The 57,671-nt window shown below is 70.8% G+C and carries 43 protein-coding genes and 1 tRNA gene (1 of these 44 running past the window's edge); 35 read left to right on the top strand and 9 right to left on the bottom strand.

The features are described from left to right. Nucleotides 1-169, bottom strand: the 5' end (the start) of a protein-coding gene (locus ACFYNL_RS09555; protein WP_388799236.1) for a hypothetical protein. Its footprint begins 236 nt before the window's first position; 169 of the gene's 405 nt are visible here — the first part of the coding sequence; its start codon is at nt 167-169; its stop codon lies beyond the left edge, outside the window. 426 nt (nt 170-595) lie between these two features. Here ACFYNL_RS09555 and ACFYNL_RS09550 point away from each other — a divergent pair, with 426 nt between their 5' ends. The 12 genes from ACFYNL_RS09550 (at nt 596) to ACFYNL_RS09495 (ending at nt 18,959) form a co-directional block, all read left to right on the top strand. Further along, nucleotides 596-1,744 carry a hypothetical protein gene (locus ACFYNL_RS09550; RefSeq protein ID WP_388800577.1) on the top strand — a complete coding sequence of 383 codons (1,149 nt, stop codon included), beginning with the start codon at nt 596-598 and terminating at the stop codon, nt 1,742-1,744. 48 nt (nt 1,745-1,792) lie between these two features. Further along, nucleotides 1,793-2,584, top strand: coding sequence for a TIGR03936 family radical SAM-associated protein (locus ACFYNL_RS09545; RefSeq protein ID WP_388799233.1), 792 nt, complete (start codon nt 1,793-1,795; stop codon nt 2,582-2,584). A 262-nt stretch (nt 2,585-2,846) separates the two neighbouring features. Then, nucleotides 2,847-7,028 carry a ribonuclease E/G gene (locus tag ACFYNL_RS09540; RefSeq protein WP_388799230.1) on the top strand — a complete coding sequence of 1,394 codons (4,182 nt, stop codon included), beginning with the start codon at nt 2,847-2,849 and terminating at the stop codon, nt 7,026-7,028. Between the two features lie 237 nt (nt 7,029-7,265). Next, nucleotides 7,266-7,586 carry a 50S ribosomal protein L21 gene (gene rplU, locus ACFYNL_RS09535; RefSeq protein ID WP_003990208.1) on the top strand — a complete coding sequence of 107 codons (321 nt, stop codon included), beginning with the start codon at nt 7,266-7,268 and terminating at the stop codon, nt 7,584-7,586. A 14-nt stretch (nt 7,587-7,600) separates the two neighbouring features. Next, complete coding sequence (gene rpmA, locus ACFYNL_RS09530) at nt 7,601-7,855, top strand: 50S ribosomal protein L27 (RefSeq protein ID WP_004988181.1); 255 nt, start codon at nt 7,601-7,603, stop codon at nt 7,853-7,855. Nucleotides 7,856-7,991: 136 nt separating this feature from the next. Continuing rightward, nucleotides 7,992-9,437, top strand: coding sequence for a GTPase ObgE (obgE, locus tag ACFYNL_RS09525; protein WP_388799228.1), 1,446 nt, complete (start codon nt 7,992-7,994; stop codon nt 9,435-9,437). Nucleotides 9,438-9,745: 308 nt separating this feature from the next. Next, nucleotides 9,746-11,221 carry an FG-GAP-like repeat-containing protein gene (locus ACFYNL_RS09520; RefSeq protein WP_388799225.1) on the top strand — a complete coding sequence of 492 codons (1,476 nt, stop codon included), beginning with the start codon at nt 9,746-9,748 and terminating at the stop codon, nt 11,219-11,221. Between the two features lie 32 nt (nt 11,222-11,253). Next, nucleotides 11,254-11,430 carry a hypothetical protein gene (locus ACFYNL_RS09515; protein WP_388799222.1) on the top strand — a complete coding sequence of 59 codons (177 nt, stop codon included), beginning with the start codon at nt 11,254-11,256 and terminating at the stop codon, nt 11,428-11,430. Between the two features lie 167 nt (nt 11,431-11,597). Beyond that, complete coding sequence (locus ACFYNL_RS09510) at nt 11,598-13,157, top strand: alkaline phosphatase D family protein (RefSeq protein ID WP_388799219.1); 1,560 nt, start codon at nt 11,598-11,600, stop codon at nt 13,155-13,157. A 627-nt stretch (nt 13,158-13,784) separates the two neighbouring features. Beyond that, nucleotides 13,785-15,284 (top strand): D-ribitol-5-phosphate cytidylyltransferase, encoded by a 1,500-nt coding sequence (locus tag ACFYNL_RS09505; protein WP_388799216.1) that lies wholly within the window; start codon nt 13,785-13,787, stop codon nt 15,282-15,284. 146 nt (nt 15,285-15,430) lie between these two features. Continuing rightward, nucleotides 15,431-17,512: a hypothetical protein gene (locus tag ACFYNL_RS09500; protein WP_388800574.1), complete on the top strand. Its 2,082-nt coding sequence runs from the start codon at nt 15,431-15,433 to the stop codon at nt 17,510-17,512. A 223-nt stretch (nt 17,513-17,735) separates the two neighbouring features. After that, nucleotides 17,736-18,959, top strand: coding sequence for a glycosyltransferase family 2 protein (locus ACFYNL_RS09495; RefSeq protein WP_388799213.1), 1,224 nt, complete (start codon nt 17,736-17,738; stop codon nt 18,957-18,959). On the opposite strand, the gene ACFYNL_RS09490 is transcribed toward ACFYNL_RS09495, so the two are convergent. Together ACFYNL_RS09490 and ACFYNL_RS09485 are read right to left on the bottom strand one after the other, a co-directional pair. Continuing rightward, a complete protein-coding gene (locus tag ACFYNL_RS09490; protein WP_388799210.1) occupies nt 18,928-20,979 on the bottom strand; it encodes a hypothetical protein in 2,052 nt (683 codons plus the stop codon). The two genes, ACFYNL_RS09495 and ACFYNL_RS09490, sit on opposite strands and share 32 nt — an antisense overlap. Before the next feature lie 148 nt (nt 20,980-21,127). Further along, on the bottom strand, nt 21,128-22,465 hold the full coding sequence (locus tag ACFYNL_RS09485; protein WP_388799207.1) for a polysaccharide pyruvyl transferase family protein: 1,338 nt from the start codon (nt 22,463-22,465) through the stop codon (nt 21,128-21,130). Nucleotides 22,466-22,728: 263 nt separating this feature from the next. On the opposite strand from ACFYNL_RS09485, the gene proB reads away from it, so the two are divergent. From proB to ACFYNL_RS09460, 5 genes are all read left to right on the top strand, one after another. After that, nucleotides 22,729-23,856, top strand: a complete 1,128-nt coding sequence (gene proB, locus ACFYNL_RS09480; protein ID WP_388799204.1) for a glutamate 5-kinase — start codon at nt 22,729-22,731, stop codon at nt 23,854-23,856. Between the two features lie 198 nt (nt 23,857-24,054). Then, a complete protein-coding gene (locus ACFYNL_RS09475) occupies nt 24,055-24,510 on the top strand; it encodes a hypothetical protein (RefSeq protein ID WP_388800571.1) in 456 nt (151 codons plus the stop codon). A 91-nt stretch (nt 24,511-24,601) separates the two neighbouring features. Then, nucleotides 24,602-25,888: a glutamate-5-semialdehyde dehydrogenase gene (locus ACFYNL_RS09470; protein WP_388799201.1), complete on the top strand. Its 1,287-nt coding sequence runs from the start codon at nt 24,602-24,604 to the stop codon at nt 25,886-25,888. A 187-nt stretch (nt 25,889-26,075) separates the two neighbouring features. Further along, nucleotides 26,076-26,678 (top strand): hypothetical protein, encoded by a 603-nt coding sequence (locus tag ACFYNL_RS09465; protein ID WP_388799198.1) that lies wholly within the window; start codon nt 26,076-26,078, stop codon nt 26,676-26,678. Between the two features lie 123 nt (nt 26,679-26,801). Beyond that, nucleotides 26,802-27,893, top strand: a complete 1,092-nt coding sequence (locus tag ACFYNL_RS09460) for a hypothetical protein (RefSeq protein WP_388799196.1) — start codon at nt 26,802-26,804, stop codon at nt 27,891-27,893. A 31-nt stretch (nt 27,894-27,924) separates the two neighbouring features. Here the strand turns inward: ACFYNL_RS09460 and ACFYNL_RS09455 are convergent, their stop codons facing one another. Continuing rightward, the gene (locus ACFYNL_RS09455) at nt 27,925-29,025 is read right to left on the bottom strand and encodes a M48 family metallopeptidase (RefSeq protein WP_388799193.1); all 1,101 of its coding nucleotides are present in this window, start codon (nt 29,023-29,025) and stop codon (nt 27,925-27,927) included. Nucleotides 29,026-29,139: 114 nt separating this feature from the next. Here ACFYNL_RS09455 and ACFYNL_RS09450 point away from each other — a divergent pair, with 114 nt between their 5' ends. The 7 genes from ACFYNL_RS09450 (at nt 29,140) to ACFYNL_RS09420 (ending at nt 33,420) form a co-directional block, all read left to right on the top strand. Continuing rightward, nucleotides 29,140-29,301 (top strand): hypothetical protein, encoded by a 162-nt coding sequence (locus tag ACFYNL_RS09450; protein WP_388799190.1) that lies wholly within the window; start codon nt 29,140-29,142, stop codon nt 29,299-29,301. Between the two features lie 131 nt (nt 29,302-29,432). Next, nucleotides 29,433-29,597 (top strand): hypothetical protein, encoded by a 165-nt coding sequence (locus ACFYNL_RS09445; RefSeq protein WP_388799187.1) that lies wholly within the window; start codon nt 29,433-29,435, stop codon nt 29,595-29,597. A 78-nt stretch (nt 29,598-29,675) separates the two neighbouring features. Continuing rightward, nucleotides 29,676-30,314 (top strand): nicotinate-nucleotide adenylyltransferase, encoded by a 639-nt coding sequence (gene nadD, locus ACFYNL_RS09440; protein WP_388799184.1) that lies wholly within the window; start codon nt 29,676-29,678, stop codon nt 30,312-30,314. Nucleotides 30,315-30,339: 25 nt separating this feature from the next. Next, nucleotides 30,340-32,025, top strand: coding sequence for a LytR C-terminal domain-containing protein (locus tag ACFYNL_RS09435; protein WP_388799181.1), 1,686 nt, complete (start codon nt 30,340-30,342; stop codon nt 32,023-32,025). A 113-nt stretch (nt 32,026-32,138) separates the two neighbouring features. Continuing rightward, nucleotides 32,139-32,585 (top strand): ribosome silencing factor, encoded by a 447-nt coding sequence (rsfS, locus tag ACFYNL_RS09430; protein ID WP_388799178.1) that lies wholly within the window; start codon nt 32,139-32,141, stop codon nt 32,583-32,585. Beyond that, complete coding sequence (locus tag ACFYNL_RS09425; RefSeq protein WP_388799176.1) at nt 32,576-33,247, top strand: histidine phosphatase family protein; 672 nt, start codon at nt 32,576-32,578, stop codon at nt 33,245-33,247. Before rsfS ends, ACFYNL_RS09425 begins: the two co-directional genes overlap by 10 nt. Before the next feature lie 100 nt (nt 33,248-33,347). Continuing rightward, nucleotides 33,348-33,420: transfer RNA gene (locus ACFYNL_RS09420), tRNA-Ala, on the top strand. 166 nt (nt 33,421-33,586) lie between these two features. Here ACFYNL_RS09420 and ACFYNL_RS09415 read toward each other — a convergent pair. After that, nucleotides 33,587-35,203, bottom strand: a complete 1,617-nt coding sequence (locus ACFYNL_RS09415; protein ID WP_388799174.1) for an NADH-ubiquinone oxidoreductase-F iron-sulfur binding region domain-containing protein — start codon at nt 35,201-35,203, stop codon at nt 33,587-33,589. Beyond that, complete coding sequence (locus ACFYNL_RS09410; RefSeq protein ID WP_388800568.1) at nt 35,200-36,429, bottom strand: cytochrome b/b6 domain-containing protein; 1,230 nt, start codon at nt 36,427-36,429, stop codon at nt 35,200-35,202. The genes ACFYNL_RS09415 and ACFYNL_RS09410 overlap by 4 nt, the downstream gene beginning before the upstream one ends. A 619-nt stretch (nt 36,430-37,048) precedes the next feature. Between ACFYNL_RS09410 and leuS the strand changes: the two genes are divergently transcribed. The 9 genes from leuS (at nt 37,049) to ACFYNL_RS09365 (ending at nt 48,980) form a co-directional block, all read left to right on the top strand. Next, entirely contained in the window at nt 37,049-39,991 is a 2,943-nt protein-coding gene (leuS, locus tag ACFYNL_RS09405; RefSeq protein ID WP_388799171.1) for a leucine--tRNA ligase, read from the top strand. A 299-nt stretch (nt 39,992-40,290) separates the two neighbouring features. Then, complete coding sequence (locus ACFYNL_RS09400; protein WP_388799168.1) at nt 40,291-41,079, top strand: hypothetical protein; 789 nt, start codon at nt 40,291-40,293, stop codon at nt 41,077-41,079. A gap of 93 nt (nt 41,080-41,172) precedes the next feature. Further along, the gene (locus ACFYNL_RS09395; protein ID WP_388799165.1) at nt 41,173-42,018 is read left to right on the top strand and encodes a DegV family protein; all 846 of its coding nucleotides are present in this window, start codon (nt 41,173-41,175) and stop codon (nt 42,016-42,018) included. Between the two features lie 134 nt (nt 42,019-42,152). Next, a complete protein-coding gene (locus tag ACFYNL_RS09390; RefSeq protein WP_388799162.1) occupies nt 42,153-43,175 on the top strand; it encodes a helix-hairpin-helix domain-containing protein in 1,023 nt (340 codons plus the stop codon). After that, complete coding sequence (locus tag ACFYNL_RS09385) at nt 43,172-45,847, top strand: ComEC/Rec2 family competence protein (RefSeq protein ID WP_388799159.1); 2,676 nt, start codon at nt 43,172-43,174, stop codon at nt 45,845-45,847. The genes ACFYNL_RS09390 and ACFYNL_RS09385 overlap by 4 nt, the downstream gene beginning before the upstream one ends. Before the next feature lie 4 nt (nt 45,848-45,851). Continuing rightward, nucleotides 45,852-46,691, top strand: a complete 840-nt coding sequence (locus ACFYNL_RS09380) for an arylamine N-acetyltransferase (RefSeq protein ID WP_388799156.1) — start codon at nt 45,852-45,854, stop codon at nt 46,689-46,691. Between the two features lie 82 nt (nt 46,692-46,773). After that, nucleotides 46,774-47,019: a hypothetical protein gene (locus ACFYNL_RS09375; protein WP_388799154.1), complete on the top strand. Its 246-nt coding sequence runs from the start codon at nt 46,774-46,776 to the stop codon at nt 47,017-47,019. Nucleotides 47,020-47,526: 507 nt separating this feature from the next. Next, entirely contained in the window at nt 47,527-48,516 is a 990-nt protein-coding gene (gene holA, locus ACFYNL_RS09370) for a DNA polymerase III subunit delta (RefSeq protein WP_388799151.1), read from the top strand. 65 nt (nt 48,517-48,581) lie between these two features. Continuing rightward, nucleotides 48,582-48,980, top strand: coding sequence for a nuclear transport factor 2 family protein (locus tag ACFYNL_RS09365; protein WP_388799148.1), 399 nt, complete (start codon nt 48,582-48,584; stop codon nt 48,978-48,980). 327 nt (nt 48,981-49,307) lie between these two features. Here ACFYNL_RS09365 and rpsT read toward each other — a convergent pair whose 3' ends face one another. Next, nucleotides 49,308-49,574, bottom strand: a complete 267-nt coding sequence (gene rpsT, locus ACFYNL_RS09360) for a 30S ribosomal protein S20 (RefSeq protein ID WP_009188551.1) — start codon at nt 49,572-49,574, stop codon at nt 49,308-49,310. 238 nt (nt 49,575-49,812) lie between these two features. On the opposite strand from rpsT, the gene lepA reads away from it, so the two are divergent. Further along, nucleotides 49,813-51,681, top strand: coding sequence for a translation elongation factor 4 (gene lepA / locus ACFYNL_RS09355; protein WP_388799144.1), 1,869 nt, complete (start codon nt 49,813-49,815; stop codon nt 51,679-51,681). Nucleotides 51,682-51,927: 246 nt separating this feature from the next. Continuing rightward, nucleotides 51,928-53,802, top strand: a complete 1,875-nt coding sequence (locus ACFYNL_RS09350) for an AMP-dependent synthetase/ligase (RefSeq protein WP_388799141.1) — start codon at nt 51,928-51,930, stop codon at nt 53,800-53,802. A gap of 114 nt (nt 53,803-53,916) precedes the next feature. On the opposite strand, the gene ACFYNL_RS09345 is transcribed toward ACFYNL_RS09350, so the two are convergent. Together ACFYNL_RS09345 and ACFYNL_RS09340 are read right to left on the bottom strand one after the other, a co-directional pair. Beyond that, nucleotides 53,917-54,492, bottom strand: coding sequence for a two-component system response regulator (locus ACFYNL_RS09345; RefSeq protein ID WP_388799138.1), 576 nt, complete (start codon nt 54,490-54,492; stop codon nt 53,917-53,919). 12 nt (nt 54,493-54,504) lie between these two features. Continuing rightward, nucleotides 54,505-57,671: HAMP domain-containing protein (locus ACFYNL_RS09340; RefSeq protein WP_388799135.1), on the bottom strand; the 3,167-nt coding region annotated here is incomplete at its 5' end.

The following is a 57,671-nucleotide window of genomic DNA, read 5'->3' as shown; positions in this document are numbered from 1 at the left end:
ACTTGAAGATGTAGTTGGGGGTGGACACGTACACGTCGTCGTCGGCGATCGCCATGATGCCCCGGAAGAGATCCAGGATCCCGGCGAGGAACAGCAGAACGCCGGCGAACGTCACCAGGCCGCCGGCGGCGGCTTCCGTCCTGGTCGAGCGGTGGTGGGTCGTCGTCATGGTCGCTTCCTCATCGCTTCGGTGATCTCGTGACGCGGGGGACCCGTGCGCCTTCAGCGACGGGCTCCGCATCTCTCAGCGTGGGAGGCCGCAGGGGGAGACGTGATCACCCATGGCGGGTGAACCGGGCCGGACCCGGGTGGTGAAGCGCGTTCGGCGGCCCGGTCCGGGCACGGTGGCTTCCCGGTGTCCCGGCGGTCGTCACCGCCCGTCGGTACGCCGCCGGCGCGGGACGGTGACCGCCGCGTGGTGCCGACGTCCGCGTGATCACCCGCGGGGGGTGAGGCGGGACCGGGCGGTGCATGAAGGGCACCAGCGGCCCGGACGGCAGCCGCAGGTGTGCGCCACGTGATCCGCACGGGACCCGGCACCGAACTTCTGCCGGCCGTCCGCATCCGGCCACGCCGTCCCCGCGTCTACGACGGTATGGATCTCGAAAAGCCGCCACAGCCGCAGCGCCAGGACCCCGAGGGGTGCCTGGTCGTGGCGATCCGCGTCCCCGTGCGGATCGTCGTCCTCGTGCTGGTCGTGCCGGTGCGGATGGTGTGGGACGCGCTCGTGGTGAGCGGGCGGTTCCTGAACGACACGGTGCTGCGGCCGGTGGGCAGGGCGTCGCTGTGGCTGATGCGCGCGGTGTTCGTGTGGCCGTTCGTGGGGGTGTGGCGGTATGCCCTCGTGCCCCTCGCGAAGGGGCTCGCCTGGCTGGGGAACGCCCTCGTCGTCGTGCCCGCCGGGTGGCTGTACCGGTACGCGCTGACCCCCCTGGGACACGCCTGCGCCTGGGCGGCCCGCGGCGTCGGGTACGGCTTCGCGTGGCTGGGGCGCGGGATCCGGGCCGGGCTGGAGTGGGTGTACGTGCGTGTCCTCACGCCGGTCGGGCATGCGGTGGCGTGGGTGCTGAAAGGGCTCGGCGCGGTGCTCGGCGCCCTCGGGCTCGGGATGTTCGGCGCGGTCGCCTGGCTGGTGCGGTACCTCGTCGTCGTCCCAGCCCTGTGGGTGTACGAGTGGATCCTCGCGCCGGTCGGGCGGGCCGTCATGTGGTGCCTCCGGGGCCTCGCCCGGGGCGTGGGGGCAATCGCGACCGGTGTCGCAGTCGCCCTGTACTGGATCGGGCGCGTGCTGTTCGTGCTGCCCGCGGTGGGGCTGTACAGGTGGGTCCTCGCGCCCGTCGGCCGCGTGCTCGCCGTCGTCGGCAGGGAGACCCTGGACGCGCTCGGGCACGCGTGGCGGGTCGCCGGACGGATCTCGCTCGCCGTCGGCCGGTTCCTCGCCGCCCTCTTCCGGTGGATCTTCGTCGAGCCGGTGCGATGGGTGTACCGGACGGTGCTCACACCGATCGGGCACGTGGTCCGCGACGCCGTGCTGCGGCCCGTCGCCGAGGCCGCCCGCAGCGTGGGGCGGGCCGGTCGGCAGGCCCTCGCCGCCGCCCGGCAGTCCGCACGACAGGCGCGTGCCGACTTCCGGCGGATGCTGTTCGGGGAGCCGAAGCCACGGGAAGCGGTGGCCCGGCGGGAACCTCCGGGCGGCGGGACACGTACTCTTGGTAGCAGTACGACCGCTCTCACGAAGGACTGAACGACACTGGGCAAGCGACAGCCCGAAGGCCCGCCGCCCGCACCCGCGGTGCAGCGCATCCGACTGCGCTACACCAAGCGCGGCCGCCTCCGGTTCACCAGCCACCGTGACTTCCAGCGCGCCTTCGAGCGTGCGCTGCGCCGTGCCGAGGTGCCGATGGCGTACTCGGCGGGGTTCACGCCGCATCCGAAGGTGTCGTACGCCAATGCCGCACCCACCGGCACGGGCAGTGAGGCGGAGTACCTCGAGATCGCGCTCACCGAAGCGCGTGATCCCGAGCAGCTGAGAGCGCTTCTCGACGAGTCGCTGCCCGCCGGGCTCGACGTCATCGAGGCGGTCGAGGCCCGGATCTCCGGGCTCGCGGACCGGCTCACGGCGTCCGTCTGGGAGCTGCGGCTCGACGGTGTGGACCCGGCCGACGCCCAGCGCGCGGTCGACGCCTTCACCAGCGCCGACGCCGTCGAGGTGCAGCGCATGACCAAGAACGGCGTGCGGACCTTCGACGCCCGCCCGGCGGTCGTCCACCTGGAAAGCCTGCACAGCACCGACGGAACAGAGACGCACAGTTCGCGGGCTGATAGGCCGACCGACCAGCCCTGTGCGATACTGCGGCTGGTTGTTCGGCACGTGACGCCTGCCGTACGACCCGACGACGTCCTGTCCGGTCTCCGCGCCGTGGCCGACCTGGCGCCGCCGGTCCCCGCAGCGGTGACCAGGCTGGCGCAGGGGCTGTTCGATGAAGAGACCGGCACGGTGACCGACCCGCTCGCGCCTGACCGCGAGGCAGCGACGGCCCCAACCGAGGCCGCGCCCGCTGCCGCCGCGACGGCGCCGGCGTAAGGAAGGTTCCGCGTAGGGACGGACGTCGAAGCGCCGCCCTCGGACTCGGGAGCCACCTGGGTCGGGCAGCGCACCGACCAGAAGACTTTCGCCAGGCCGTACGCATTCGGTGTACGGAACCGGCGAGACAGGACACAGAGAGCTCCCGTGCGGCGCCCGCGCCCCGGACGGCGGCAGTCGCGCAACCCGCGAGCCGCGGACGTCACCGGCATATCGCCGGACCAGGCGCGGCGCCCGGGAGCCTGACGGGAGAAACGCCCGCATGCTCGAACCGACCGAACCCAACGAGGGTTCCGAACTGAACACTCCCAGCGACACCCTGCCGCCGCGTCGGCGGCGTCGCGCCTCGTCCCGCCCGGCGGGACCGCCCGCCGCCGCGGAGACGCAGCCCGCTGAGGTGGTCGAGCCGGCCATACCGGCCGCTGACGTGGCCGACGTCGCCGCGAGCGACGAGGCCGAGAAGCCCGACGAGAGCGTCGAGGCCGCCGAGGCCGAGGTGAACACCGAGGCAGCGGAAGCGGACGAGGCGGAAGAGACCGCCGTCGCCGAGGTGGCCGCACCCGCCGGTCGTCCCCGGCGGCGCGTGGTGCGCCGCGCTGCCGCGCCCACCGGGTCGCCGGCGGCCGCCGAGACCGCCGAGACCGTCGTGCCCACCCCCGCTCCGGTCGCCGAGGAGCCGAGCCCGGCCGTCGAGGCCGCCGCCCCGGCCGAGTCCGTGGAGGAGGAGGCGGCGCCGCGTCGTACGCGCCGTCGTGCCGTGCGTCGAGCCTCCGCGCCCGCCGGTGCTCCGGCCGCCGCCGAGACCGCCGAGACCGTGGTCTCCGCCGCCGAGGTGACGGCTGAGGTCACTGAGCCCGAGACCGTCGAGGCCGCCGCCCCGGCCGAGTCCGTGGAGGAGGAGACGGCGCCGCGTCGTACGCGCCGTCGTGCCGTGCGTCGGGCCTCCGCCCCCGCCGGTGCTCCGGGCGCCGCCGAGACCGCGGGCGCCGACGCGAGCACCGAGGCCGTCGCCGAGGAGCCCGCCGCGTCCGCCGGGACCGGCGAGGCCGAGGCCGCGGCCGAGGCCCCTGAGGAGGCCGCCCCGCGTCGTACGCGTCGGCGTGCCACGCGCCGGGTGACCGCGTCCGACGAGGGCACCGGCAGCGAGACGCCCGTCGCCGGCGAGGCGGCGCCTGCCGTCGAGACCTCGATCACGGCGGAGACCCCCGTGACCCCCGGCATCGACACGGAGACCGCCGCGGTGACCGGTGTCGGCGCCCCGGCGCAGGCCCCCGCCGCCGAGCCCGACGAGGAGACCGGCCCCCGCCGTCGCCGTCGGGTCGTGCGACGGGCCGCCACCGGATTCGCCGAGCCCGCTCGGTCCGCCGCCTCCGAGGCCGCCGAGGCCCCGCGCCCGGCACGGCCCGCGGTGGCCCTGTTCCAGGCGCCCGTGTTCACCGAGCCGCAGTTCCAGACGCCCGAGCGGGCCGCCGCCGAAGCCGCCGCCGAGACGGAGACCGAGGACGTCGAGGAGTACACGGAGGAGCAGGCCGGCGCGTCGCGTCGCCGTCGCCGTCGCCGTGGCGCGTCCGGTGAAGAGTCCGAGGCTCCGACCACCGACACCCCGACCACCGAGGCCGCCGCCGAGGACGAGTCCGAGGAAGCCGACGAGGCCGCCGAGGACATCGCCGAGGGCGACGAGACCGAGGAGACCGGCTCCCGGCGCCGTCGTCGGCGCGGTGGCCGTCGCCGTCGTCGCGGTGAGGCCGCGGAGAGCGACGCCGAGGGCGGTGACGCGGACAGCGAGGAACTCGCGGCCGAGCAGGCGGCGCAGGACGCCGAGGACACCGCCGAGCAGGAGGAAGAGGACGACGAGGCCCGCGACGAGGGCGCCGGGTCCAGCTCCAGCAGCCGTCGTCGCCGTCGCCGTCGCCGTCGCGCCGGTGACACCTCCGTCGACACCGAGCCCGGCGAGGGCGACCCCGAGCGCACCGTCGTCAAGGTCCGCGAGCCCCGCCCCGCGCGGGAAAAGGGTGCCGAGCCGTCCGACGAGGTGCAGTCCATCAAGGGCTCGACCCGCCTGGAGGCCAAGAAGCAGCGCCGCCGGGAAGGCCGTGAGCAGGGCCGCCGACGCGTTCCGATCATCACCGAGGCCGAGTTCCTGGCCCGCCGCGAGGCCGTCGAGCGCGTGATGGTCGTCCGGCAGCACGGCGACCGCACGCAGATCGGCGTCCTCGAGGACAACGTGCTCGTCGAGCACTACGTCAACAAGGAGCAGTCGACCTCGTACGTCGGCAACGTCTACCTCGGCAAGGTGCAGAACGTGCTGCCGTCGATGGAGGCCGCCTTCATCGACATCGGCAAGGGCCGCAACGCCGTCCTGTACGCCGGTGAGGTCAACTTCGAGGCGCTCGGCATGGCCAACGGGCCGCGTCGCATCGAGTCCGCCCTGAAGTCGGGCCAGTCGGTCCTCGTCCAGGTGACCAAGGACCCGATCGGGCACAAGGGCGCCCGTCTGACCAGCCAGGTCTCCCTCCCGGGCCGCTACCTCGTGTACGTGCCCGAGGGCTCGATGACCGGTATCAGCCGCAAGCTGCCCGACACCGAGCGGGCGCGTCTGAAGAGCATCCTCAAGAAGGTCGTCCCCGAGGACGCGGGCGTCATCGTGCGCACCGCCGCCGAGGGCGCGAGCGAGGACGAGCTGCGCAGGGACGTCGAGCGGCTGCAGGCGCAGTGGGAAGAGATCCAGAAGAAGGCCAAGAACGGCAACGCTCCGACGCTGCTGTACGGCGAGCCGGACATGACCGTCCGGGTCGTCCGGGACATCTTCAACGAGGACTTCTCCAAGGTCGTCGTCAGCGGTGACGAGGCCTGGCAGACCGTCCACGGGTATGTCTCGCACGTGGCCCCGGACTTGGCGGAGCGGCTGCAGAAGTGGACCTCCGAGGTCGACGTCTTCGCCACCTACCGGATCGACGAGCAGCTCGCCAAGGCGCTGGACCGCAAGGTCTGGCTGCCCAGCGGCGGTTCGCTGGTGATCGACCGGACCGAGGCGATGGTGGTCGTCGACGTCAACACCGGCAAGTTCACCGGTCAGGGCGGCAACCTCGAGGAGACCGTCACCAGGAACAACCTGGAGGCGGCCGAGGAGATCGTCCGCCAGCTGCGGCTGCGCGACCTCGGCGGCATCATCGTCATCGACTTCATCGACATGGTGCTGGAGTCCAACCGGGACCTGGTGCTGCGGCGCCTGCTGGAGTGCCTGGGCCGGGACCGGACGAAGCACCAGGTGGCGGAAGTGACCTCGCTGGGCCTGGTGCAGATGACCCGTAAGCGGGTCGGTCAGGGCCTGCTGGAGTCCTTCTCCGAGACCTGCGTCCACTGCAACGGGCGCGGTGTCATCGTGCACATGGAGCAGCCCACGGCCGTCGGTGGCGGTGGTGGCAAGCGCAAGAAGCGGGCGCGTGCCGGTGCCGGTCCCGAGCAGGTGCACGAGGCGTCCGTCGCCGTCGAGCCGGTCGAGACGGCCGAGGAGGAGGCGGAGACCGAAGCCGAGGTCGCCGCCGAGGTCGCCGAGCCGGTCGCGCTCGCGGAGCCCGCCTTCACACCGGACGAGGAGCTGTACAGCAGCGTCGCCGAGGCGGAGGCCGCGGTCGCGCGTGGTGGACGTTCGCGCCGGCGTGGCGGTCGCCGCGTGTCCGCTCCGGCGGGTGCGCCGCGCAAGCCCGAGACGGTCGCCACGGCTCAGGACGTGACGGTCGAGGAGGAGATCGCGCGTCCGGTGCAGCCGGAGTCGGCAGCCGAGGCCAAGGCCGAGCCGGCGGCCGTGGAGGACGCGGTCGTCGGGACGCCCGCAGCCGAGACGCCCGCAGCCGAGGCACCGGCCGTCGAGGAGGCCGCGCCCAAGGGACGTACGCGGCGTCGCGCGACCCGCAAGGTGTCGGCGCCCGCCGGGTCGCCCGCGGGGGCCGAGGCCGCCGTGGTGACGGTCGGCGAGACGGCGTCCACGACGCCCGAGCCGCAGGCGTCAGCCGAGCAGGCCGAGCAGGCCGAGCAGGCCGAGCAGGCTCCGGCCGAGGCGGTCGCCGAGAGCGCCGCCCCGGCCCGCCCGCGGCGTCGTGCCGTGCGCAAGGCCACCGCGCCGACGGCGTCCGAGGAGGCGGCCGTCGTGGTCGTCCCGGCCACGGAGACCCAGCCCGAGGCCCCCGCCGCGCAGGAGCCCGCCCCCGCGGGGGAGGCCCCGGCCGCGGAGGAGGGCGTCGAGGAGACGGCTCCGGCGAAGAAGACGGCCCGTAAGACGGCCAAGAAGGCGACGGCGAAGAAGGCCGCCACCAAGAAGACCGCGGCCAAGAAGACGGCTGCCAAGAAGGTCACGGCCAAGAAGGCGGCGAAGACCGCCAAGACGGCCGCGGCCAAGTCGACGGCGAAGAAGACCACGGTCTCGGCCGCCACCGACGAGAGCTGAACCCCTGGCTGTGCGGCCGGTCGACGTGACCGGCCGCACAGCCGCGGGACCCGGCCCGGTTTGACCCCCTCGGCCGCGGCCCCGTAACCTTGACCCTCGGCGTGTCCGCGGATATAGGACGCGCCACATCCCCGTAAACCTCTTCCTCCGGAGCACCGGGTGCTCCGGAGAGGCCGCCCGCGTGCCGGGTTGCTGGACTGCGGGGGTGCCGTTCCCGAGCGAGAGAGTGAGATCCGCGTGTACGCCATCGTGCGCAGCGGTGGTCGCCAGCACAAGGTTGCTGTCGGCGACATCGTTGAGGTTGACAAGATTTCCACTGCCAAGGTTGGCGACACGGTCGAGCTCTCGACCCTGCTCGTTGTCGACGGCGACGCTGTGACCAGTGACCCGTGGGTGCTGGCCGGCATCAAGGTCCAGGCCGAGGTCGTGGACCACCACAAGGGCCAGAAGATCGACATTCTGCGCTACAAGAACAAGACCGGCTACCGCCGTCGTCAGGGCCACCGCCAGCAGTACACGGCGATCAAGGTCACTGAGATCCCCACGGCTGCGAAGTAAGGGACTGAGAACAGATGGCACACAAGAAGGGCGCATCGTCCACCCGGAACGGTCGCGACTCGAACGCCCAGCGGCTCGGCGTGAAGCGCTTCGGCGGTCAGGTCGTCAGCGCGGGTGAGATCCTGGTCCGCCAGCGCGGCACCCACTTCCACCCCGGTGCGGGCGTCGGCCGTGGCGGCGACGACACGCTGTTCGCGCTGCAGGCCGGTGCGGTGGAGTTCGGCACCAGCCGTGGCCGCAAGGTCGTGAACATCGTTCCGGTCGCCTGAAGCAGCCCCCTCAGGGCTCAGGCGCGGTAGAGCGTTTCGCGAGGCGGACCTCACTTCCCCTGTGGGAAGGCGGGTCCGCCTTTCGCGTGTTACGCAAGAGACAAACCCTACGTATTCAGTGCTGGAGGCACCCACCATGACCACCTTCGTGGACCGCGTCGAGCTGCATGTCGCCGCGGGTAACGGAGGCCACGGCTGTGCCTCCGTCCACCGTGAGAAGTTCAAGCCGCTCGGCGGACCCGACGGCGGCAACGGCGGGCGCGGCGGGGACGTGATCCTCACCGTCGACCAGTCGATCACCACGCTGCTCGACTACCACCACTCCCCGCACCGCAAGGCCACCAACGGCAAGCCCGGTGAGGGCGGCAACCGGTCGGGCAAGGACGGGCAGGACCTGGTGCTGCCGGTGCCCGACGGCACCGTGGTGCTGGACAAGGCGGGCAATGTGCTCGCCGACCTGGTCGGGCACGGCACGTCCTTCGTCGCCGCCCAGGGCGGCCGGGGCGGCCTCGGGAACGCGGCGCTGGCGTCGGCACGGCGCAAGGCGCCCGGGTTCGCGCTGCTCGGTGAGCCCGGGGGCCTGAAGGACATCGTCCTGGAGCTGAAGACGGTCGCCGACGTGGCGCTGGTCGGCTACCCGAGCGCCGGCAAGTCCTCGCTGATCTCCGTGCTGAGCGCCGCCAAGCCGAAGATCGCGGACTACCCCTTCACGACGCTCGTGCCCAACCTCGGTGTGGTGACCGCCGGTTCGACCGTGTACACCATCGCCGACGTCCCCGGCCTCATTCCGGGCGCCAGCCAGGGCAAGGGCCTGGGCCTGGAGTTCCTGCGGCACGTGGAGCGGTGCAGTGTGCTCGTGCACGTCCTGGACACCGCGACGCTGGAGTCCGACCGCGACCCCCTCTCCGACCTCGACGTCATCGAGGCGGAGCTGCGGGAGTACGGCGGCCTCGACAACCGGCCGCGGATCGTGGTCCTGAACAAGATCGACGTACCGGACGGCAAGGATCTCGCCGAGATGGTGCGGCCGGACCTGGAAGCCCGCGGATACCGGGTCTTCGAGGTGTCCGCGGTGGCGCACATGGGACTGAAGGAGCTGTCGTTCGCGCTGGCCGAGCTGGTGGGCAGGGCGCGGGCCGCGAAGCCGAAGGAAGAGGCGACGCGGATCGTCATCCGGCCGAAGGCCGTCGACGACGCCGGGTTCACCGTGACGCGCGAGGAGGTCGGCGGCGAGCCGCTGTTCCGGGTGCGCGGCGAGAAGCCCGAGCGCTGGGTGCGGCAGACCGACTTCAACAACGACGAGGCCGTGGGCTATCTCGCGGACCGGCTCAACCGCCTGGGTGTGGAAGAGGAGTTGATGAAGGCCGGGGCCCGCTCCGGTGACGGCGTGGCCATCGGGCCCGAGGAGAACGCCGTGGTCTTCGACTGGGAGCCGTCGGTGACGGCCGGTGCGGAGATGCTCGGGCGGCGTGGCGAGGACCATCGCTTCGAGGCGCCTCGGCCCGCGGCGCAGCGACGACGTGACAAGCAGGCCGAACGGGACGAGGCGGCGCAGGAGTTCGACGACTTCGAGCCGTTCTGAGGTTGCCGGCCGCGAGGCCGCCTGCTGTGAGGACGCCGGGGTGCTGACAAGCGCCCCGGCGTTTGTGCTGACGTCGACCGGGGGCTTCCGCTACCCGGGGGGCGGGCACACCCGGGCCGGCGTCGCACGGCACGGGCGGGACCCAGCGACGAGCCCGGCCGAATCGGTTACGCCGTGAAAAATTCCGGCGAACTCCAGGGCAACCCCCGCCTACCCCGGTGAGTCGTACTGGGCGGCGTGAAGAGGATCTTGAACCTCGGCACGCGTTCCCACCGCCCTTCTCGATCCCCGGAGTCGACGTGGTCCCCATGGCTTCGCGTTCCCGCCGCCGCACCTTCCTCTCCCGCCGCAGACGGCTGGCCCTCGCCACCGGCGTCGCCGTGGTCGCCGGTGCGTTGGCGGTGCCCGCCGTCGACGCCGCCACCGGGGAGGCCACGGCCGCCACGCCGAGCGCCAAGCGGCTGCACGACGACTTCAACGGGGACGGGCACCGCGACCTGGCGATCGGGGCGCCGGGCGCCGCGCCGGGCGGTGAGGGCAGGAGCGGTGCGGTCAGTGTGCTGTACGGCTCCTCCGGCGGGCTGTCGACCTCGCGCAAGCAGGTGCTGAACGGGCCGGCCGACGAATACAGCGGCGGTTACGGTGCGCAGCTCCAGAGCGCCGATCTGGACGGGGACGGGTACGCGGACCTGCTGTCGGTCGAAGGTGTCTTCCTGCACGAGCTCGGTTACGCCCTCGTCGTCAACTGGGGTGGTCCCCAGGGGCTTTCGACCACGAAGACCACCCTGACCTGGTCCCCGCAGAGCGAGTGGCAGGGGGGCTTCACCGTCGCGGACGTGGACGGTGACAAGCGTCCGGACGTGGTGACGTCGAGCACCGACGACTGGGCGGGCGAGGCCGACGAGGCGGACGGCACGGTGTGGCACGGTCCCTTCACCCGGACCGGACAGGCGGCGAAGAAGGACACCTTCCGCGTCTTCGCCGGGGAGCCGGCGCTCATGCACTCGCTGACCTCCGGTGACGTCAACGGCGACGGGGTCGCCGACATCGTCGTACGCATGGGAGGCAACGGGTCGCCGGACTCGCGCGAGGCCGCCCTTCTCCTGGGCGGCAGCGGCGGGCTCACCCCGAAGGGCCGGCTCAAGGACGCGGAGGGCAGGCTCGTCGGCGGCGAGGACGCCGTGATCGGCGACCTGAACAAGGACGGGTACGGCGATATCGTCGTCGGCCGCGAGGACACGTCGGGCGGCTCGCTGACGGTCGTCCACGGCGGCCCCGCCGGTTTCTCCACCACCCGCAAGCCGGTGGTCATCAACCAGGCCACGACCGGTGTGCCCGGCACCGCCGAGCAGGGGGACGGCATGGGCTCGGGTCTGTCCGTCGGTGACACCAACGGCGACGGCTACCTCGACGTGGCGACCGGGCTCCCCGGCGAGGACCTGAACGGCGTCACCGACGCGGGCGCCGTGCTCGTGCTGCGCGGCAGCGCGAACGGCCTGACCGGGAGCGGCTCCAAGGTGTTCACCCAGAACACCAGCGGTGTTCCCGGCACCGCCGAGAAGGGCGACAAGTTCGGCGCGCAGACCGCCCTCGTCGACGCCGACGGCGACAAGAAGGACGGACTGGTCGTCGGCGCCCCGGCGGAGAACGCCGGCAACGGTTCCGTGTGGGTCTTCCGCGCCACGTCCAGCGGCATCACCGCGAGTGGCTCCTTCTCGTTCGGCCCGACCACGATGGGCATCCCCGCGGCCGGGGCCGGTTTCGGGAGCTCGTTGGCGGACTGACGGCGACGACGTCCGGCGAGGGCTTCGACGGGGTGAGCGGCGCCGGCGGGGTCGTCGTGCTGCGCGGCGGCGCGAGTGGGCTGACCGGTGCCGGCGCCACCGGGGCCGACCAGAACACCGCCGGCGTTCCGGACGTGGCGGAGACCGGCGCCGACTGGACGACGCGAAGCTGGCTTCAATTACTGACCCGGCCGGGGTTCAATCACTGACCGACCGACAGACCCGTTGTGGCAAGGGTGCGTTCTCGTGCCGCAGCGGGTCTTCTGTTGTCTCCCTGTTTGTCATGCACGCGAAGTATGCCGTTCAGCGGGCGGTCCGCCCACAAGCATGAGCATCCGAAGTGTCCAAGAGGCCAGCGAGGCAAGGGAGTTCGACGATGACCGCAGCGATCGGGTCCATGTCCCCCGACCGACGCCGCTTTCTGACCGCCGGAGCAGCGCTGCTCGGCGCCGCCGCTTCCGCGCAGCTGTGGTTGCCGGCCACCGCGCGCGCCGCCGAAACGCCACTGCCCGACGGGGTGTTCAGCCTCGGTGTGGCCTCCGGCGACCCCCTGCCCGACGGTGTCGTGCTGTGGACGCGCCTCGCGCCGGACCCGCTGAACGGTGGCGGCATGCCCGACGCCGTCGTTCCGGTCGAGTGGGAGATCTGCGAGGACGAGCGGTTCAGAAAACCGGCCCGCCGGGGCGTCGCCGAGGCCCGGCCCGAGTTGGGGCACAGCGTCCACGTGGACGTACGACGGCTGCGCCCGGGCCGTACCTACTGGTACCGGTTCCGCGCCGGCGGCCAGCTGTCGCCCGTCGGCCGCACGCGCACCGCACCCCACGCGTACAGCTCCGGCGGCCGGCTGCGGATGGCGCTGGCCTCCTGCCAGAACTGGCAGCACGGCTACTTCACTCCGTACGCCGACATGCTGGCCCAGGACCCCGACTTCGTCCTGTTCGTCGGCGACTACATATACGAGTCCCGGCCGTCGGCGACGGCCCTGCGCCGGCACGAGGGCAACGACGAGCCCTACACGCTGGTCCAGTACCGCAACCGGTACGCCCAGTACCGCACCGACCCCGACCTCGCCGCCATGCACGCGAACGCCCCCTGGGTGGTCACCTTCGACGACCACGAGGTCGACAACGACTTCGCCGGCGACATCCCGCAGGACCCGGACAAACAGCCGCACGACGCCTTCGTGGCCCGTCTCACCGCGGCCTACCAGGCGTTCTACGAGCACATGCCGGTCAGGGCGAGCGCCGTCCCGAACGGCCCGCACATCCAGATGTACCGCCGTCTGGAGTTCGGCAGACTGGCCCGGCTCAGTGTGCTGGACACCCGGCAGTACCGCAGCGACCAGGCCACCAGCCAGGAAGGCGCCCAGGACCCTTCGCTCACCATGCTCGGCGCCGAGCAGAAGCGGTGGCTGCTGAACGGGCTGCGGTACTCACCGGCCCGCTGGAACATGATCGGCTCGCAGATCATGATGGGCGAGACCGACCTCAAGGTCGGCGAGGGCAAGCTCTGGTACTACGACGCCTGGGACGGTTACCAGGTCGAGCGCAACGCCTTGATGCGGGAGCTGAAGGACGTCCGCAACCCGGTCGTGTTCACCGGCGACCGCCACCTGACGATGATCAGCGACCTCAAGGAGGACTACGCGGACCCCGACTCCGACGTCGTGGGCGCCGAGTTCGTGGGCACGTCCGTCTCCAGCAACGGCGACCAGGACCAGGACGCCTTCCACCGGGAGTGGGACCCGCGCGTCCCGGACAACCCGCACTGGAAGCTGCTCGACGCCCACCGCGGCTACCACCTCTTCGACATCCGCCGCGACGGCATCGACGCGCAGGTCAGGATCGTGGACACGGTCCGGCAGCCGACGGCGACGCCGAGCACGCGGGCACGGCTCCGGGTGGAGGCGGGGCGGCCGGGCGTCGAAGTCGTGTAACTCACGTCACATTTGAGGAGGGGCCCGGGACTCATGTGCGTCCCGGGCCCTTCGTGATGGCGCGAATCCCGCGGTCTCCCTCGCCGATACCGAAATGCTGCGGAATCTTGATAAGGAATTCCGCGCCGATGAACTGCCCCGCGGAGCGCTATTCACAGCTGTCCGAAACAGCGCTGTGACGGATATGAAGAACACGTGCATCCCCGGTCCCGGTGGTGTGAAGATCGGCACCCCGCGACGGGTCGACGGGGTCATCGCGCGGATCGTGCGGAGACGGCGGGGCGAATACGCGGGACGCGGCGTGAATTGTGAGCCGACATGCCCCTTTTGTCCTGCCTGTGCTGCGCACCGCCCCCGCCAAGTCGCGTACGGTTCACCAGACGTCGAGGAAGGAACTCGTGCGGGTGCTCGGCCGTCGTCGTCCCGGGCGGCCACCGCTTCGGTGAACCTGTGCCGTTACTCACAGCAATTCGCCGAGACCTCCACAGGACCTCTCGACAATGACCATGCGTACAAGGTGAATGACGGGTTGCGCGCACATATGCAGCCGGGGTCGCTCACCTTGCACTGCGGTAACCACAAGTGGGACCATTTCCAAGTTCCCAGTCGCCACAAGGTAGGTCACCTGTGTCCCAGCACATAGCCAAGCCCCGTACCACCGCAGTGATCCTGGCCGGCGGTACCGGTCAGCGCGTGGGTCTGTCGATCCCCAAGCAGCTGCTGAAGATCGCCGGCAAGGCAGTCATCGAGCACACCCTGACCACCTTCGAGAAGGCCGACTCGATCGACGACATCATCGTGCTGATGGCCCCGGGTTACGTGCCCGACGTCGAGAAGATCGTCGCCAAGGCCGGGTTCACGAAGGTCAAGAAGATCATCGAGGGCGGCTCGACCCGGAACGAGACCACCGAGCGCGCCATCGAGGCCCTCGGCGAGGGCCTGGCCGAGGGCGAGGACCTGAACGTCCTGTTCCACGACGCCGTCCGCCCCCTGCTGTCGCAGCGCGTCATCGACGACTGCGTCGTGGCCCTGGAGCGCTACCAGGCCGTCGACGTCGCCATCCCGTCCGCGGACACCATCATCGTGACCCGCACCCACGGCGAGGACGGCGAGTTCATCACCGAGATCCCGGACCGCTCCCGCCTGCGCCGCGGCCAGACCCCGCAGGCCTTCAAGCTGTCCACGATCAAGCGCGCCTACGAGGTCGCCGCCGGTGACCCCAACTTCCAGGCCACGGACGACTGCTCCGTCGTGCTCAAGTACCTGCCGGACGTGCCGATCCACGTCGTCGCGGGTGACGAGTACAACATGAAGGTCACCCAGCCCGTCGACGTCTTCATCGCCGACAAGCTCTTCCAGCTCGCCTCCACCGCCGCCCCGGAGCAGAAGGGCGAGGAGGTCTACCGCGAGCTGCTGACCGGCAAGACCGTCGTCGTCTTCGGCGGCTCGTACGGCATCGGCAAGGACATCGCCGAACTCGCCGAGTCCTACGGCGCCAAGGTCTACGCGCTGGGCCGCTCCACCACCGGCACGCACGTGGAGAACCCGGAGGAGGTCGACGACGCCCTGTCCAAGGCGTACGCCGAGACCGGCCGTATCGACTACGTCGTGAACACCGCCGGCGTCCTGCGCATAGGCAAGCTCGCCGAGACCGACAACGCCACCATCGAGGAGGCGCTGAAGGTCAACTACCTCGCCCCGGTGCAGATCGCGCGCTCCTCGTACAAGTACCTGTCGGAGACCAAGGGCCAGCTGCTGCTGTACACCTCCAGCAGCTACACCCGCGGCCGCGCCGAGTACAGCCTGTACTCCTCCACCAAGGCCGCCATGGTGAACCTCACCCAGGCCCTGTCCGACGAGTGGGCCGGCGACGGCGTCCGCGTGAACTGCATCAACCCGGAGCGCACCGCCACCCCGATGCGCACCAAGGCCTTCGGCCAGGAGCCCGCGGGCAGCCTGCTCTCCTCCGAGGCCGTCGCCCGCACCTCCCTCGACGTGCTGCTGTCCGAGCTGACCGGCCATGTCATCGACGTCCGCCAGCAGGACCCGACCGCCGCCGCGGGCAAGGCCTCCGGCTTCGAGCAGGCGCTGGCCAGTGTTCTGGACCGCCAGGACGGCATGGCATAATCAACAGTTAATAGCCTTATGGAATTCAGGCCTCTGCGATTCTTCGTACACGAAGAATTCACAGGGGCCTGAGTCCTTCCCCCTTCAGACCGGCCCCTCCCCTGAGCAGGTTCTTCGTGATATCCACTGCTATTCGCGTCGCCCGGGTGGGCAGCGCGGCCGAGCTGGCCGCGGCGGCCTTCATGGTGCTGGGTTTCCCGGCACTCATGCTGGCCGCGCTCGTCCCGAGCGTTCCCGCCTTCGCCGCCGCGGCCGCCGTGACGTACCTGGCGGACCACTATCTGCACCGCAAGGGCAGCTATCTGGTCAATCGCCTGAGCAAGGTCCGGGCCGGTCTGTCGATCCGCTTCCTGATCCGGCAGTTGCTGCTGATCCTGCTGCTGGCCCGGCTCGGTCTCGCGGACAACCTGATCTATTACGGCGCCATCGCCTGCTTCATCGCCTTCTACGGCCTTCAGGCCCCGCACGGCGCGCTGGTCACCCTGATCCGCAACCGCCGCCGTATGCCGGTCGCCACCCGCAATGTCGACCTCGCCTCGCGCATCCGCATCCCGGACGCCCCGCCGCGCAAGCTGCTGCACCGCTCCGCCGAGAAGATGCTGCACCTCGACCTGGCGGCCGTCGCCGGCATCCTGGTCTCGGCGGCCGTGGAGTCGGCCGTCGTCGGCTTCATCGGCATCGGTGTCACGGTGGGCCTGGGCTGCCTGTACGTGGTCGCGCTCGTCCCGTACGTCCGCGGCCGGAAGATCCCGCCGAACGCGGAGAGGGTCCTGGCCGCCGTCGACGACTGGCTGGCCGAGTACCGGCCCGAGACGGTGCTGTACTTCTCCGGCTCCAGGGACTCCGCGTACCAGGTCAACATGTGGCTGGAGACGATGGAGCAGCTGGACTCCAAGCCGCTGATCATCCTGCGTGAGCGCGCCATCCTGAACAACCTGGCGCCCACCACGGTCCCCGTCATCTGCGTGCCCGGAGGGGTGCACCTGATGAACCTGGACCTGTCCACCGTGCGCGTCGCGCTGTACGCGGCGAACGTCGGCAAGAACATCCACCTGCTGCGCGTCCCCACCATGAAGCACGTCTTCATCGGCCACGGCGACAGCGACAAGCTGGCCAGCGTCAATCCGTACAGCAAGGTCTACGACGAGGTGTGGACCGCCGGGCGCGCGGGCCGCGACCGCTACGCCATAGCCGACGTCGGCGTCCGCGACGACGACATCGTCGAGGTCGGCCGCCCGCAGCTGGCGCCGATCCGGACCTGGCAGGGCGTGCCCGAGGGCCGTATCCCGACCGTGCTGTACGCGCCCACCTGGGAGGGCTGGGACGGCAACCCCGGCAACACCTCGATCGTGCTCGCCGGCGAGAACATCGTGAAGAAGCTGGTGCAGGCCGACCCGCCGGTCCGTGTCCTGTACAAGCCGCACCCCTTCACCGGCAGCGTCAGCGCCGAGGCCAAGGCCGCGGGCCAGCGGATCGCCGCCCTGGTCCAGCAGGCCGCCGCCGAGCGCGCCGACGACCCGCGCTTCACCGCCGACGCCGCCGCGCAGGCCGCCGCCAAGGCCGACCTGACCCGCATCGAGGCCCGCCTCGCCGAACTGTCCGGCAAGGGCAAGGGCGGCAAGGGCAGCGGCGGTGGCGACGAGGCCGAGGCCACCCGCGACGGCCTGGTCGACGTCGCCAGGCACGAGGAGATCGCCCGGCTGCGCGCCGAGTGGAACGACGCGTACTGGCGTTCCTTCGGCAGCCACCAGCACCGCGTCATCACGGGCGCCGAACCGCGCCTGTACGACTGCTTCAACGTCTCCGACGCGATGGTCTCCGACATATCCAGCGTGGTCTCCGACTTCATCGCCAGCGGCAAGCCGTACGCCGTCACCGACTCCGCCGAGGTCGGCGTGGAGGAGTTCAAGCGGCAGAACACGGCCGTGCGCGCCGCGACGATCCTGTCCAACAGCGCGACGGAGCTGGGCGAGCTGCTGGACGCCGTGCGCGACCCGGCGGCGGACCCGCTGGCCGAGGACCGCAAGGACCTCAAGCGGTACCTGCTCGGCCCGGACGAGCCCACCTCCATCGCCCAGTTCAACACCGCGGTGGCGAACCTCGCGATCAAGGCCGAGACGCGCAATGTCGGTCAGGAGTCACGCGCGGCGGCCGGAGCCGCCGAGGCGGTGCCGGCGAGCGTTCCCGGGCAGCGGGTGGCCGCTGCGGGCGACGATGTGACGGCCTGATCCGCGCAGCCGGCGAAGCGGCCCCCGAGGAGTGATCCTCGGGGGCCGCTTCGTTTCGTACTGGGCTTTTCAGGGTTCCCGGACAGTAAGAGTCCATGTCAGGCCGATATGTGGCCTGAGTCACTAAATCGGGGGTGTGAGGCAACCGCTTGCGACGTCGAGCCGTCTATCAGGTAGCGAATGAGGCGATACGGGGGGAATATCCCATTGACTAGGGGGAAAAGTGACCGTCACGCAGCCTGATGTGACTGTGATCATCGGTGCGTACGAAGCGATGCCCTACCTGATCGAGTGCCTGGCGTCAGTCGAGGCACAGACCATCGATCCGGAGCGCATCGAGGTCATCGCCGTCGACGACGGCTCCACGGACGGCACCGGCGAGTGCCTGGAGCAGTTCGCGGACCGCGCGCCGATGCCGGTGACCGTCATTCGGCAGGAGAACTCCGGTGGCCCCAGCGGCCCGCGCAACGTCGGCCTGGGCAAGGCGATCGGCCGCTACGTCTTCTTCCTGGACGCCGACGACCGGCTCGGCCCCGAGGCCCTGGAGCGCATGGTCGCGATGGCCGACAAGAACGGCACCGACGTCGTGCTGGGGCGGGTGGAGGGCGTCAACCGCACCGCGCCGAAGTCGATGTGGGGCAAGACGCTGGACCGTACCGACGTCTTCTCGTCCAACATCAAGTTCACCCTGAGCGCGCAGAAGCTGTTCCGGCGCGAGTTGCTGACGCGGCACCACATGCGCTTCGACGAGTCCCTGTGGACCGGCGAGGACGCGGTGTTCACGATGGAGGCCTATCTACGGGCCGACGGCGTCTCCGTGATCGCCGACTACACCTGCTACTACCTGGTGGGCCGTGACGACGGCAAGCACGTGACGAAGAGCGGCGGTCACGCCCTGCGCTTCGACTCCGCACGCGCCCTGATGAACCTGATAGCCGAGCACATACCCGCCGGTGACCGACGCGACCTGCTCATGATCCGCCCCTTCCTGGTCACCCTGCTCCCGCAGTTCGGGCCCAAGTACGCCAAGGACAGCGAGCAGGTCAGGCGGCACAAGTTCGAACTGGCCAAGCCGCTCATGGACGCCTACTGGACGCCGGGCATCGCCCGCCGCCTCAAGGTGGAAGAACGCCTGCGGCTGCACCTGGTCGCCGAACAGCGTCCCGAACTCCTGCTGCCGGTGGTGGAGTTCATCAAGTCCAAGAAGCAGCCGGCGGCCCTCCTGGAGAAGAAGGGCCGCCGTGTCTACCTCGCCTACCCGCACTTCAGGGATGCCTCCGCGGGCATACCGGACTCCGTGTACCTCGCCGAACCGCGCGAGGCCCGCGCCTTCCCGGGGTACCGGCAAGGCGGCGCCGACTCGTTCCTGCGGCGGGCGGTCCGCAAGGCCCGACGGATGCTGCGCCCGGGCGGTACTACGCCGGGCGGGCGGGCTGCTGCGGCGTGACGGAGCGGCGCTGGTCCGGGATCTCGGGCGGAAGCTCCGCGGCCAGCCGCTCCTCCATCCGCGTCCGGTGCTCCTGCGCCGCCGCACACAGCGCCTGAACGGCCTCGTTGAAGCGCACCTGTGACGTCGGCTCGTCCGGACCCAGCAGGTGCCGCTTCAGCTCCGCCCGGGCCTCGACGAGTCCGTCCTTCTCCGGGTGCCGCACCGCGTCGAGGAGTTCAGGCACCCCGGCCGCGTCGGGCGTCAGCACGGTCGCGGCGCGCACCGTCGGGAAAGCCTTGCGGAACACGTCCTCCGCGAGACCGCTGGTGTTCGCCACCGCGTACGGCTTCCCGCTGACCAGGAAGTCGCTGATGACGCTCGACACATCACTGACGAGCAGATCGGCGACGTTGAAGCAGGCGTACAGCGAGGGCCGGGCGGCCGTGACGACCTGGTGCTCCCACTCGGGCAGCGAGGCCCAGTACGCCTGCTCCCAGGCCTCGGTCACCCGCGTGACCGCCTCGGCACGCCCCGGCTCCGGCGCACCCTGCAGCAGCATCCGCTCCACCTGATCGGCGCCGGCCCGGACGTCGGTCGTGGTGAGCCGGTCCAACTCCTTGGTGTGCAGTGCGAGTTCGCCGGAATCCTGCGGCCGCTCACCGGTCCGCTCCCGGTTCGCCGCCCTGATCAGCTCACGGATGCGCAGATCCGCCGCCCCCGCCCGCGGATCCACCGACCCCGTCAGCGGATGCGGCTTGTACAGCAGCCGGACACCGGGGTCCGCGAGCAGCGCGCGTACGAGGTTCTCGCCGGCCTCGATCACCGACGTGTTGCCCGGGTTGCCGTCCCAGCCCTCCCAGGTCGGCGCGTACAGGACCGTCGTGTACGTACCGCTCGGCGGGCCCTCGTAGGGCCGTACGGCATCCAGCTGCGGGCGGCCGATCTCCACCACGTCCTTGTCCTCGACGCCCACCTCGGCCGTCGCGTACCGCTCCCGAGCCGCGGGACCGGCCACCCACACCTCGTCGTAGGCCTTGGCGTACGGGTTGCAGGACGACAGCTTGTCGCTCTCCCCGTGGTTGACGAACGTGTGCTTGAGCGTGGGGATACGCAGCACCTGGGAGGTCTTGCCCGAGTTGGACGGATGGATCAGGACCTGGAGCGAGGACTGCTCCAGGCGCATCAGCGTGGAGACCTTCGGCAGACACAGGATCGGGACGTCGGTCGGCGCGATCTTCGGCACCATGAACCGTTCGCGCAGCACGATCAGCGGACGGACGCCCTCCAGCTTCGCGAGCGGCTCCAGCCACATGTTCGCCTGGTACGCCGAGGAGGCGCCGCCGGAGAAGTACAGGCCGACCGTCGGCCGGTACTCCGCCAGCCAGGCGTCCAGCCAGTTCAGCGCCTCCTGCTCGCCCGCCGGGCGCCGGCCCGGCAGCAGCCGTACCAGAAGGTCGTACAGCCCGACCAGGGCGATTCCGAGGGAGAGCGCGATACCGAGGGCCGCGCAGCGCGGGTCGTCGGTGGCTGCCGTGACCAGTAGACCCGCCGTGGCCGGGAGGCCGAAGACCAGCAGCCGGTCGCCGGGGCGGCGCAGCAGCTGGGGCGGGGCGGGGGACAGGCGCAGGGCGGCGGCGTCGATGTTGCGGGTGACCACCGGCAGCGTGCGGGTGCGGCGGACCAGCACGGAGAGCGCCTGGATCGCGCAGTGCAGGGCGTAGAAGGCGAGGAGGCCCGCGACCAGCGGGGCGTACAGCGTCTCGCGCTGCTGTTCGCCGAGCCGCAGCAGACCCACCACCAGCAGCAGGTCCCGCAGCACGTGCCGCACGGTGATGTCCGCGTGCGACTTGGCGAAGACCGACAGCATGCCGCGCTGCCAGCGGTACAGCACGCCTTCCATGGCCAGCGACACGAGCGTCGCGGTCAGCAGCAGCGGGACGTGGGGGCGCAGCGCCGCCACGGCCTGGGCGCCGAAGGCCGCGACCAGAAGAGCCGTGACGAGCGCTCTCGCCGGGATACGGGACAGGGGTGTGGGCAACGGGGTCACTCCAAGGTCGGCGCGGGACGTCGTGCGTCCGGGTTAACGCGCGCCCACCTGCAGACGACACGCGCGTGTACGGCGGCCTTGGAGTGACCTGGCGGTGAGCAGTCCCCCAGCTCGTGCCCCAGGACTTCGCGGAGACGACCTAGCGCCCCGACTGCAACGCCCGCCGGATCGGGGCGCCCACCACGCGACGCGCCCTGCGGTAGACGGACGAGGTCGGCAGCGCCCCGCCCGGACCTGCGGCGCGGGTCAGTTCGCGTCTCAACCGGTCGTTCTCCGCGGCGAGTTCGCCGACCCGGCTCTGCAGCCAGCCGAACCGGCTGGTGAGCGAGGCGAGATCGGCGTCGTTCCAGGGGCGGATGCCCGCCGGGAAGGACAGCGAGCGCATCCGTTCCTCGAAGGCGGCGCCGCCGTCGCCGTGCGTGAACGTGTTCTCCAGACCGTTGCGGTCCAGGAACGCCGTGAACCGCTCGAACCGCTCCTGGTGGCCGCTCATCAGGGCACCGAAGTCGGCCTCCGCGTACAGCTGCGCCGGGTCGAGGTCCTCGGGCAGCCTGTCGATCCGGCGGTGCGGGATGTCGAAGTAGCGGCACAGCTCCAGCGTGCGCGAGTCGCCGCACAGCACGGTCGCCGGTGTCCCGGCGAGTAGCGCGGCGATGTTGCCGTGGATGCGGGAGCCGAACGAGAAGTCGAAGGCACGCAGGTCGTCGATCCAGGTGACCGGGTCGATGTAGACGCGCACCTTGTCCTCGCGGTACATCGGGTGGTCGGGGTGCGTCGGCATGGCGGTGACCAGGCCGTTCGGGTCGGACAGGTCCCGCCAGTGCAACTGCCGGGCGTCGCTGATGTTCTGCCCGATGAAGCGCAGGTTCGGGTAGCGGGCGTGGGCGCGGGTGATGACCCGCTCCAGGCCCTGCGACCTGACCGCCTTGTGCGAGCCGTTGACGGCGATCCGGGCGTCGGCGGCGAGGGTGGGCGCCCGCTTGGCGACGGTGAGGTCCTTGCCGTGCAGGAACAGTGACGGGCAGCCGATGACCTCGACGTCCCGGAAGCCCAGGCCCTTGAGGTACTGCTCGGTGAACTCGCCCCGGACACCGATCGATGCGCTGCGGTCGAGGACCGCGGAGACGAACGCGCGCACCGCCGGCTCGATGCCCGCCAGCCGCGTCGCGTCGTAGCCGAGCCCGGCCTGGGCGCCGACACCCACCACGACCACGGGGATCCGCAGCTTGGTGATGAGTCGCGTCAGCCGTTTCAGCTGTGCCTCGAACGAGGGACGGAACGCGTTGGCGAGCGGGACGACGAAGGCGTCGTACTCCTCGTTGATCCGGGCGGCCGCGGAGACGTCGGTGCGTATGCCGTTCGAGACGACCTCGGTGCGCGGGTTCTGCAGGATCTTGTGGGTGGCGTCGCTGAAGATCAGGTTGCCGGAGTTGGTGGCGATGACGTCCCGGTGCAGGGCCTCCTCTACGGAAACCACGTCGTACGGACTCTTGCCCGAGCGGAGGAGGAGGCGCTTGCCGCGGTGAAGTTGGTGAGCATCGTGTGACACGGCGTTCAACGTAGGTTTGCCGTGTCTTTGATTTCTATAGGCAACCAACGCAACCTTTTTGCCGTACGCAACCCGTGAGCAAAGCGTTACCGCTCGGCTGTCCGCGGGATGGAATCCCCGCGCGCGCCGCGATCCGCTTCGCGTAGATTGCCGAGCAGGGAACCGGACGCACGCGAGGGGAAACAGCACAGGTGGCAGGGGTAAGGCAGGGTGTGCGCGAGGCCCGCAGGATCGTCGTCAAGGTGGGCTCCTCGTCGCTGACCACCGCGTCGGGCGGCCTGGACGCCGACCGCGTCGACGCGCTCGTCGACGTCCTCGCCAAGAGCCGCAGTGGAGGAGAGCGGGAGATCGTCCTGGTCTCCTCCGGCGCCATCGCCGCCGGACTCGCCCCGCTGGGCCTGCGCCGGCGCCCCAAGGACCTGGCCCGCCAGCAGGCCGCCGCCAGCGTCGGCCAGGGCCTCCTCGTCGCCCGCTACACCGCCTCCTTCGCCCGCTACGGCGTACGGGTCGGCCAGGTGTTGCTGACCAGCGACGACATGAGCCGCCGCGCCCACCACCGCAACGCCTCGCGGACCCTCGACAAGCTGCTCGCCATGGGCGCCTTCCCGATCGTCAACGAGAACGACACGGTGGCCACGGACGAGATCCGCTTCGGCGACAACGACCGCCTCGCCGCTCTGGTGGCCCACCTCGTCCGCGCCGACCTGCTGGTGCTGCTGTCCGACGTGGACGGCGTCTACGACGGCGACCCCAGCAAGCCCGGCACGTCCCGGATAGCCGAGGTACGCGGGCCGCAGGACCTCGCGCACGTCGAGATCGGCAGCGCGGGCAAGGCCGGTGTCGGCACCGGTGGCATGGTCACCAAGGTCGAGGCGGCCCGGATCGCGGCGGCGGCCGGTATCCCGGTGGTCCTGACCAGCGCCGTCCACGCGGCCGAGGGTCTGGCCGGCGGTGACACCGGCACCTACTTCCACGCCACCGGCAAGCGCTCCGCCGACCGGCTGCTGTGGCTCCAGCACGCGTCCACCCCGCAGGGCTCGCTGACCCTGGACGACGGCGCGGTCCGGGCGGTCGTCGAGCGCCGCAAGTCGCTGCTGCCCGCCGGGATCGCCGCGGTGGAGGGCGAGTTCAGCGCGGGCGACCCGGTCGAGTTGCGCGACGGCGCGGGACGCGCGGTCGCCCGCGGCCTCGTGGCCTTCGACGCCAAGGAGATCCCGCAGCTGCTGGGGCGGTCGACACGGGAGCTCGCACGGGAGCTGGGAGCGGAGTACGAGCGGGAGGTCGTGCACCGCGACGACCTGGTGATCCTGGAGTCCTGAGCGTTCCGCGGGCCCGGGACCGGCCCGTGGAACCCGGCCGAAAACGGGGGGAACGCCCTGCTATGGACGTCGCCCTGAGGTGGACGTTCCGCAAAATCGCCCCGCGACTGCTTGCGGCCTGCTCAACTTTTCTCTCAGGGACACATTCCGCACGACCACCGAGTCGGTCACTGCGTAAAGGAGGCCGTCGTGAGACGAGTGCGCCCTGGGACGGCGTCCCGCAGTGCCGGTGGGGCCTCGCCCCGTGCGGCGGGTGAGGAGCGCGCCTTGTCGAGCGTCACGGCCGGCGGCCGGTACGAGGAGCCCAAGGACCTGCCCCGCCTGTGGCACGTCACCCTCAGCGTCTCCGGCCAGGAGGCACCCCTGAAGGAGGTGCGGCGCGCCCTCGAACAACTCGCCCACGACCACCCCTTTCTGCTGACCAGCAGATACGCGGGCGACCACGCCGAGATCCGCTACTGGGAAGAGGCCCGCGACCTGCACGACGCGGCCGCCGTGGCCCTGCGCCTGTGGGGCGAGCACCGGCAGACCGCGGGGCTGCCGCCCTGGGAGATCGTCGGCCTGGAGGTCATCGACCGCGAGACCTACCACCAGCGGATCGCGGAAGGCTACGGTCCGCTGCCGGCGACCCCGGTGGGCGTCCATCCGTTTTGAGGTCCTTGGGTGTCTTGAGCAGCCTGTGGGGCTTGTCTCGGGGTTTGGGATGAGCGAGGAGCGGGCTCAGGAAGCGCACTACCCTTCTTTCATGACCTCGCTTTCGCCGTTCGACGCCATGACCCCGGTCACCCAGGCCGCCTACCGCGCCAAGGCCGCCGCCGCCGACCTCGCCCCGCTGCCGCGGGCCGAGAAGGACGACGCGCTGCACGCCATCGCGGACGCCCTGGAGGTCCGTACGAGTGAGATCGTCGAGGCCAACGCCAAGGACATCGCCAAGGCCCGCGAGGCCGGTACCAGCGAGGCCATCATCGACCGGCTGACGCTGACGCCGGAGCGGGTGCGGGCCATCGCCTCCGACGTGCGGGACGTCGTCGCGCTGCCCGACCCGGTCGGCGAGGTCGTCCGTGGGTCCACCCTCCCCAACGGCATCGACCTGCGCCAGGTCCGCGTTCCGCTGGGCGTCGTCGGGATCATCTACGAGGCCCGTCCGAACGTCACCGTGGACGCCGCCGCCCTCTGCCTGAAGTCCGGCAACGCCGTGCTGCTGCGCGGCTCGGCCTCGGCGTACGAGTCGAACAGCGCCCTGGTCCGGGTGATCCGTGACGCCGTGGGCGGCGCCGGGCTGCCCGCCGACGCCGTGCAGCTGGTGCCCGGGGAGAGCCGCGAGAGCGTGCGGGAGCTGATGCGGGCCCGCGGCCTGGTCGACGTGCTGATCCCGCGCGGCGGTGCCTCGCTGATCCAGACGGTCGTCTCTGAGTCGATCGTCCCGGTCATCGAGACGGGCACCGGCAACTGCCACGTCTACGTCGACGCCCACGCCGACCTCGACACGGCGATCGAGATCCTGATCAACTCCAAGGCCCAGCGCGTCAGCGTCTGCAATGCCGCCGAGACGCTGCTGGTCCACCAGGACATCGCCCCCGAATTCCTGCCGCGCGCCCTGGACGCCCTCGCGGAGGCCGGGGTGACCGTGCACGCCGACGAGCGGGTGCTGGCGTACGCCAAGGACTCCAAGGCCACCGTCGTCGAGGCCACGGCGGAGGACTGGGAGACCGAGTACCTGTCGTACGACATCGCCGCCGCGGTGGTGGACTCGCTGGACAAGGCCGTGGAGCACATCCGCCTGTGGACCTCCGGTCACACCGAGGCCATCGTGACGACCTCGCAGCAGGCCGCCCGCCGCTTCACCCAACTGGTCGACTCCACCACGGTCGCCGTGAACGCCTCCACGCGCTTCACGGACGGCGGCCAGTTCGGCTTCGGCGCGGAGATCGGCATCTCCACGCAGAAGCTGCACGCACGCGGTCCGATGGGGCTGCCGGAGCTGACGAGCACGAAGTACATCGTCACGGGCGACGGTCACGTACGGCGCTGAGCCCCGTCCGGACGGAGGACCCACCCCTCGGCGGTCGCGGTCCCGCCGTACGGGGGCGCGTCGGCGGGCCCGGTGGTGCAGGGCGCGCGCCCAGGGCATATGCGCCCGACACGCGCCCCCGGTCCACGTCCGTGCCGCACCCGAGGTGTCTCACAAGGCGGATGAATTTCCCTACCGTCTGCCCAAATTGACCCCCCAGGTCTACTCTGGAGCCGTGCCGGAGGACGTGGGGGGCACGCCGTTTCCTGACGGCTGGGAGCCCGACGACGACCACGACCGCGGGGTGTCGGACGAAGAGTTCGCCTCCGTGGTCTTCGACGAGGCCTTCGTACGGGCGGCCGTGGTGCACGAGCCGACCGCCGTCGAGCGCCTCCTGGCCGCCGCCCAGGCGAGAGCCGAGGCCTCCGAGGCGGAGGCGCGCCGCACCCACGGCCGCAGCGAGCGGTACGACGACGGGTACGGCTCCGAGGGCCGCACCGGTTTCGGCCATGATCCGGAACTCGACGACCTGGACGACGCCGACCTCCTCGACGACCACTACGGTGCCTCGGGGACGTACGGCAAGCAGGTCCGCTGGCACCGTCCCGTCGCCTGGGTGCTCGCCCTGGTGATGGGGATCGGCATGGTCGCGCTGGCTTTCGCGGCGGTCTACCGCGGTGCCTCCTCCAGCAGCCGGGACCAGATCACGCCGCCCGCCTCCACCGGGCTGGAGCAGGGCAGCGGAGCGACCCCCTCGGCCTCCGCCGACTACTCCCAGTCGGCCGTCCCGGCGACCCCGCGCACGCCCTGACCGGGAGGTCGACCAAGGGCCCGGCATGGGCTGACGGCGGTTCGACCGACCTGGTGAGAACCTGTCAGAAGTTGTCGTGTACCAGGGCGTTTACCCGAGCTTCCGGCGACCTACCCTGAAGATATGGGAGGGCCCGGAGACCCACCTGAGGGGACACCCGAGGGCGGCCCCGCAGGTGGAGAGGACGAATACCGATCCGTCGTCTTCGACGAGTCGTTCGTCCGCGCTGCCCGCCTCCAGGAGTTCTCCGCGCAGGAGCGCCTGGCCGACCACGCGCCCGCCGTGCGCAGCCGCCCACCACTGCGCCGGGGCCTGTCCCGGCAGGCGCTGGTCCTCGTCCTGTTGATCGCCGTGGCCTTCGGTACGGCGATCTACATGGGTGTACGGCACCCCTATCAGGACCCGGCGAACTCCGGGCCGCCGGCCGAGCCCCTGCGGATGACCGTCATCCCGCTCGCCCCGCAGGGCAAGGTCCCCGGGGCGAGCGACACCGACCAGCTGTACGCGCACAGTCCCGCCGCGCAGTTCCGGATCGGCGCCGAGGGCATCCCGCTGCCGGCCGCGCGGCGCACGGCGCACTTCTCGGACAGCCAGGTGACGAACGCGCTGAGCATCGCGAAGGACTACATCGTGCGGTCCGCGCTGTATCCCGAGGTGCTCATGGGCAAGCAGGTCCGTCCGGTGCGGGTGCTGCTCGTACCCGACCAGCTCGATCAGTTCGACCAGAGCTTCGGCCACCCGGCCGCGGACGGACGGCATGCCCCGACCGGGTGGCTGGTGCGCTTCGACCCCGCCCAGGCCGAGCTCGCCGACCGGAAGATCCGAGTCCAGGGAACGCTGGCCGCCGCCGAGAGCGACTCGTCCACGCTTGAGGTCACCGCCGACCACACCTTCGTCTACGCCTTGCGGGCGGCCGGCACGGAGAAGGCCGGCGAGGCGGCGAAGACCTCCGAGGCGTCGCTGTTCACCGTCCGGCGCGAGCTGCACTTCCGCTTCGACCGTGACGACCTGCGGCTGCACCAGGCGCAGCTGGTGGTGTCCTACGTACAGGCAGGCCCGCTGTCCTGTGCGGACGACCCGACCAACCGGCTGCGCCCGCTGCTCGCGGGGCAGACGGCCAGGACGGGCGGTCCGGCGGGGACGGACCCCTACGCGACGGGCGGAGCGACGGCGCTGTGCGGGACGCTGGCCGAGGGGGCCCAGCCGAAGGTGTGAGCCGGGCCGTGCCCCCACGCGCGCGCCACCGTCAGCTGTCGCCCCCGCGCTCGCCGGAAGCGTCGTCGTCGCGGCGGGGCTCCTCCCGCGCAGGCGTGCTCGTGAAGCCCTCGAAGCCGCGCCGCACCCGGTCGCCCAGGTCGCCGGCGCCACCGGCGATGTCCGTCACCAGCTTCATCAGCGGGTCCTTGGACGACTTCACGTGCGTGGCGTAGTGCGAGGCCGACTCGCGGAAGGAGTCCGTCACCGAGGTGTCCTTGTCCTCCGAGCGGCGCGGGTAGTGGCCGTCCATGATCCGCTGGAAATCACGGGACTGCGACCACTTCTTCAGCTCGGCCGCACGGACCGTGGTGAAGGGGTGCGAGCGGGGCAGGACGTTGAGGATCTTCAGCACCGAGTCGCGCAGGTCGCCGCCCGCCTCGTACTCCTCCGCCTGCTTCAGGAACGCGTCCACGTTCATCTGGTGCAGGTGGTGGCCGCCCGCGAGCTTCATCAGACCGCGCATCGAGGACTGCAGGTCCTGGCCGACCAGCAGGCCGGCCCGGTCCGCCGACAGCTCCGACTTGCGGAACCACTCCCGCAGCGCCGTCACGATCGCCATGATCGCGATGTTGCCCAGCGGGATCCAGGCCACGCGGACCGCCAGGCTCGTCAGGAACAGCAGGATCGTGCGGTACACCGAGTGGCCGGACAGGGCGTGGCCCACCTCGTGGCCGACCACCGCCCGCATCTCCTCCTCGTCGAGCAGCTCCACCAGACCGGTCGTGACCACGATGATCGGCTCGTCCAGGCCGATGCACATCGCGTTCGGCACCGGGTCCTGGTTGACGTACATCGGCGGGACCTTCTCCAGGTCCAGGATGTAGCAGGCGTCCCGGAGCATGTCGTTGAGGTGCGCGAACTGCTGGTCCGAGACCCGCACCGAGTCGGACAGGAACAGCAGCCGCAGACTGCGCTCGGGCAGCAGGCCGCTCAGCGCCTTGAAGACCGTGTCGAAGCCGCTGAGCTTGCGCAGCGCCACCAGGGCCGAGCGGTCCGCCGGGTGTTCGTACGCACGCGAGGAGATCCCCGGGAAACGCCTGCGCTGCCTGCTCGGAACGTGCTCGTGGCCTTCGGACATGTCTTCCCCCATGTGCGTGAGTGTGGCCCTTTGCGGACCCTTGTGCGGCCCTTTGCGCCCCCGAAGCAGAGCCCAGCCTAGGCGGAGTTACCGTGGACGGGCACTACAGCGAAGGAGTTCCGCGCCATGGAGCACAACCCCCCGGCCACCTGGCTCACCGAGGCCGCGAGCGCGGCCGAGCAGCAGGGGGCGGGGATTCTGCTCCGGGTCGTGCTGATCGTGATGGTCGTGGGCTGTGTGCTGACCGCGTGGTTCCTGCTGCGGGGCTACAGGCGGAAGGACGAATGAGTCCGGGGGAAGGTTCCCCGCGGGCCGGCGGTGGTGCTCCAACGGTGGAGTCGGCGTGATCGCCCTCATGGCGCCCGCTTACCATGAGCCGACATCTTTATCCCGCCCACACCCGATAGGTCACGCCGAAGATGAGCTTCCACAGCGCAGCTGCCCAGTTGGTCACCCTCGCCGCCGAGGGCGAGGAGCACGGTGGCAACCACAACAGCATCAGCCCGTGGCTCACCGGGGGTGGCGCCTTCGTCATCCTCATGCTCCTGCTGTGGATCACCACCCGCTTCAACCGCGACCGCTGAGTCCCGACCAGCCCTTTCCCGGCCCGCCCCGACAGCGGCGGCCGGAGCCTTCGGACGGGGCCGGTAGGGTCTGCACGCATGGGAGAGCAGGACATGCCTACCGGCCCCGGAAACGGCCCGACGAACCCCGGCAAGCGCCGCCTCGGCGTCATGGGCGGAACGTTCGACCCGATCCACCACGGCCACCTCGTCGCGGCCAGTGAGGTCGCCGCGCAGTTCCACCTCGACGAGGTCGTGTTCGTGCCGACCGGCCAGCCGTGGCAGAAGAGCCACCGGCACGTCTCCCCGGCCGAGGACCGCTATCTGATGACGGTCATCGCCACCGCCGAGAACCCGCAGTTCTCCGTCAGCCGCATCGACATCGACCGCGGCGGCCCGACGTACACCGTGGACACGCTGCGCGACCTGCGCGCGCTCAATCCCGACACGGACCTCTTCTTCATCACCGGCGCCGACGCCCTCGGCCAGATCCTGACCTGGCGGGACTCGGAGGAGCTCTTCTCCCTCGCACACTTCGTCGGCGTCACCCGGCCCGGCCACCACCTCGACGACGCCGGGCTCCCGGAGGGCGGCGTCTCGTTGGTCGAGGTACCCGCACTGGCCATCTCGTCCACCGATTGCCGCGCGAGAGTCGCAAAGGGAGACCCCATCTGGTATCTGGTGCCGGACGGAGTCGTGCGCTACATCGACAAGCGCGAGCTGTACCGCGGCGAATGAGGCGAGTGAGCCGAGAGGGGCGACGGTGAACGACCGATACGACGCGGGGTACGGGGCCGACCAGTACGAACTCGTCGGCTACGACGAGTACGGGCAGCCGGTGTACCGACAGGTGCCGCAGCGGCAGACGCCCCAGCAGCAGTACGACCCTTACTCACAGCAGGGCTACGGCTACGATCCGTACGCGACCGGCGGACAGCAGCAGGCCTACGACCCCTACGGATCCGGTGACACCGGTCCGCAGCCGCCCACGCCCGCCTACGACGCGTACGGCACCACGCACCAGCAGCAGGGCGGCTCCCAGGCGTCGCCGTACGACCCGTACGGCCGTACCGCGACCAGCGGACAGCAGCACCGCGTCGCCGAGCAGACCGCCTACATCCCGCAGCAGGCCGGACCGGTCGAGGAACCGCAGAGCCAGGACCGGGGCGGACCGGAGTACCACACCGAGCAGTTCGCCTTCGTCGAGGAGCCCGACCAGGACTCCGAGGACGTCATCGACTGGCTGAAGTTCACCGAGAACCGCACCGAGCGCCGTGAGGAGGCCAGGCGGCGGGCACGCGCGCGTGTGATCGCCCTCGTGGTCGTCCTGTCGCTCGCCGCGGTCGGAGGCGTCGGCTACCTCTGGTACGCGGGGAAGCTGCCCGGCCTGTCCTCGTCGGACGACAGGACGGGCACCGGCACACCCGTGAGCGCCCAGAAGCGGGACGTGATCGTCGTCCACCTGCACAACACCGGCAAGGGCGGCACCTCCACGGCGCTGCTCGTCGACAACACCACCACCAAGCAGGGCACCACCGTGCTGCTGCCCAACTCGCTCGCCCTGACCGGCGACGACGGCAACACGACCACCCTCGCCAAGTCGGTCGACGACGACGGTTCCGCCGGCACCCGTGACGCCATCGACACCGTCCTCGGCACCGAGATCCAGGGCACCTGGCGCCTGGACACCCCCTACCTGCAGAACCTCGTCGACCTCGTCGGCAACATCGAGGTCGACACCGACACCGACGTGCCCGACCCGGACGCCAAGTCCAAGGGCGCCGCGCCCCTCGTCCGCAAGGGCGAGGCCCAGACCCTCAGCGGCAAGACGGCCGTCGCCTACGCCACGTACCAGCGCCCGGGCGAGGCGCAGAACGCCCAGCTGAAGCGGTTCGGGCAGGTCATGCAGGCCGTGCTGCGCAAGATGACCTCGGACACGCAGGGCGCCACCGTCACCGTGCAGACGCTCGGCATGATCATCGAGCCGCCGCTGACCGACAAGGACCTCGGCGCCTTCCTCGCCAGGCTCGCCGACCTCGCCAAGGGCGGCGACTACAGGACGACCGTGCTGCCCGTCCAGACCGACGGCACGCTGAGCGCCCGGGCGAGCGCCGGAGTCGTCAAGGACGTGCTCGGCGGCACCGCCAAGAGCCCCGAGAAGGACGCGGCCGTGCGCGTGTCCGTCCGCAACGCCAGCGGTGTGAGGGACAACACCGACAAGGCCCGGGTGGTGCTGCTCAACGGCGGCTTCACCTTCCTGGAGGGCGGCTCCGCCGCCACCGCGGCCACCTCCCGGGTCGTCTACACCGACCCCGCCGACAAGGAGGACGCCACCGAGGTCGCCAAGACCCTGGGCCTGTCCGCCGGCGCCGTCACCAAGGGCGAGGTGCCCGGGAACGCGGACGTCACGGTGGTCCTGGGCCGGGACTACACACCCGCGTCCTCGTAGGCCGGAGACCCGGGGCACCCCACGTGAGCCGCTAATCACGTGGGGTGCTGTCGGCGGTCCGTGAGACCCTTGAGGTCTATCGAAGCCAGTCTCCGCCGACCGAAAGCCTTGTAGTGACCGCAACCGACCGTTCCCTCCAGCTCGTCACCACCGCCGCCCAGGCGGCCGCCGACAAGCTGGCGCACGACATCATCGCCTACGACGTCAGCGACGTGCTGTCGATCACGGACGCCTTCCTGCTGGCCTCCGCACCCAACGACCGTCAGGTCAAGTCGATCGTCGACGAGATCGAGGAGCGGCTTCTGAAGGAGCTCGGCGCCAAGCCGGTGCGCCGCGAGGGCGACCGCGAGGCCCGCTGGGTGCTGCTCGACTACGTCGACATCGTCGTGCACGTCCAGCACAGCGAGGAGCGCGTCTTCTACGCCCTGGAGCGGCTGTGGAAGGACTGCCCCGAGCTGGAGCTGCCCGACGACGCCAAGGCCACCCGCGGCAAGGCCGAGGAGCACGCCAAGCTGCAGGCCGCCGAGGAGGAGGCCGAGCTGGGCGGTGAGTGGCGGTGAGCTCCCACAGCGAGACCGCCAGGCCCGGCCGGGGCCGCCGCGTCATCCTCTGGCGGCACGGCCAGACCTCCTGGAACGTCGAGCGCCGCTTCCAGGGCACGACCGACGTCGCCCTCACGGAGACGGGCCTCGCACAGGCCCGCCGCGCGGCCCGGCTGCTCGCGGGCCTCAGGCCCGACGCGATCATCGCCTCCGACCTCCAGCGGGCCGCGCGCACGGCCGCCGAGCTCGCCACCCTCACGGGTCTCGACGTGACCCACGACGAGAGCCTGCGCGAGACCTACGCGGGCGTCTGGCAGGGCCTGACGCACGAGGAGATCATCGCGCAGTACGGCGAGGAGTACGCCGCCTGGAAGCGCGGTGAGCCGGTGCGCCGCGGTGGCGGTGAGCTGGAGACCGAGGTCGCCGACCGCGCCGCGCCCGTCGTGCTCCGGCACGCCGAGAAGCTGCCCGACGACGGCACGCTCGTCGTCGTCAGCCACGGCGGCACCATCCGCACGACCATCGGCCGTCTCATCGGCCTGGAGGCCCGGTACTGGGAGAGCCTCGGCGGGCTGTCCAACTGCTGCTGGTCCGTCCTGGGCGAGGGAGCCCGCGGCTGGCGCCTGCTGGAGCACAACGCCGGCACCCTGCCGGAGCCGGTGCTCGGCGACGACGACTGACGCCGGGTCCCGGTCGGGGCGACCCGGGACCCGGATTTCACTTTCTGGCAGGTCGCAGGCTAAAGTTCTTCTTGTTCGCCCCGCCGGGGAGGGAACGCAAGGGGCTATAGCTCAGTTGGTAGAGCGCCTGCATGGCATGCAGGAGGTCAGGAGTTCAATTCTCCTTAGCTCCACAGCAAGATCCCGCCGGATCGGACAGATCCGGCGGGATCTTTCGTTTGCCGGGATCGCGGTCCTGAGGGGCCGTCTCCTCAAGGCGCCTGCCTCCAGGGACGTTGTCGGCAGGGGGCGTTGAAAAGGGGCCGCCCGATCCCGGACGGCCCCTTCACGCGCGCGTGCTCAGTTGCCGCGTCCCAGGGCGCGCCTGCCGCGGCCCTGCGAGAGGACCGGAAGGTTGTTGCGGGACGTGTCCTGTCCGCGCGTGTCCTCCTCGATGCGCAGGGCCAGGGCGGGGCAACGGCGCACCGCGCGCAGGGCCTTGGCCTCCGCGTAGCGCGGCACCTTCGCCTGGGCGACCGTCGGGAACCCGTCGGCGCCCAGTTGGAAGACCTCCGGGAGGATGTCGGCGCACAGGCCGTGGCCGCGGCACAGCGTCCAGTCGACGTAGATCTTCTGGCGGCTGGGGCCGTTCTCCTCCGACTCCCCGCCCGGGATGCCCGTAGGCGCCTTGCCGCCCTCGAAGAGCGGCAGAACGCCCTCCACGGGGCGCCCGCAGCCGTTGCCGAGGACGTGGGCCGCGAGGTCGTCGGTGAACGCCTTGATGGTCGACTCCAGGAACATCGCGGAGCCGTCCGGGTGCGAGCAGGCGCCGCGCCGCTTGACGTTCTTCGCGACCTGCTTGAGCGCCTCCAGAGCGGCGGGACCGCCGCCGTTGAGGATGTCCTCCATGCCGCGCGCGGCGGCCGGCAGACCGAGGTAACAGGGGCCGCACTGGCCCGCGCTCTCCTCGGCCAGCCACTGCGCCACCCGCAGCGACTCGCCCAGCGGGCAGGTCTCCTGAGTGATCGGCAGAATCGCGCCGGCGCCCAGGGCGCCGCCCACCGCGTCCAGCGAGTTGCGCGAGACGATCGCCTCGTTGACCGTCGCCGCGTCGATCCACTTGCCGTGGTAGCCGCCGGTCAGCACGCCCTGCGGGACGGGCGGGGCCCCGGCCAGCTGCAGGACGTAGCGCAGCGGCACACCGGTGGGGACCTCGATGACCATGGGGCGCGCGACCGCGCCGGACACCGTGAGCATGACGGTGCCCGGCTCGTCGTACAGGCCGGTGTTGCCGTAGCGCTCCGGGCCGATGCGGGCGGCGATGGCCAGCTGGGCGAAGGTCTCGGCGTTGGACAGCAGCGTGGGTGCGCCGCCGACGCCGTTCTGCGAGGCGCTGACCTTGCGGCCGGGCGGGATCGCCGGGCCGCCGTCGATGGAGCGGATCAGGGAGGCGGCGGCGCCGGTGACCATGCGGACGGGGTTGCGCTGCACCCACGCGCGTAGAGCGGAGCGCCGACTGTTGCTGAGCCCGCGTTCGGCGAGGGCGGCCTCCATGGAGCGCTGGGTCGATTCCCGGGTGACCCCCACCACGAGCGTGCGGGCACCCAGGGCCTCGGCGCACAGCAGGGCGCCGTCCAGAATGAGATGCGGGGCACGGTTGATCATCACCGTGTCCTTGCGGCAGGCCGGCTCGTCCTCACTGCCGTTGACCACGACGACCGGCCGGACGCCGCGCTTGATCGCGGACTCGGCGACCGAGCGCAGCTTCTTGTGGAAGGGGAACCCCGCGCCGCCGCGGCCCTTCAGGTTGATGTTCTCGGCGAGCTTGGCCAACTGCTCGCCGCCCATCGGTTCGAGCGGCCCGTGCACCTTCAGATGCATGGGCAGGTCGAGTCGCTCCACAAGGTCGAAGCCCGACGTGAGCTGGGGAAGGCCGACCACGCGGACTTCGGGTACGTCGGGCAGGGCCTCGTTCACTTAAAGCCTCCGGAAGGCGTGTTCCAAGGTTCGCCCGAACCCGGTGCGTCGAAGTCGTAGGAGGCACCGGGCAGTGTTTCAGTGGCGGGACCGCTGTTGTTGTACGTGTCGTTCTGGTTGTACGTCCCGAAGACGGCGTTCGTCTCAGCGGTGTCGTACACATCACTTGAGCCATAGCCCGAGGCGCCCGAATTGCCGTAGACCGGGATGCTGTATCCCGTGTCATTGAGCGGGTCGTAGGACGACGGGGGTGCCTCGCCGACGGGCGGTGGCGACGGGATCGGCCAGTTGCCGGACGTGCTGCCGCCGCTGTCGACGCGCGGGATCGCCTCCGTCGGCTGCATGTCCAGGGGCAGGCCCGTGCCGGAGGTCTGGTCGGAGCCGTAGGGCTGCCGGGCGCGGGAGGGGCTGGAGACCGCCCGGTAGGCGGCCGCGAAGCCGGAAGTGGACTCCTGGGCGGGGGGCGCGGGAGCCTGGTACAGGGGGTCCGTCGAGGGCCTCGCCGGGGGCTCGGAGTCCATCCGGTCGGCCCGCCTGGACCGTCTTCCCCTGCCCTCGTAGCCCGGCAGCCCGGACTCGGCGGAGCGGGCCCTGCTCGCGTCCAGCTCCTCGCGGCCCGCGGGCTCTCCGTTGCCGATGAGCTGGGTGATCCGGTCGGCGACCTTGCGCTTGAACGGGCGCGGTGCCGCGCGCAGGGCGAGGGCGGCCGCGACGCCGATGACGCACAGCTCGTAGCAGACCATGAAGAACGTCTTCGCCGGCCGGCCGGCGAACAGCCCGTGGATCAGCGCCGCGCACCAGGCGGGGTAGGCCAGCATGTGCATCGCCCGCCAGCGGGCGGCCACCGGCGCGGGGGAGGCGAAGCGGTTGCGCAGCGCTCCGGTGATGCCGACGAAGATCATGAGCATTGCGGCCAGGGTGCCGAGGCCGATCAGGAACGCGGTGCCGGCGAACTGGTCGCCGCCCGAGACGAGGAGCCCGAAGGGGATGATCGCGGCGATCCAGCTGGTGTGCTCCAGTGCCAGCTTCGCGACGATGTGCACCAGGAGGAAGGCGATCGAGGCGACCGCGGTCACCCGGTGGATGGCCTGCGCGATGATCCGCTGCCGGGTGTTGAGGATCATCCGGTCCTGGGCGACGAGTCCCCAGATCACCGAGCAGGTGAGGCAGACGAGCGACAGGACGCCGGCGCCGAAGTTGAGGAACTCCAGGAACGCGTCGTCCATGGTGCCGTCATCCGGATCGAACGGTTCCGTCGTCACGACGCGCCTCCCGTCGACACAGAGGCGGGTATGGACGGCAGCGCTGCGGCTACCGCCGTCCCTGAGGTCGACAGGCAGGGCCTGGGCGGCGAGCTGCTGTGAGGACGAGGGTTCATGGGGGCAACTCCGAACGGTTCGGGAAAGCGGTCCCGCTGCCGCACTCTAAGTGGCTCCATACCGACGGGTACGGCGTTTGAGTCATTGCGTTGTCGTCTACGGGTCGAGCGGGGCACTCGATGTCCCTTAGTGGCTGTTACGCCAGGTAATAGTTGAACTTTGTTCAGCTTTTCGGTCTCTTCACAACTCTCAGGTACGGAAAAGGGGGCTCTGTTGTTCACGTGCTCCCTCTTCAAGCCCCCGCGCGCCCCCGGTGGACGATCGTCGCGGCCCGCTCCGGCGCTGCGGTACCCTGACGCCATGCGTGCCGTACGCCTTCTGCTTAGCGAGCCGCGCTGATCAGTCCCGACCACCGGGCGAATCGGATGGTCGGAATCGGCGCGGCGTCCCCTCCTGTGCGAGGGGATTTTTCGTTTCTCAGGAATCGCAGCCGCCGGCAGAGACGATCGATGGAGCTTTGAGGATCATGAGCGAGACGAACCCCGCTGCCACCGCCGAGGTGGTCGCGCCGCACCGCTACACGGCCGCCATGGCAGCCGACATCGAGGCACGCTGGCAGGACTTCTGGGACGCCGACGGCACCTACGCGGCGCCGAACCCCAAGGGTGATCTGGCGGGCGAGCCGGAGCGGGTCGCCAAGCCCAAGAAGTTCATCATGGACATGTTCCCGTACCCCTCCGGTGCGGGCCTGCACGTCGGTCACCCGCTGGGCTACATCGCCACCGACGTCTTCGCGCGCTACCAGCGCATGACCGGCCACAACGTCCTGCACACCCTGGGCTTCGACGCCTTCGGCCTGCCCGCCGAGCAGTACGCCGTGCAGACCGGGACGCACCCCCGCGTCTCCACCGAGGCCAACATCGTCAACATGCAGGCCCAGCTGCGCCGGCTGGGCCTGGGCCACGACAAGCGCCGGTCGTTCGCCACGATCGACCCGGACTACTACAAGTGGACCCAGTGGATCTTCCTGCAGATCTTCAACTCCTGGTACGACGACGAGGCGAAGAAGGCCCGTCCGATCTCGGAGCTGGTGGCGCAGTTCGAGTCGGGCGAGCGGGCCGTGCCCGGCGTCGACGGCGGCACGCGCGCGTGGAGCGAGCTGAGCGCCACCGAGCGCGCCGACGTCCTGGGTGAGTACCGCCTGGCGTACGCCTCCGACGCGCCGGTCAACTGGTGCCCCGGCCTGGGCACCGTCCTGGCCAACGAGGAGGTCACCGCCGACGGCCGCTCCGAGCGCGGCAACTACCCGGTCTTCAAGGCCAAGCTGCGCCAGTGGAACATGCGCATCACCGCCTACGCCGACCGGCTGCTGGAGGACCTGGAGGAGCTGGACTGGCCCGAGGCGATCAAGCTGCAGCAGCGCAACTGGATCGGCCGCTCCGAGGGCGCCCGCGTCGACTTCCCGATCGACGGTGAGCGCATCACCGTCTTCACCACCCGCCCGGACACCCTGTTCGGCGCGAGCTACATGGTGCTGGCCCCCGAGCACCCGCTGGTGGAGAAGTTCACCCCGGACGCCTGGCCCGAGGGCACCCACGACGTGTGGACCGGCGGTCACGCCACCCCGGCCGAGGCCGTCGCCGCCTACCGCGCGCAGGCCGCCTCCAAGTCGGACGTCGAGCGCCAGGCCGAGGCCAAGGACAAGACCGGCGTCTTCATCGGCGTGTACGCGACCAACCCGGTCAACGGCGAGCGGATCCCGGTCTTCATCGCCGACTACGTCCTGATGGGCTACGGCACCGGCGCGATCATGGCCGTCCCGGCGGGCGACCAGCGCGACTTCGAGTTCGCGCGCGCCTTCGAGCTGCCGATCCCCTGCATCGTCGAGCCGACCGACGGCCGGGGCACGGACACCTCGACGTGGGAGGACGCCTTCGCGTCGTACGAGGCGAAGATCGTCAACTCCGCCAACGACGACATCTCCCTGGACGGCCTGGGCATCGCCGAGGCCAAGGCGCGCATCACCGAGTGGCTGGAGTCCAAGGGCATCGGTGAGGGCACGGTCAACTTCCGGCTGCGTGACTGGCTGTTCAGCCGCCAGCGCTACTGGGGCGAGCCCTTCCCGATCGTGTACGACGAGGAGGGCATCGCCCACGCGCTGCCCGAGTCGATGCTGCCGCTGGAGCTGCCCGAGGTCGAGGACTACAGCCCGCGCACCTTCGACCCGGACGACGCCGACACCCAGCCCGAGACGCCGCTGTCGCGCAACGAGGAGTGGGTCAACGTCACGCTGGACCTGGGCGACGGCCGTGGCCCGCGCGCGTACCGGCGTGAGACCAACACCATGCCCAACTGGGCCGGTTCCTGCTGGTACGAGCTGCGTTACCTGGACCCGCACAACAGCGAGCAGCTGGTCGACCCGGAGATCGAGCAGTACTGGATGGGTCCGCGCGAGGGCCGGCCGCACGGCGGTGTCGACCTGTACGTCGGCGGCGCCGAGCACGCCGTGCTGCACCTGCTGTACGCGCGCTTCTGGTCCAAGGTCCTGTTCGACCTGGGTCACGTCTCGTCCGCCGAGCCGTTCCACAAGCTGTTCAACCAGGGCATGATCCAGGCCTACGTCTACCGCGACAGCCGTGGCATCGCGGTGCCCGCCGCCGAGGTGGAGGAGCGCGACGGCGCGTACTACTACCAGGGCGAGAAGGTCTCCCGCCTGCTGGGCAAGATGGGCAAGTCCCTGAAGAACGCGGTCACCCCGGACGAGATCTGCGCCGAGTACGGTGCCGACACGCTGCGTCTGTACGAGATGGCGATGGGGCCGCTGGACGTGTCCCGTCCGTGGGACACACGCGCCGTGGTCGGCCAGTTCCGGCTGCTGCAGCGGCTGTGGCGCAACGTCGTCGACGAGACGACCGGCGAGGTCACCGTCGTGGACACGGAGCCCGACGAGGGCACGCTGCGGGCCCTGCACAAGGCCATCGACGGGGTGCGCGGCGACCTGGAGGGCCTGCGGTTCAACACCGCCATCGCCAAGGTCACCGAGCTGAACAACCACCTGACCAAGGAATATGGCGGCGGGTCCGCAGGTCCCTCGGTCGAGGCTGGTGGCGGGCGGCGGGCGGGCGGCGCCGTGCCGCGCTCCGTCGCCGAGGCCCTGGTGCTGATGGTCGCGCCGCTGGCCCCGCACATCGCCGAGGAGCTGTGGCGCAAGCTGGGCCACGAGGACTCCGTGGTGCACCAGGACTTCCCGGTGGCCGACCCGGCGTACGTGGTCGACGAGACCGTGACCTGTGTCGTGCAGATCAAGGGCAAGGTCAAGGCCCGCCTGGAGGTCTCGCCGGCCATCTCCGAGGAGGAGCTGGAGAAGGTCGCGCTGTCCGACGAGAAGGTCGTGGCGGCGCTGGACGGGGCCGGGGTCCGGAAGGTGATCGTGCGGGCGCCGAAGCTGGTGAACATCGTTCCGGCGTAGGGCTTCGGCGGTTCAGCGGTTCAGCGGTTCAGCGGTTCAGCGGTTCGACGGATCGGCGGTTCGACGGTTCAGTGGTTCGGCGGGGGATTCGGGCCGGTCGGGCCGCCGTGAGGGCGGTCGCCGGGTCGGAGGGCTCTCGGGCTCGGCGTGAGGTCGGCTCCGGGTGATCTCGGCTCGCGGCTCGGGGTGATCCCCTACGGGCAGGTTCGGGGTTCTGATGGAACTCCGGGCCTGCCCGTTGCGTTTACCGTTGAGGAGTGTGACGCGATGTGTGTCGCGACCGGCCGGAGGAGGAGTTCGTGGAAGCAGCGATCGCAGTCGTGGCCCTGCTCTTCGTACTCTTCGTGGTGCTCGGCGCCTACGCCACGGTGAAGGTGGTCGGTGCCGCGAAGCGCCGCGTGGACGAGACCATCACGCATGCCCGGCGCACGGTCGAGCACCACACCTTGCGGGCGAAGTCCTTCGCGCAGCCGGGCCCGCTCGGTGAGCTCGCCGAGCTGCGGCTGAAGCTGCGCACGTCGATGCGGGCCACTCAGGAGGCGCTGCACGCGGGCGTGAGCGAGGACGAGTCCCTCAAGGAGTCCCTCGGCCTCTTCGAACGCCTCAGCGCGCACGGGCACGAACTGGACGCCGAGCTGCGGCGCCTGGAGTCCGAGCCGGACCGCTCGGCGCTCACCGAGCGCCTGCCCGGGCTGCGTGAACGCACCGAGCGCATCGTCGAGTCGGCGGACTCGCTGCGCTGGGCGGCCCGCGAGCGTGCCGGCCGCTTCGCCGACGACGACCTGGACACCCTCAGCGCGCAGATCGACATGGAGACCGGCGCCCTGCGGCACTGGCAGCCCACGGAGCCCTCGGAGCGGGCGGAGCAGCCCTCGTCGTCGACACCGTCGGCGTCGGAAGGTTCGCCCTCGCCGCCGCCATGGCCCAAGGCACCGGCATCCGAAGCCGACTCGACGGACGAGCAGACCTGGCCGGACAGCTCTCGGACCCAGCGGTCCGAGGAGCCGACGCGGCCCGCCATCGCCCCTTCCGGGCCCCGCCCGACATACCCGTGGCAGAAGAAGACCCGCCCGGAGAGCACGACTTGAGCCCGGGAGCCCGCGCGTCGGCGGGGTCAAGGCATTGCATGCAGAGCGGGGTCGGGCTGCCGCCCGGGCGCTACGCCAGGTAACCTCCAGCTCATGTCCCGCCATGTCGCGATCGTCACCGATTCAACGGCCTACCTGCCGCCGCGGACGATGGAGCGTCACGGCATCACCGCGGTACCCCTGACGGTGGTCCTGGGCGACAAGGCCCTGGACGAGGGCACCGAGATCTCGACCCGTTCCCTCGCCCAGGCGTTGCAGAAGCGACGCCCTGTCACCACCTCACGCCCCAGCCCCGAGGTCTTCGCGGAGCACTACCGCAAGGTCGCCGAGTCCGGAGCCGCCGGCATCGTCTCGCTGCACCTGTCCGCCGAACTGTCCGGCACCTACGACGCGGCGGTCGTCGCGGCGCGCGAGGCGCCCGTGCCGGTGCGGGTGGTGGACACCGGCATGGTCGCCATGGCCCTCGGGTTCTGCGCCCTCGCCGCGGCCGAGGCGGCGGAGACGGGCGGTACGGTGGACGACGCCGTCACGGCCGCGGAGAAGAGAGCCGGGGGCACGGCCGCCTACTTCTACGTCGACACCCTCGACTATCTGCGCCGCGGGGGCCGTATCGGCGCCGCACAGGCCCTGCTGGGCTCCGCGCTCGCGGTGAAGCCGCTGTTGCAGCTGGAGGGCGGCCGGATCGGCCCTCTGGAGAAGGTACGGACGGCGTCCAAGGCGATCGCCCGTCTGGAGGAGATCGCGGCCGACCGGGCGGGCAGCGCGCAGGTCGACATCGCGGTACACCATCTCGCGGCTCCCGACCGGGCCTCGGCGCTCGCGGACCGGCTGCGGGCACGGGTGCCCGGGCTCGCCGAGCTGCATGTGAGTGAGGTCGGGGCGGTGATCGGGGCGCACACAGGTCCCGGACTGCTGGGAGTCGTGGTCTCACCTCGGTGACGCACCCGGTGGGTTGTGGGCGTGGTGAGAGCTTGTCACTCGTGTGAGTGGCGGTTATATCCACAACTGAGTGGTGATCCACGGGAATTGAGCAAGATCATCGCGGTGGTCGCGGTGTGCCCGATCCTCGTCGCATGGCACTTCGATCACGCACACGCAACACCACGGCGACCAGCGGACCGGGGCGCGGCCCTCGGTCCGACGTCCGCGCCCGCCACCCACGACGCACTCGGATTCGGGGGCGGGCCCGGCAGCGCCGTGCGCCGGCGGAGGAGCTGAGGCGCAGGGCACAGGTGCTCTTCGCCGAACGGCCCACGGAATGGGAGGAGTCGGGAGCCGGGCCTCCGGAAGTCGGCTCGGTGGGCAAGGCCGGTGAAGACGGCGGATCCGGTGCCGGCCCCGACGGGGCCCATGGCAGGTCCGGTGAGGTGGCCGTCCCGACGTGGCGGACTCGGTTCGGGCCGGCTTGGCGGGAGCGCATGCCCTTGTGGTTGCAGGCGCGGTGTGGGCTGGAACGGCGGAGCCTGGTCGCGCTCACCGTGGTGCTCGTGCTCGGCGCCGGGTTCGCCGTGCAGCACTTCTGGGCCGGCCGGACGCAGTCGGTGCGGGCGCCCGAGGTGGTGCGGGCGGCGGCCTCGTACGGGCAGGGCGAGCCGGGTGAGGAACCCATGGCGGACGCCTCGGCGGCCGGTGCGCAAGAGGCCGGGGGCACGGCCGCACCGGAGATCGTGGTGGACGTCGGCGGCAAGGTGCGCGAGCCGGGGATCCATCGGCTGCCGGCCGGGTCCCGTGTCGTCGACGCCCTTCGCGCGGCCGGCGGTGTGCGCCCCGGCACGAAGACCGACGGCCTGAACCGGGCCCGGTTCCTGGTGGACGGCGAGCAGGTGATCGTGGGCGGTCCGGCTGCCGTTGCCGGAGCAGCGCCGGGCCCGGGGGGCGCGGCCGTCCCCGGTGCGGCGCCCGCCGGGCCGGTCTCCCTCAACACGGCCACCGCCGACCAGCTCGACACCCTCCCGGGCGTCGGCCCGGTGCTGGCCCAGCACATCATCGACCACCGCACCCGGCACGGCGGCTTCCGCTCGGTGGACGAACTGCGCGAGGTCAACGGCATCGGCGACCGCCGCTTCGCCGATCTGCGCAACCTGGTACGGCCATGAAATCCTCGTCCGGTACGGCCCCGACGGACTCGGAACCCGGTACGGCTGAGGGGCTCGACACCCGCCCACCCGACCTCACGCCGGCCCCTGCCGCCGTGCACGCCTCGTCGGACGGACGGCTCGGCGTCTCCCACCCCCGTCAGGAAGGACCGACGGACCTCCGGCTCGTACCGCCCGCCCTCGCCGCCTGGGCAACGGCGGCGCTGACGCTGGACGCCCCACCGCTGTGGGTTGTCGGTACGGCGGTCGCGAGTCTGGTCGTGGCCGGCGTACTTCTCCTGTCACCGCGAGGCGCAGGACGTGACCGCCGACCCGGCGGGCGCATGCGCATCACCCGCTCGCGCCCCGCGGCCGCCGCCGTGCTGCTCTGCGTCGCCGCGGCCGCCGTCTCCGCCGGACTGCACGGGGCCGACCTGCGGCGCGGCCCTGTGCCGGGGCTGGCGCAGCAGTACGCCACCGTGACCGTCGAGGTCGAGGTCACCGCCGATCCCCGCCTCACCCGGCCCCGGGTCACGGGAAATCACATGGCACCGACCTCCGTCCTGATCCACGCGGACGCGCGACGCGTCGAGAGGACGGACGGCACGGCCGTGGCGACACGAGCACCTGTGCTGATGATCGTCGACGGGGGACCGGGTGTCCTCGACGGCGGTGAGGGTGGACGGAAGACCCACGGCACCGAGGAGGAACCCACCGCCTCGGACGGTGACGACCCGCCGCGCTCCTTGCGCGACCGCCGTTCGCCCTGGCTGCGACTGCTGCCGTCCACGCGGCTGCGCGTGACCGCCCGGCTGGCGCCCGCGTCGGCGGACGGGGACCGGATCGCGGCGGTGCTGCGGGTGCGCGGCGCGACGGCACCGCGCATCGTGGGGGAGCCGTCGGCGGCGCAGCGGTTGGCGGGGCGGTTGCGGGCCGGGCTGCGGGAGGCGACCGACGGGCTTCCCGCGGACGCCCGGGCGCTGCTGCCGGGCCTGGTCGTGGGCGACACCTCGCGGATCACCCCCGAGCTCGACGAGGCGTTCAAGGAGACCGATCTCGCTCACACGCTGGCCGTCTCCGGAAGCAACCTCACGATCATCCTGGCCCTGCTCATCGGCCCGCCCGGCCTGGCCCAACTGGTCGAGCGCCGCGGTCTCGCACCCCGCCTGGGCATCTCCCTGCGCTCGACGGCGCTGCTCGGCGGAGCGCTCACCCTGGCGTTCGTCGTGGTGTGCCGGCCGGACCCGAGCGTTCTGCGGGCGGCGGCCTGCGGAGCCGTCGCCCTGCTCGCGCTGGCGACCGGACGCCGCAGATCACTGATCCCGGCACTGGCGACGGCCGTACTGCTACTGGTGCTGTACGACCCATGGCTCGCCCGCAGCTACGGCTTCCTGCTCTCCGTCCTCGCGACGGGCGCCCTGCTCACCCTCGCTCCCCGTTGGAGCGCGGCGCTGCGTGGGCGAGGGGTGCCGCCGAGAGCGGCCGAGGCGCTGGCGGCCGCGGCTGCCGCGCAGGCGCTGTGCGCGCCGGTCGTCGCCGTGCTGTCGGCCCGGGTGAGCCTGGTGGCGGTGCCGTGCAATCTGCTCGCCGAGTTCGCTATCGCACCGGCCACCGTGCTCGGTTTCGCGGCACTGGCGACCGCGCCCCTCGCGATGCCGCTGGCGAAGGCCCTGGCGTGGTGCGCGAGTTGGCCGACCGGCTGGATCGCGGACGTGGCCAGGACCGGCGCCGCACTGCCCGGGGCAGGAGTGGACTGGCCCGGCAGCTGGTCCGGCGCGGCGCTGCTCGCCCTCGCCACGCTGGTCGTCCTGGCCGCCGGCCGCCGACTGCTGCGGCATCCCTGGTGGTGCGGGGTCTGCGGGGCGGTGCTTTTGCTGGTGGTCGTGCAGCCACCGCCGTTGACCAGGGTGGTGACGGGGTGGCCGCCGCCCGGGTGGCGGTTCGCGATGTGCGATGTGGGACAGGGCGATGCGACGGTGCTCGCGGCGGGTGAGGGGACGGGCGTGGTCGTGGACGCCGGCCCGGATCCGACGCTGGTCGACCGATGTCTGCGCACGCTCGGCATCACCAGGATTCCACTTGTCGTGCTGACCCACTTCCACGCCGACCATGTCGCGGGCCTGCCCGGTGTGCTGCGGGGACGTGCGGTGGGCGCGATCGAGACGACGGGGCACGAGGAGCCCGTGGACCAGGTGGGGTTCGTCCGCAGGGAGGCTGCCGCCCGGGGCGTTCCCGTCACAAGGGCAGCCGCCGGGGAGGAGCGGCGCGCCGGAGCGCTGAGCTGGCGGGTGCTCTGGCCGCCCGCGCACCCGGCGATGGCACCCGAGAGTCCGAACGACGCCAGTGTCACCCTGCTCGTCCGTTCGGCCGGCCTGCGGCTCCTGCTGCTCGGGGATCTGGAACCTCCGGCTCAGCGGGCGTTGTCGAGATCACCGGCGGGAGCCCTGCTGGGCGGTGTGGATGTGCTCAAGGTCGCCCATCACGGCTCGGCGTACCAGGACCCGGAGCTGATGCGCAGGGCGGCGCCGCGGCTGGCGTTGATCAGCTGCGGTGAGGACAACCCGTACGGCCATCCCGCTCCCAGCACCGTCGCGGCGCTACGGGAGCAGGGGGCGCTGGTGCTGCGGACGGACGAGGACGGGGCCCTGGCGGTGGCGGGTAGGGGCGGGGCGCTGCGGGTGGCGGGAGACTGAGGGCATGGACTCCGTAGACGTTGATGCCTATCTCCGCCGCCTGGGTGTCGAACACCCGGCGTGGCCCACCGTGGACGTGCTGCGCGAGCTGCATCTGCGCCATCTGCAGACCGTGCCCTTCGAGAACCTGGCCATCCACCTCGGAGAGGAGATCGTCCTGGAGGAGAAGCGGCTGCTGGACAAGGTCGTGGGGGCGGCGAGAGGCGGGTTCTGCTACGAACTGAACGGGGCGTTCGGGACGTTGCTCACCGCGCTGGGCTTCGATGTGACGCTGCTCGCGGCGCGGGTGCACGGGGAGGAGGGGCGGCTCGGGATTCCGTACGACCACATGGCGCTGAAGGTTCGGACGGTGGACGACGGGACATGGCTGGCGGACGTCGGGTTCGGGGCGCACAGCCACTATCCGCTGGCGTTCGAGGCGCGGGGCGAGCAGCAGGACCCGGCGGGCGTGTTCCGGATCGTCGAGGCCGGGCCGGACGCCGCCGGCGCGCGCGGCGGGTACGACCTGACGGAGGCCGCGGATCTGGAGGTCGTCATGTCCGGCCGACCGGAGTACCGGCTGGAGCGGCGGCCACGGGTGCTCGGCGACTTCGCGGCCGGGGCGTGGTGGCACAGCACCTCGCCGAGCTCGCACTTCACTCAGTCGCTGGTGTGCTCACGGGTGACGCAGGACGGCGGGCGGATCACGCTCAGCGGCCGTACGTTCAAGACGACGGCGGCCGACGGGGCGCGTGCGGAGCGGGAGTTGGACACCGACGAGGAGGTGCTGGAGGTGTACCGGGAGCGGTTCGGGATCGAGCTGGACCGGGTGCCGACGGTGCGAAGGCCCGGTCGGGGCGACTGACTCGGGGGAGTGGAAACGGCGAGCGGCGACCACGGCAGGAGCCCGGCGCAGGTGCGTTCCCGCGGTGCCCGAGAATTGCTCCGTGAGCGATGTGAGACATGTGCTGGTGCTGCCTGATCGTGACGCGGCGGAGGAGGTCGCGGAAGCGCTCGGGGAGCGGTTCGGGGTCGATGAGGAGCCGCGACTGGTGCGGGACGCGTTGGCCGGGGAGGACGACGCGGAGGACGCGCAGTGGCTGGTCGTGCTGCGGGACGAGGCCGGGCGGCTCGACCCGGCCGAGCTCGACGAGTTCGCGGGCGAGTGGGACGGGTGGCGGGAGGAGCCGTAGCCTGACCGGCGCCGGGTTCTCCGGGTTCTCCGGGTTCTCCGGGTTCTCCGGGTTCGCGGGATCATCGGGCTCGCCGGGATCATCGGGCTCGCCGGGATCATCGGGCTCGCCGGCCTCGCGGGCTCGCCGGGCTCATCGGGCTCACCGCCGTCGTCGGCCTCTCCGGGAGCGCCGGGTTCTCAGGCTCCCCCGGCCCCGGCGAGCGCCCCGCCCGTCGCGGCCCTCGCTGGTGCGGACCCGCCCCGGTGTCCGGCCGCCGTACCGTCGTCAACCTGACCGCCGACACCCCGGCCCGCGCCCGGGACACCGTCGTGCGCAGTCACCGTCGTCCCGGTGCCCGAATCCCGAAGCCACAGTTCGGTAGCCGTAGCCGTAGCCGTAGCCGTAGCCGTAGCCGTAGCCGTAGCCGTAGCCGTAGCCAGAGCCGAAGCCCGCCCTCACCCGCCCACCACCCCCACAACGTCCCGAGCGACCCCCCTGTCAGTGGCCCGTGCCATCCTTGTCGCGATGGCCAGGAAGACTGCTGATGACGATCCCCTTGCCCCCGTGACCCTCGCCGTGGGTCAGGAGGAGCTGTTGCTCGACCGTGCCGTGCGGGAGGTGGTGCTCGCGGCGAGGGCCGCCGATGCCGATACGGACGTGCGGGAGCTGACCCCGGACCAGCTGCAGCCCGGCACGCTGGCCGAGTTGACCAGTCCCTCCCTGTTCGCGGAGCGCAAGGTCGTGGTCGTGCGCAACGCCCAGGACCTGGCGGCCGACACGATCAAGGACGTGACGGCGTATCTCGCCTCCCCGGCCGAGGAGATCACGCTGGTGCTGCTGCACGCCGGTGGGGTCAAGGGCAAGAAGCTGCTCGACGCCGCGCGCAAGGCGGGTGCCCGGGAGGTGGCCTGCCCGAAGATGACCAAGCCGGCGGACCGGCTGGCGTTCGTGCGCGGCGAGTTCCGGACGGCAGGGCGGTCGGCGACGCCCGAGGCCTGCCAGGCGTTGGTCGACTCCATCGGCAGCGATCTGCGGGAGCTGGCGTCCGCCGTCAGCCAGCTGGTCGCCGATGTCGAGGGGACGATCGACGAGGCGGTCGTCGGCCGGTACTACACCGGCCGAGCCGAGGCGTCGAGCTTCACCGTCGCCGACCGGGCGGTCGAGGGGCGGGCCGCGGAGGCGCTGGAGGCGCTGCGGTGGTCGCTGTCGACCGGGGTGGCTCCCGTCATGATCACCAGCGCCCTCGCGCAGGGGGTGCGGGCCATCGGAAAGCTGTCCTCGGCGCGCGGCGGCCGCCCCGCCGACCTCGCGCGGGAGCTGGGCATGCCGCCGTGGAAGATCGACCGGGTGCGGCAGCAGATGCGGGGGTGGACGCCGGACGGGGTGGCGGTCGCGCTGCGGGCGGTCGCCGAGGCCGACGCCGGTGTGAAGGGCGGTGGGGACGACCCCGAGTACGCCCTGGAGAAGGCGGTCGTGGTGATCGCGAGGGCCGCTCGTTCCAGAGGGCGCGGCTAGGGGCGGGGGAGGAGAATCGGGCGTATCAGCCGTATATCGCCGGACTGGGAAAGGTGGCGACCGTCATGGCTGAACACCCGCATGCGGCTCTCGTCCGCAAGGGCTACGAAGCCTTCCAGCGCGGAGACATGGAGACCCTGCGCGGCATGATGACCGGGGACTGCGCCCACCATGTGCCCGGCTCCCACCCGCTCTCGGGGGACTTCAAGGGGTTCGACTCGATCGCCGAGGGGTACTACGCCCGGTTGTCCTCGGAGACGGGCGGGTCGTTCCAGGTCGAGCTGCGCGACATCTTCGTCGACGGCCGTGGGCACGCGATGTCCGTGCACCGCTTCACCGCCGACCGGGGCGACAAGCACATCGACGAGAACGGCGGCATCGTCTTCCGGATCGTCGGGGACAAGATCACCGACCTCGACGAGTGCATCGCGGACATCGACAGGGCCAACGACTTCTGGTCGTGACCGGCGTCCCCCACACCCAAGGACAGCACCGGACACCCAAGGACAGCACCGGACACCCAAGGACAGCACCGGACACCCAAGGACAGCACCGGACACCCAAGGACAGCACCGGCGGCAGGACCAAGACGCCGGCGCCCCCCGGTAAGCCGGGAGCATACCGAAGGCCCCGGCGCCCGCTCTGGGGAAGAGCGGGGCACCGGGGCCTTCGGTTCACGATGCTGAGCCCGTACCCGCGTGGCGAACGCAGGCCGCGTACAGGCTCGGGGTGCCGGACGGGAGCGGATGAGAGAGGGCCCGCTCGATTCCCTCCGGCGGTCAAATCAAGTGTCAGCCCTTGAGCGCAGCGACCTTGGAAGCAAGCGCCGACTTCTTGTTGGCGGCCTGGTTCTTGTGGATGACGCCCTTGGAGACGGCCTTGTCGAGCTGACGCGCGGCAGCGCGCTGGTACTCGGTGGCCTTCTCGACGTCACCCGCGGCAGCGGCCTCACGGGCCTTGCGGATCGCGGTCTTCAGAGAGGACTTCACGGCCTTGTTGCGCAGCCGAGCCTTCTCGTTGGTCTTGATCCGCTTGATCTGGGACTTGATGTTCGCCACGAATGAGCCTTTTCAGGTTCAGGCACGGGGCCAGGAGCCTCACGAGGAGACCGGGTCCCGTGCCAGGTGATTTCTTGAGGATGTGCCTCGCGCTGAGAGGGCATGAGACACAGCCACCCAGAGTACCAGTGGCCCGGCCGACGGCCCAAAACGGTCGCCGGTCGCCGCCCATGGGACCATGGAACCTACGTATCGATCCGACCCGAGGCATAAGGCGCCTCAAGAGACAGGACCCTGCGTGCCCGCGACCCCTAACAATGTGCCCGAGCCGAGCCGTACCGACCCGGCTCTGATCCGCAATTTCTGCATCATCGCGCACATCGACCACGGCAAGTCCACGCTCGCCGACCGGATGCTCCAGCTGACCGGTGTGGTCGAGCAGCGGCAGATGCGTGCTCAGTACCTCGACCGGATGGACATCGAGCGTGAGCGCGGCATCACGATCAAGTCCCAGGCGGTGCGTCTGCCGTGGGCTCCGACCCACGACAAGAACAACACGCACATCCTCAACATGATCGACACCCCGGGGCACGTCGACTTCACGTACGAGGTCTCGCGGTCGCTCGCCGCCTGCGAGGGGACCATCCTCCTCGTCGACGCCGCCCAGGGCATCGAGGCCCAGACCCTCGCCAACCTCTACCTGGCGATGGAGAACGACCTCACGATCATCCCGGTGCTCAACAAGATCGACCTGCCGGCCGCGCAGCCCGAGAAGTTCGCCGAGGAGCTCGCCAACCTGGTCGGATGTGACCCGTCCGACGTGCTCAGGGTCTCCGCGAAGACCGGTGTGGGCGTCGACGCGCTGCTCGACAAGGTGGTCGCCGAGGTCCCCGCGCCGGTCGGCGTCAAGGACGCCCCCGCCCGCGCGATGATCTTCGACTCGGTCTACGACTCCTACCGCGGTGTCGTGACGTACGTCCGTGTCATCGACGGTCAGCTCAACAAGCGCGAGCGCATCAGGATGATGTCGACGGGCGCCACGCACGAGCTGCTGGAGATCGGGACGAACTCGCCCGAGATGCTGTCGGCCGACGGCCTCGGCGTCGGCGAGGTGGGCTATCTGATCACCGGCGTGAAGGACGTCCGCCAGTCCAAGGTCGGTGACACCGTCACCAGCCAGCACAAGGGCGCCACCGAGGCACTCGGTGGGTACAAGGACCCCAAGCCGATGGTGTTCTCCGGGCTCTATCCACTGGACGGCTCCGACTACCCCGAGCTGCGCGAGGCCCTGGACAAGCTCCAGCTCAACGATGCCGCGCTGGTCTACGAGCCGGAGACCTCCGCGGCCCTCGGCTTCGGCTTCCGCGTCGGCTTCCTCGGCCTGCTGCACCTCGACGTGATCCGCGAGCGGCTGGAGCGCGAGTTCGGTCTCGACCTGATCGCCACCGCGCCGAACGTGGTCTACCGGGTCGTGATGGAGGACGGCAGCGAGCACACCGTCACCAACCCGAGCGAGTTCCCCGAGGGCAAGATCAACGAGGTGTACGAGCCCGTCGTACGCGCCACGATCCTCGCGCCGACCGAGTTCATCGGCTCGATCATGGAGCTGTGCCAGACCCGGCGCGGCACCCTCCTCGGCATGGACTACCTGTCCGAGGACCGGGTGGAGATCCGCTACACCCTGCCGCTCGCGGAGATCGTCTTCGACTTCTTCGACCAGCTGAAGTCCAAGACCCGCGGGTACGCCTCGCTGGACTACGAGCCCACGGGCGAGCAGACCTCCAGCCTGGTCAAGGTCGACATCCTGCTGCACGGCGACAAGGTGGACGCCTTCTCGGCGATCACCCACAAGGACCAGGCGTACGCGTACGGCGTACGGCTCGTCGCCAAGCTCAAGGAGCTGATCCCGCGGCAGGCGTTCGAGGTGCCGGTGCAGGCCGCCATCGGCTCCCGGGTGATCGCCCGCGAGACCATCCGCGCCATCCGCAAGGACGTCCTCGCCAAGTGCTACGGCGGTGACATCTCCCGTAAGCGCAAGCTGCTGGAGAAGCAGAAGGAAGGCAAGAAGCGGATGAAGATGGTGGGTTCGGTGGAGGTCCCGCAGGAGGCCTTCATCGCCGTACTGAGCAGTGATGACAGTGCGGGATCGGCCAAGGGCAAGAAGTAACCGCAGGTAGCGCCGGGTGACCCGGCCGACAGCCGTCACAGGGGCCCGCCGTGCGACATCACGGTGGGCCCCTGGGCGTCTGTGAGGGTGATTCCGTGCGGAAGTGACAGGCCGCGGGACCTTACGCCGAGCGCTGCCGACCTTTACTCTGATCCCTGCTCGATAGTTACTCACGAGTTAAACAACGTGAGTGAACCAGCCGCACAGTGGAACCAGCCGCACAGCCGCGGGCCCCCGGAGGATGTCGTGAGCGACACACAGACACTGATCGAGAACCGTCCGCCGACCGTGGCGGCCCTCTTCCTGGAGCGTGTGGCGGCCACACCGGACGCCGAGGCATACAGGTATCCCGTGCCGTCGGCCTCGGGGCAGGGCCCGGACGACTGGAAGTCGCTGAGCTGGGGACAGACCGCGGAGCGGGTCTTCGCCATCGCGGCCGGGCTCATCGAGCTGGGCGTCCAGCCCGAGCAGCGCGTGGCCCTCGCCTCCTCGACCCGGGTCGAGTGGATCCTCGCCGACCTGGGCATCATGTGCGCCGGCGCAGCGACGACCACCGTCTACCCGCAGACCAACGCCGAGGAGTCGGCGTTCATCCTCGCCGACTCCGAGAGCCGGGTGCTCATCGCCGAGGACGCCGCCCAGCTGGACAAGGCGCGGGAGAAGCGCGCCGAGCTGCCGCATCTGACGCATGTCGTCGTCATCGACCCCGCCGGCGTCGAGACCGCCGACTGGATCCTCACTCTCGACGAGCTGGAGAAGCGCGGCGCGGCCCGGCTGGAGAAGGACGCCGACCTGGTCAAGGAGCGGGTCGGCGCCATCACCAAGGACCAGCTGGCCACCCTGATCTACACCTCCGGCACCACCGGCCGCCCCAAGGGAGTGCGGCTCCCGCACGACAACTGGTCGTACATGGCGAAGGCGATCGCCTCGACGGGCCTGGTCGGCTCCGAGGACGTGCAGTACCTGTGGCTGCCGCTCGCGCACGTCTTCGGCAAGGTCCTCACCTCCGGTCAGATCGAGGTCGGCCACGTCACCGCCGTCGACGGCCGCGTCGACAAGATCATCGAGAATCTGCCGGTCGTGCAGCCGACGTACATGGCGGCCGTGCCCCGCATCTTCGAGAAGGTCTACAACGGGGTCGCCGCCAAGGCCCGCGCGGCCGGAGGCGCCAAGTACAAGATCTTCCGGTGGGCCGCCGAGGTCGCCCGCGAGTACGCCAAGGTCACCCAGGACAACTTCCGCCGCACCGGCACCCACTCGGCGCCCTTCGGGCTCGCCGCCAAGCACAAGGTCGCCGACACGCTCGTCTACGCCAAGATCCGCGAGGCGTTCGGCGGCAACCTGCGCGCCTGCGTGTCGGGCAGCGCCGCCCTCTCCCCGGAGATCGGCTACTTCTTCGCGGGCGCCGGCATCCACATCCTGGAGGGCTACGGCCTCACCGAGTCCTCGGCCGCGTCCTTCGTGAACCCCGGCGAGGCCTACCGCACCGGCACGGTCGGCAAGCCGCTGCCCGGCACCGAGGTGCGGATCGCGGAGGACGGCGAGATCCTGCTGCGCGGTCCCGGGATCATGGAGGGCTACCACGGACTGCCGGAGAAGACGGCGGAGGTCCTGGAGTCGGACGGCTGGTTCCACACCGGTGACATCGGCGAGCTGTCGGCCGACGGGTACCTGCGCATCACCGACCGCAAGAAGGACCTCATCAAGACGTCGGGCGGCAAGTACATCGCGCCCGCCGAGGTCGAGGGACAGTTCAAGGCGGTGTGCCCGTACGTGTCCAACATCCTGGTGCACGGGGCCGACCGGAACTTCTGCACGGCGCTGATCGCCCTGGACGAGATCGCGATCACGGCGTGGGCCGAGGAGAACGGGCTCTCCGGGAAGTCGTACGCGGAGATCGTCGCCGATCCGGCCACCGTCGAGATGGTGGACGGTTACGTCAAGAGGCTCAACGAGGGGCTTCAGAAGTGGCAGACCATCAAGAAGTTCCGGCTTCTGCCGCGTGATCTCGACGTGGAGCACGGGGAGATCACGCCGAGCCTGAAGCTGAAGCGGCCGGTCGTGGAGCGGGAGTACAAGGACCTGATCGAGGAGATGTACGCGGGTACGCGGGAGGCGTAGCGCGGCGGGTGACTGGGCGCGGCCACCGCGGGTCGCGCCCACGCGGCGGAGCCGCACCATCGATGCGGCCCCGCGCCTGGCGAAGCCGGCGTGGGCTGACCGGCAGGCCCCAGGTCAGAGCACGCGCCCCGCGCTCGCCAGGTGCCGCAGTTCACGGACCTGGTCGCGGAGCTTGGTGACGTCGGGTGGGTTGTTCCCGTCGAGTTCCTTCTCCAGTGCGGTCAGGCGTATGAGGAACTCGGCGCTCTGCGGTGGTCGCTGGGCCAGCAGGCGGGCCAGCTGCTGGTTCTTGCGGTGCAGGTCGAGGAAGACGCTGACCTTCGCACGCAGCACCCAGGGGTCGAACGGCTTGGTCAGGTAGTCCGCCGCGCCCGTCGCGTAGCCGCGGAACGCGTAGCCGGGGTCGTCCTCCGCACCGGTCAGGAAGATGATCGGGACGTCCTTGGTCTGATCCAGCCGTTTGATGTTCGCGGCGGTCTCGAAGCCGTCCATGCCCGGCATGCGCACGTCGAGCAGGACCAGGGCGAAGCGTCGCCGCAGCAGGGCCTTCATCGCCTCCTCGCCCGAACGCGCGCGTACGAGCGGCTCGTTGAGGGAGCCCAGGACGGCCTCCAGCGCGATCAGGTTGTCCTCCATGTCGTCGACCAGGAGGATGCCGGCACGCTCGTCGGTCGTTGCCTCAGCGCTCATGGTGAAGTGGCCTCATTCGGTGATCGTCGGCGGGACGGCTTCCTCCCCGGAAGCGCTCGGTCCCGGTACCACGGGTTCTTCCGGCTCCGGGGCGCTCTCCTCCCGCGTCGCGCCCTCGGGGTCCAGGAGGTCGCAGACGACGGTCAGCAGCTGATCCACGTTCACCGGTTTGGGTACGTAGTCGTTGGCGCCCCGCGCGATGGACTTCTCCCGGTCGCCCGGCATGGCCTTCGCGGTCAGGGCGACGATGGGCAGGTCCACCCAGCGAGGGGTGCGACGGATGGCGGAGATCGTTTCATACCCGTCCATCTCCGGCATCATGATGTCCATCAGCACCAGTTGGACGTCCGGGTTTCGCTCCAGTGTCTCGATGCCCTCGCGGCCGTTCTCCGCATACAGCACGGGCATGCCGACCCGGCCCAGCACATGGGTGAGCGCGAAGACGTTGCGGATGTCGTCGTCCACGATCAGCACCCGCCGGCCCGGAAGCACCAGGCCCGGCCGGCCGGTCTGCCACGCCTCCAGCTTGGTCGGCGCCGGCCAGGAGTCGTCCATGTCGTGGGCGGTCTGGAGGGACTCGGCCGACAGCTGCTCCGGCACCGGCAGCGAACGGTCCTCGGGCGTCAGGCCGGTCGCGGCGTGCCCAGGGCTCGCCACCGGGACGTACAGCGTGAACGTGGAGCCCTCGCCGGGCTCGCTCTCGGCGACGATACGGCCACCCAGCAGGCCGGCGATCTCCCGGCTGATGGACAGGCCCAGTCCCGTGCCGCCGTACTTGCGGTTGGTCGTCCCGTCGGCCTGCTGGAACGCCTCGAAGATCACCGGGAGCTTCCCCGGGGCGATACCGATACCGGTGTCGGACACCGCGAACGCGATCACGTCGTCGCTCTCCCGGACCAAGCGGTGCTCCGGGTCCTTCACCCGGGTCACACGCAGCTCGACCTTCCCCGACGCCGTGAACTTGATCGCGTTGGACAGGAGGTTGCGCAGGATCTGCTGGAGGCGCTGCTCGTCCGAGTACATCTCGCGGGGCACGCCCTCGCCGACCGACACCTCGAAGGCGAGCCCCCGGTCGATGGTGAGCGGGCGGAACGTGGCGTGGACGTAGTCGAGCAGCTTGATGAGCGGGAGCTTCTTGGGACGTACGTCCATCCGGCCGGCCTCGATCTTCGACAGGTCCAGGATGTCGTTGATCAGCTGGAGCAGGTCGGATCCCGAGCGGTGGATCGTCGTCGCGAACTGGACCTCCTGGTCGGTGAGATGGCCGTCCGGGTTGTCCGACAGCAGCCTCGCGAGGATCAACAGGGAGTTCAGCGGCGTGCGCAGCTCGTGCGACATGTTCGCCAGGAACTCCGACTTGTACTGCGAGCTGGTCGCCAGCAGCGCCGCCTTCTCCTCCAGTTCGGCGTTGGAGCGCTGCAGCTCCGCCTGCTGCATCTGCAGTTCGTCGGAGCGTTCCTGGAGCTGCCGGGCCAGGCGCTGGGACTCGCCGAGCAGGGACTCCGTACGGGAGTTGGCGATGATGGTGTTGATCGCGACGGCGATGGTGTTCACGAACTGGTCGAAGAACGCCAGGTGCACGTCGGAGAAGCGGGAGAAGGACGCCAGCTCGATCACGCCGAGCAGCTTGTCCTCGAACAGGATCGGGATGATGACGACGCTGGTGGGAGCCGCCTCCCCGAGCCCGCTGTTGATCTTGATGTAGTCCGGCGGGGCCTCCTCGACGATGATCCGCTTCTTCTCGCGGGCCGCCTGCCGGACCAGGCCGTGCACCGGGAGACCGCCGGTCTCGGTGGTCGTGCCCTGGGCCGATCCGTACCCGGCGATGAACGCGAGCCCCTTCGCGGGAACGGTCGTCCGCAGGGACGCGCTCTCCTCGTCCGGGTCGGCCAGGAAGAACGCGCCGTACTGGGCGTTCACCAGCGGCGTCAGCTCGCGCAGCAGCAGGTCGGCGACTTCCATCAGGTCCCGGTGGCCCTGCATCAGGGCGGCCAGGCGGGTCAGGTTGGACTCCAGCCAGTCCTTGGCCCGGGTCGTCTCGCGCAGGTTGGCCACCATCAGGTTGATGTTGTCCTTCAGCTCGGCGACCTCGCCCCGCGCCTCCACCGTGATCGAGCGGGACATGTCGCCCTGCGCCACCGCGGAGGCCACCTCGGCGATCGCGCGGACCTGGGTGGTCAGGTTCGACGCGAGTTCGTTCACGTTCGTCGTCAGGCGCTTCCAGGTGCCGTACACGCCCTCCACCCGCGCCTGGCCGCCGAGCTGGCCCTCGGAGCCCACCTCACGGGCCACGCGGGTGACCTCGGAGGAGAAGGAGGACAGGGTGTCGACCATCGTGTTGATGGCGGTCTTCAGCTCCAGGATCTCGCCGCGGGCGTCGACGTCGATCTTCTTGGAGAGGTCGCCGTTGGCGACGGCGGTGGTGACCTGGGCGATGTTGCGGACCTGGGAGGTCAGGTTGTCCGCCATGTAGTTGACGTTGTCGGTCAGGTCCCGCCACACGCCGGAGACGCCCAGCACCTGGGCACGGCCGCCCAGTCTGCCGTCGGTACCGACCTCGCGGGCCACCCGCGTCACCTCGTCGGCGAAGGCGCGCAACTGCTCCACCATCGTGTTGACGGTGTCCTTGAGTTCCAGGATCTCGCCGCGGGCGTCGACGGTGATCTTCTTGGAGAGGTCGCCGTTGGCGACGGCGGTGGTGACCTGGGCGATGTTACGGACCTGGGAGGTCAGGTTCAGCGCCATGAAGTTGACGTTGTCGGTGAGGTCCTTCCAGACGCCGGAGACGCCCCGGACCTGGGCCTGGCCGCCGAGGTTGCCCTCGGTGCCGACCTCGCGGGCGACGCGGGTGACCTCGTCGGCGAAGGCGGAGAGCTGGTCCACCATCGTGTTGATGGTCGACTTCAGCTCCAGGATCTCGCCCTTCGCCTCCACCGTGATCTTCTTGCCGAGGTCGCCCTGGGCCACGGCCGTGGACACCAGGGCGATGTTGCGGACCTGAGAAGTGAGGTTGTCCGCCATGAAGTTGACGTTGTCGGTGAGGTCCTTCCAGACGCCGGAGACGCCCCGCACCTGGGCCCGCCCGCCGAGGTTGCCCTCGGTGCCGACCTCGCGGGCGACGCGGGTGACCTCGTCGGCGAAGGCGGAGAGCTGGTCCACCATCGTGTTGATGGTCGACT

Origin of the sequence: Streptomyces sp. NPDC007808 (genome assembly GCF_042868655.1) — a bacterium.
Taxonomy (GTDB): domain Bacteria; phylum Actinomycetota; class Actinomycetes; order Streptomycetales; family Streptomycetaceae; genus Streptomyces.
This window is presented reverse-complemented; position numbering and strand designations above follow the sequence as displayed.

What these genes read in the sequence shown, in the direction of transcription:
- ACFYNL_RS09550 (WP_388800577.1), top strand. Translation starts at nt 596, where the DNA reads ATGGATCTCGAAAAGCCGCCACAGCCGCAGCGCCAGGACCCCGAGGGG.
- ACFYNL_RS09540 (WP_388799230.1), top strand. Translation starts at nt 2,847, where the DNA reads ATGCTCGAACCGACCGAACCCAACGAGGGTTCCGAACTGAACACTCCC.
- rpmA (WP_004988181.1), top strand. Translation starts at nt 7,601, where the DNA reads ATGGCACACAAGAAGGGCGCATCGTCCACCCGGAACGGTCGCGACTCG.
- obgE (WP_388799228.1), top strand. Translation starts at nt 7,992, where the DNA reads ATGACCACCTTCGTGGACCGCGTCGAGCTGCATGTCGCCGCGGGTAAC.
- ACFYNL_RS09520 (WP_388799225.1), top strand. Translation starts at nt 9,746, where the DNA reads ATGGCTTCGCGTTCCCGCCGCCGCACCTTCCTCTCCCGCCGCAGACGG.
- ACFYNL_RS09510 (WP_388799219.1), top strand. Translation starts at nt 11,598, where the DNA reads ATGACCGCAGCGATCGGGTCCATGTCCCCCGACCGACGCCGCTTTCTG.
- ACFYNL_RS09470 (WP_388799201.1), top strand. Translation starts at nt 24,602, where the DNA reads ATGACCTCGCTTTCGCCGTTCGACGCCATGACCCCGGTCACCCAGGCC.
- ACFYNL_RS09460 (WP_388799196.1), top strand. Translation starts at nt 26,802, where the DNA reads ATGGGAGGGCCCGGAGACCCACCTGAGGGGACACCCGAGGGCGGCCCC.
- ACFYNL_RS09455 (WP_388799193.1), bottom strand. Translation starts at nt 29,025, where the DNA reads ATGGGGGAAGACATGTCCGAAGGCCACGAGCACGTTCCGAGCAGGCAG.
- ACFYNL_RS09450 (WP_388799190.1), top strand. Translation starts at nt 29,140, where the DNA reads ATGGAGCACAACCCCCCGGCCACCTGGCTCACCGAGGCCGCGAGCGCG.
- ACFYNL_RS09445 (WP_388799187.1), top strand. Translation starts at nt 29,433, where the DNA reads ATGAGCTTCCACAGCGCAGCTGCCCAGTTGGTCACCCTCGCCGCCGAG.
- nadD (WP_388799184.1), top strand. Translation starts at nt 29,676, where the DNA reads ATGGGAGAGCAGGACATGCCTACCGGCCCCGGAAACGGCCCGACGAAC.
- ACFYNL_RS09410 (WP_388800568.1), bottom strand. Translation starts at nt 36,429, where the DNA reads ATGGACGACGCGTTCCTGGAGTTCCTCAACTTCGGCGCCGGCGTCCTG.
- leuS (WP_388799171.1), top strand. Translation starts at nt 37,049, where the DNA reads ATGAGCGAGACGAACCCCGCTGCCACCGCCGAGGTGGTCGCGCCGCAC.
- ACFYNL_RS09395 (WP_388799165.1), top strand. Translation starts at nt 41,173, where the DNA reads ATGTCCCGCCATGTCGCGATCGTCACCGATTCAACGGCCTACCTGCCG.
- ACFYNL_RS09390 (WP_388799162.1), top strand. Translation starts at nt 42,153, where the DNA reads ATGGCACTTCGATCACGCACACGCAACACCACGGCGACCAGCGGACCG.
- ACFYNL_RS09385 (WP_388799159.1), top strand. Translation starts at nt 43,172, where the DNA reads ATGAAATCCTCGTCCGGTACGGCCCCGACGGACTCGGAACCCGGTACG.
- ACFYNL_RS09380 (WP_388799156.1), top strand. Translation starts at nt 45,852, where the DNA reads ATGGACTCCGTAGACGTTGATGCCTATCTCCGCCGCCTGGGTGTCGAA.
- holA (WP_388799151.1), top strand. Translation starts at nt 47,527, where the DNA reads ATGGCCAGGAAGACTGCTGATGACGATCCCCTTGCCCCCGTGACCCTC.
- ACFYNL_RS09365 (WP_388799148.1), top strand. Translation starts at nt 48,582, where the DNA reads ATGGCTGAACACCCGCATGCGGCTCTCGTCCGCAAGGGCTACGAAGCC.
- ACFYNL_RS09345 (WP_388799138.1), bottom strand. Translation starts at nt 54,492, where the DNA reads ATGAGCGCTGAGGCAACGACCGACGAGCGTGCCGGCATCCTCCTGGTC.